54 protein-coding genes (1 of these 54 running past the window's edge) are annotated in these 55931 nt (G+C 60.4%); 34 read left to right on the plus strand and 20 right to left on the minus strand.

The features are described from left to right. From CB0205_RS0103130 to CB0205_RS0103155, 5 genes are all read left to right on the plus strand, one after another. Positions 1-226: sigma factor-like helix-turn-helix DNA-binding protein (locus CB0205_RS0103130; RefSeq protein WP_010314225.1), on the plus strand; the 226-nt coding region annotated here is incomplete at its 5' end. Positions 227-472: 246 nt separating this feature from the next. Further along, positions 473-922: a nucleotidyltransferase domain-containing protein gene (locus CB0205_RS15640; RefSeq protein WP_010314230.1), complete on the plus strand. Its 450-nt coding sequence runs from the start codon at positions 473-475 to the stop codon at positions 920-922. Further along, the gene (locus tag CB0205_RS15030; RefSeq protein WP_010314233.1) at positions 919-2679 is read left to right on the plus strand and encodes a carboxylesterase family protein; all 1761 of its coding nucleotides are present in this window, start codon (positions 919-921) and stop codon (positions 2677-2679) included. Before CB0205_RS15640 ends, CB0205_RS15030 begins: the two co-directional genes overlap by 4 nt. A 62-nt stretch (positions 2680-2741) precedes the next feature. Further along, a complete protein-coding gene (gene mutT, locus CB0205_RS0103150) occupies positions 2742-3896 on the plus strand; it encodes an 8-oxo-dGTP diphosphatase MutT (protein ID WP_010314236.1) in 1155 nt (384 codons plus the stop codon). A gap of 3 nt (positions 3897-3899) precedes the next feature. Next, entirely contained in the window at positions 3900-4889 is a 990-nt protein-coding gene (locus tag CB0205_RS0103155) for a carbohydrate kinase (protein ID WP_010314238.1), read from the plus strand. Here CB0205_RS0103155 and tsaE read toward each other — a convergent pair. Next, on the minus strand, positions 4886-5338 hold the full coding sequence (tsaE, locus tag CB0205_RS0103160; RefSeq protein ID WP_010314241.1) for a tRNA (adenosine(37)-N6)-threonylcarbamoyltransferase complex ATPase subunit type 1 TsaE: 453 nt from the start codon (positions 5336-5338) through the stop codon (positions 4886-4888). The genes CB0205_RS0103155 and tsaE overlap by 4 nt on opposite strands. 115 nt (positions 5339-5453) lie before the next feature. Between tsaE and ahcY the strand changes: the two genes are divergently transcribed. Beyond that, on the plus strand, positions 5454-6881 hold the full coding sequence (gene ahcY / locus CB0205_RS0103165) for an adenosylhomocysteinase (RefSeq protein ID WP_010314243.1): 1428 nt from the start codon (positions 5454-5456) through the stop codon (positions 6879-6881). Between the two features lie 103 nt (positions 6882-6984). On the opposite strand, the gene CB0205_RS0103170 is transcribed toward ahcY, so the two are convergent. Continuing rightward, positions 6985-7374 (minus strand): single-stranded DNA-binding protein, encoded by a 390-nt coding sequence (locus CB0205_RS0103170; RefSeq protein WP_010314246.1) that lies wholly within the window; start codon positions 7372-7374, stop codon positions 6985-6987. A 182-nt stretch (positions 7375-7556) separates the two neighbouring features. Between CB0205_RS0103170 and CB0205_RS0103175 the strand changes: the two genes are divergently transcribed. The 7 genes from CB0205_RS0103175 to CB0205_RS0103205 all read left to right on the plus strand — a co-directional run bounded on the left by CB0205_RS0103175 (position 7557) and on the right by CB0205_RS0103205 (position 14050). Further along, a complete protein-coding gene (locus CB0205_RS0103175) occupies positions 7557-8603 on the plus strand; it encodes a rod shape-determining protein (protein ID WP_010314249.1) in 1047 nt (348 codons plus the stop codon). Further along, positions 8603-9322 carry a rod shape-determining protein MreC gene (gene mreC, locus CB0205_RS0103180; protein ID WP_010314251.1) on the plus strand — a complete coding sequence of 240 codons (720 nt, stop codon included), beginning with the start codon at positions 8603-8605 and terminating at the stop codon, positions 9320-9322. The genes CB0205_RS0103175 and mreC overlap by 1 nt, the downstream gene beginning before the upstream one ends. A gap of 2 nt (positions 9323-9324) precedes the next feature. Then, positions 9325-9822: a hypothetical protein gene (locus CB0205_RS0103185; protein WP_029626084.1), complete on the plus strand. Its 498-nt coding sequence runs from the start codon at positions 9325-9327 to the stop codon at positions 9820-9822. Then, on the plus strand, positions 9792-11141 hold the full coding sequence (locus tag CB0205_RS0103190; RefSeq protein ID WP_369791650.1) for an ABC transporter substrate-binding protein: 1350 nt from the start codon (positions 9792-9794) through the stop codon (positions 11139-11141). The genes CB0205_RS0103185 and CB0205_RS0103190 overlap by 31 nt, the downstream gene beginning before the upstream one ends. A gap of 114 nt (positions 11142-11255) precedes the next feature. Next, positions 11256-12062 carry a response regulator transcription factor RpaB gene (gene rpaB, locus CB0205_RS0103195; protein ID WP_010314257.1) on the plus strand — a complete coding sequence of 269 codons (807 nt, stop codon included), beginning with the start codon at positions 11256-11258 and terminating at the stop codon, positions 12060-12062. Between the two features lie 44 nt (positions 12063-12106). Then, entirely contained in the window at positions 12107-13501 is a 1395-nt protein-coding gene (gene argH, locus CB0205_RS0103200) for an argininosuccinate lyase (protein ID WP_010314259.1), read from the plus strand. 75 nt (positions 13502-13576) lie between these two features. Continuing rightward, complete coding sequence (locus CB0205_RS0103205) at positions 13577-14050, plus strand: RNA-binding protein (RefSeq protein WP_010314261.1); 474 nt, start codon at positions 13577-13579, stop codon at positions 14048-14050. On the opposite strand, the gene CB0205_RS0103210 is transcribed toward CB0205_RS0103205, so the two are convergent. Next, positions 14047-14310: a hypothetical protein gene (locus tag CB0205_RS0103210; RefSeq protein WP_010314263.1), complete on the minus strand. Its 264-nt coding sequence runs from the start codon at positions 14308-14310 to the stop codon at positions 14047-14049. The genes CB0205_RS0103205 and CB0205_RS0103210 overlap by 4 nt on opposite strands. 77 nt (positions 14311-14387) lie before the next feature. Between CB0205_RS0103210 and CB0205_RS0103215 the strand changes: the two genes are divergently transcribed. Genes CB0205_RS0103215 through CB0205_RS0103230 form a run of 4 tightly spaced genes read left to right on the plus strand, consistent with a single transcriptional unit; the run spans position 14388 to position 17241 of the window. Beyond that, positions 14388-15254: an alpha/beta fold hydrolase gene (locus tag CB0205_RS0103215; protein ID WP_010314265.1), complete on the plus strand. Its 867-nt coding sequence runs from the start codon at positions 14388-14390 to the stop codon at positions 15252-15254. Positions 15255-15259: 5 nt separating this feature from the next. Then, on the plus strand, positions 15260-15622 hold the full coding sequence (locus tag CB0205_RS0103220; protein ID WP_010314268.1) for a GtrA family protein: 363 nt from the start codon (positions 15260-15262) through the stop codon (positions 15620-15622). Positions 15623-15676: 54 nt separating this feature from the next. Then, on the plus strand, positions 15677-16387 hold the full coding sequence (locus CB0205_RS0103225) for a glycosyltransferase family 2 protein (protein ID WP_043705329.1): 711 nt from the start codon (positions 15677-15679) through the stop codon (positions 16385-16387). 11 nt (positions 16388-16398) lie between these two features. Continuing rightward, positions 16399-17241 (plus strand): galactose mutarotase, encoded by an 843-nt coding sequence (locus tag CB0205_RS0103230; RefSeq protein WP_043705353.1) that lies wholly within the window; start codon positions 16399-16401, stop codon positions 17239-17241. On the opposite strand, the gene CB0205_RS0103235 is transcribed toward CB0205_RS0103230, so the two are convergent. Continuing rightward, positions 17227-18381 (minus strand): FAD-binding oxidoreductase, encoded by a 1155-nt coding sequence (locus tag CB0205_RS0103235; RefSeq protein ID WP_010314274.1) that lies wholly within the window; start codon positions 18379-18381, stop codon positions 17227-17229. The two genes, CB0205_RS0103230 and CB0205_RS0103235, sit on opposite strands and share 15 nt — an antisense overlap. Before the next feature lie 14 nt (positions 18382-18395). Between CB0205_RS0103235 and CB0205_RS0103240 the strand changes: the two genes are divergently transcribed. Continuing rightward, positions 18396-19727, plus strand: a complete 1332-nt coding sequence (locus CB0205_RS0103240; protein ID WP_010314277.1) for a four-carbon acid sugar kinase family protein — start codon at positions 18396-18398, stop codon at positions 19725-19727. On the opposite strand, the gene CB0205_RS0103245 is transcribed toward CB0205_RS0103240, so the two are convergent. Together CB0205_RS0103245 and CB0205_RS0103250 are read right to left on the minus strand one after the other, a co-directional pair. Continuing rightward, the gene (locus tag CB0205_RS0103245; RefSeq protein WP_010314279.1) at positions 19711-21057 is read right to left on the minus strand and encodes an APC family permease; all 1347 of its coding nucleotides are present in this window, start codon (positions 21055-21057) and stop codon (positions 19711-19713) included. The genes CB0205_RS0103240 and CB0205_RS0103245 overlap by 17 nt on opposite strands. A 39-nt stretch (positions 21058-21096) precedes the next feature. Further along, positions 21097-22434 (minus strand): (Fe-S)-binding protein, encoded by a 1338-nt coding sequence (locus CB0205_RS0103250; protein WP_050778417.1) that lies wholly within the window; start codon positions 22432-22434, stop codon positions 21097-21099. A gap of 77 nt (positions 22435-22511) precedes the next feature. On the opposite strand from CB0205_RS0103250, the gene CB0205_RS0103255 reads away from it, so the two are divergent. From CB0205_RS0103255 to CB0205_RS16260, 3 genes are read left to right on the plus strand one after another with little or no spacing between them, the layout of a single operon-like run. Further along, complete coding sequence (locus CB0205_RS0103255; RefSeq protein ID WP_010314284.1) at positions 22512-24347, plus strand: carbamoyltransferase; 1836 nt, start codon at positions 22512-22514, stop codon at positions 24345-24347. Positions 24348-24349: 2 nt separating this feature from the next. Next, positions 24350-24754, plus strand: coding sequence for an SxtJ family membrane protein (locus CB0205_RS0103260; protein WP_029626086.1), 405 nt, complete (start codon positions 24350-24352; stop codon positions 24752-24754). 7 nt (positions 24755-24761) lie between these two features. Then, complete coding sequence (locus CB0205_RS16260; protein ID WP_010314289.1) at positions 24762-24923, plus strand: DUF5989 family protein; 162 nt, start codon at positions 24762-24764, stop codon at positions 24921-24923. A gap of 55 nt (positions 24924-24978) precedes the next feature. On the opposite strand, the gene CB0205_RS0103270 is transcribed toward CB0205_RS16260, so the two are convergent. Then, entirely contained in the window at positions 24979-26403 is a 1425-nt protein-coding gene (locus CB0205_RS0103270) for an NADP-dependent isocitrate dehydrogenase (RefSeq protein WP_010314291.1), read from the minus strand. 68 nt (positions 26404-26471) lie between these two features. On the opposite strand from CB0205_RS0103270, the gene CB0205_RS0103275 reads away from it, so the two are divergent. The 6 genes from CB0205_RS0103275 (at position 26472) to CB0205_RS0103310 (ending at position 34233) form a co-directional block, all read left to right on the plus strand. Next, positions 26472-26915: a hypothetical protein gene (locus tag CB0205_RS0103275; protein ID WP_010314294.1), complete on the plus strand. Its 444-nt coding sequence runs from the start codon at positions 26472-26474 to the stop codon at positions 26913-26915. Between the two features lie 91 nt (positions 26916-27006). Beyond that, positions 27007-27720, plus strand: coding sequence for a heme oxygenase (biliverdin-producing) (locus CB0205_RS0103280; RefSeq protein ID WP_010314296.1), 714 nt, complete (start codon positions 27007-27009; stop codon positions 27718-27720). 2 nt (positions 27721-27722) lie between these two features. Further along, positions 27723-28760, plus strand: coding sequence for a glycosyltransferase (locus CB0205_RS14190; RefSeq protein WP_050778421.1), 1038 nt, complete (start codon positions 27723-27725; stop codon positions 28758-28760). 29 nt (positions 28761-28789) lie between these two features. Next, on the plus strand, positions 28790-30613 hold the full coding sequence (locus CB0205_RS14195; protein ID WP_010314301.1) for an ABC transporter ATP-binding protein: 1824 nt from the start codon (positions 28790-28792) through the stop codon (positions 30611-30613). Then, positions 30610-32988, plus strand: a complete 2379-nt coding sequence (locus tag CB0205_RS0103305; protein WP_010314303.1) for a UvrD-helicase domain-containing protein — start codon at positions 30610-30612, stop codon at positions 32986-32988. The genes CB0205_RS14195 and CB0205_RS0103305 overlap by 4 nt, the downstream gene beginning before the upstream one ends. Positions 32989-33000: 12 nt before the next feature. After that, positions 33001-34233, plus strand: a complete 1233-nt coding sequence (locus CB0205_RS0103310; protein WP_010314305.1) for a tRNA nucleotidyltransferase — start codon at positions 33001-33003, stop codon at positions 34231-34233. 3 nt (positions 34234-34236) lie between these two features. Here CB0205_RS0103310 and CB0205_RS15830 read toward each other — a convergent pair whose 3' ends face one another. The 3 genes from CB0205_RS15830 to galE form a co-directional block, all read right to left on the minus strand. Further along, on the minus strand, positions 34237-35430 hold the full coding sequence (locus tag CB0205_RS15830; protein WP_156797784.1) for a hypothetical protein: 1194 nt from the start codon (positions 35428-35430) through the stop codon (positions 34237-34239). A 391-nt stretch (positions 35431-35821) separates the two neighbouring features. Continuing rightward, positions 35822-36604, minus strand: coding sequence for a glycosyltransferase family 2 protein (locus CB0205_RS0103315; RefSeq protein ID WP_232197230.1), 783 nt, complete (start codon positions 36602-36604; stop codon positions 35822-35824). Positions 36605-36690: 86 nt separating this feature from the next. Next, on the minus strand, positions 36691-37719 hold the full coding sequence (galE, locus tag CB0205_RS0103320; protein WP_010314310.1) for a UDP-glucose 4-epimerase GalE: 1029 nt from the start codon (positions 37717-37719) through the stop codon (positions 36691-36693). Positions 37720-37791: 72 nt separating this feature from the next. Between galE and hisS the strand changes: the two genes are divergently transcribed. From hisS to CB0205_RS15235, 3 genes are all read left to right on the plus strand, one after another. Then, positions 37792-39048 (plus strand): histidine--tRNA ligase, encoded by a 1257-nt coding sequence (hisS, locus tag CB0205_RS0103325; protein ID WP_010314311.1) that lies wholly within the window; start codon positions 37792-37794, stop codon positions 39046-39048. Between the two features lie 3 nt (positions 39049-39051). Further along, positions 39052-39813: a glycosyltransferase family 2 protein gene (locus tag CB0205_RS0103330; protein ID WP_010314314.1), complete on the plus strand. Its 762-nt coding sequence runs from the start codon at positions 39052-39054 to the stop codon at positions 39811-39813. Positions 39814-39952: 139 nt separating this feature from the next. After that, on the plus strand, positions 39953-40858 hold the full coding sequence (locus tag CB0205_RS15235) for a glycosyltransferase family 1 protein (RefSeq protein WP_083797892.1): 906 nt from the start codon (positions 39953-39955) through the stop codon (positions 40856-40858). Here the strand turns inward: CB0205_RS15235 and CB0205_RS0103340 are convergent. After that, on the minus strand, positions 40855-42165 hold the full coding sequence (locus CB0205_RS0103340; RefSeq protein WP_010314317.1) for an exopolysaccharide biosynthesis polyprenyl glycosylphosphotransferase: 1311 nt from the start codon (positions 42163-42165) through the stop codon (positions 40855-40857). The genes CB0205_RS15235 and CB0205_RS0103340 overlap by 4 nt on opposite strands. Positions 42166-42256: 91 nt before the next feature. On the opposite strand from CB0205_RS0103340, the gene CB0205_RS0103345 reads away from it, so the two are divergent. From CB0205_RS0103345 to CB0205_RS0103355, 3 genes are read left to right on the plus strand one after another with little or no spacing between them, the layout of a single operon-like run. Continuing rightward, positions 42257-43492 carry a sugar transferase gene (locus CB0205_RS0103345; RefSeq protein WP_083797893.1) on the plus strand — a complete coding sequence of 412 codons (1236 nt, stop codon included), beginning with the start codon at positions 42257-42259 and terminating at the stop codon, positions 43490-43492. After that, positions 43489-44616, plus strand: coding sequence for an SGNH/GDSL hydrolase family protein (locus CB0205_RS0103350; RefSeq protein WP_156797793.1), 1128 nt, complete (start codon positions 43489-43491; stop codon positions 44614-44616). Before CB0205_RS0103345 ends, CB0205_RS0103350 begins: the two co-directional genes overlap by 4 nt. Further along, on the plus strand, positions 44613-45824 hold the full coding sequence (locus CB0205_RS0103355) for a glycosyltransferase family 4 protein (RefSeq protein ID WP_156797795.1): 1212 nt from the start codon (positions 44613-44615) through the stop codon (positions 45822-45824). Before CB0205_RS0103350 ends, CB0205_RS0103355 begins: the two co-directional genes overlap by 4 nt. On the opposite strand, the gene CB0205_RS0103360 is transcribed toward CB0205_RS0103355, so the two are convergent. From CB0205_RS0103360 to CB0205_RS0103380, 5 genes are all read right to left on the minus strand, one after another. Next, complete coding sequence (locus tag CB0205_RS0103360) at positions 45782-46861, minus strand: glycosyltransferase family 4 protein (protein WP_010314325.1); 1080 nt, start codon at positions 46859-46861, stop codon at positions 45782-45784. The two genes, CB0205_RS0103355 and CB0205_RS0103360, sit on opposite strands and share 43 nt — an antisense overlap. Next, complete coding sequence (locus tag CB0205_RS0103365) at positions 46858-48048, minus strand: glycosyltransferase family 4 protein (protein ID WP_010314328.1); 1191 nt, start codon at positions 48046-48048, stop codon at positions 46858-46860. The genes CB0205_RS0103360 and CB0205_RS0103365 overlap by 4 nt, the downstream gene beginning before the upstream one ends. Beyond that, a complete protein-coding gene (locus CB0205_RS0103370; RefSeq protein WP_010314330.1) occupies positions 48048-48857 on the minus strand; it encodes a glycosyltransferase family 2 protein in 810 nt (269 codons plus the stop codon). Before CB0205_RS0103370 ends, CB0205_RS0103365 begins: the two co-directional genes overlap by 1 nt. Positions 48858-48923: 66 nt before the next feature. Continuing rightward, positions 48924-50102, minus strand: coding sequence for a glycosyltransferase (locus CB0205_RS0103375; protein WP_010314334.1), 1179 nt, complete (start codon positions 50100-50102; stop codon positions 48924-48926). After that, the gene (locus tag CB0205_RS0103380) at positions 50103-51524 is read right to left on the minus strand and encodes a lipopolysaccharide biosynthesis protein (RefSeq protein ID WP_010314336.1); all 1422 of its coding nucleotides are present in this window, start codon (positions 51522-51524) and stop codon (positions 50103-50105) included. It abuts the gene before it with no gap. Positions 51525-51631: 107 nt separating this feature from the next. Here CB0205_RS0103380 and CB0205_RS15240 point away from each other — a divergent pair, with 107 nt between their 5' ends. Further along, positions 51632-52531: a glycosyltransferase family 10 domain-containing protein gene (locus CB0205_RS15240; RefSeq protein ID WP_156797799.1), complete on the plus strand. Its 900-nt coding sequence runs from the start codon at positions 51632-51634 to the stop codon at positions 52529-52531. On the opposite strand, the gene CB0205_RS0103395 is transcribed toward CB0205_RS15240, so the two are convergent. The 4 genes from CB0205_RS0103395 to CB0205_RS0103410 all read right to left on the minus strand — a co-directional run. Further along, positions 52473-53678: a hypothetical protein gene (locus tag CB0205_RS0103395; RefSeq protein WP_029626088.1), complete on the minus strand. Its 1206-nt coding sequence runs from the start codon at positions 53676-53678 to the stop codon at positions 52473-52475. The genes CB0205_RS15240 and CB0205_RS0103395 overlap by 59 nt on opposite strands. Before the next feature lie 367 nt (positions 53679-54045). Then, on the minus strand, positions 54046-54753 hold the full coding sequence (locus CB0205_RS0103400) for a bifunctional 2-polyprenyl-6-hydroxyphenol methylase/3-demethylubiquinol 3-O-methyltransferase UbiG (RefSeq protein WP_010314342.1): 708 nt from the start codon (positions 54751-54753) through the stop codon (positions 54046-54048). Further along, positions 54705-55670, minus strand: a complete 966-nt coding sequence (locus CB0205_RS0103405) for a glycosyltransferase family 2 protein (RefSeq protein WP_010314345.1) — start codon at positions 55668-55670, stop codon at positions 54705-54707. Before CB0205_RS0103405 ends, CB0205_RS0103400 begins: the two co-directional genes overlap by 49 nt. Then, positions 55670-55931: the final stretch of a glycosyltransferase family 4 protein gene (locus CB0205_RS0103410; protein ID WP_010314347.1), read on the minus strand. The gene runs 944 nt beyond the window's last position; 262 of the gene's 1206 nt are visible here — the last part of the coding sequence; the start codon falls outside the window, past its right edge; its stop codon occupies positions 55670-55672. Before CB0205_RS0103410 ends, CB0205_RS0103405 begins: the two co-directional genes overlap by 1 nt.

Genomic DNA, 55931 nt, shown 5'->3' on the forward strand with positions numbered 1-55931 from the left:
TATGCGGGGACTGTTGGACCAGCTGCCGGACCTGCAGGGCCGCGTGCTGAAGATGCGCTACGCGATTCCATGCCGCGACGTCCCCGATCCTGATGAGCCGATGAGCCTCACCGGCATCGGCCGGGTCCTCGGCATCAGCCGCGACCGGGTCCGCAATCTTGAGCGTGATGGGTTGGCTGGTCTGCGCCGTTTGAGCCAGAACGTTCAGGCCTACGTTGCCGTTTGATCAAGAGCTCAGTACTTCGCTTCTGGATTGGTGGCTGGCCCATGGCCGTCATCAGATTCCTTGGAAACGGACTGCTCAAGGACGGGCGCCAGCTTCCCAGCAACTTCTGAACCCCTACCCGATCTGGGTTGCGGAGGTGATGCGAGCAGCCAGACAGCACAGCCAGACAACACAGTCGGCCTGCTCAAGGCCCGATCGCTTGTGTACTCCTGGCCTTCGGGCGATCCTGAGGTTTGAGTTGTTCCCATGACCCCAGCTACCCCGCCCAACGCCGCCAGCGAAACCGCCGCCATCGGTGAGATGCAGTTCCGCGCCATGGCGGCTGTGATCCGCGCCGAGATCCCCGAGGCGGAGGTGCGCTTGTTCGGTTCGCGCGCGCGTGGTGAAGCGCGGCCGGATTCCGACGTGGATCTGCTGATCACCGCTCCGGATGCCTGGCTGGCGCAGCAGGACCGGTTTGCGTTGCTGGGCCGCCTCTGGCGCCGGCTGGCTCACTACCCCGTTCCCGTGGATCTGCTGCTGCACTCCCGTTCTCAGCTGGAGGAGCGTTGTGGCTGGCGCGACCACGTGATCACTCGAGCCTGTCGGGAGGGACGACTGCTCAATGGTGAACCCCTAGATCCCCATGCCATCTGGGTGGGCGAGCACGGTAAACAACCCTTACTTTTTTTGTGGCGATCTGCAGCAGTTCGATGACAACCGCTTTTCGTCCTTTCTGCACACTGCTGATCGTGGGGCTGTTGGCCAGCGTTTTGGCGGCCTGTACCGATCAGCCCGAACCAAAGGCGCAGAACAGCGCAACCCCCTCCAACATCTGCGACTCCTCCGTCGCCACAGTGACCCTCCCCGAGGATCGCGGTCGCCTCTGCGGTCGCCTGATCAGCAATCCTCAGGGTCAGAATTCCCATGCCTACCTGGGGATTCCCTTTGCGGAACCGCCGACCGGTGAACGGCGCTGGACCGCGCCAGTTGCCAAAGCAAAGCTGGGCAGCAGCATCTTCAAAGCCACCCGCTTCGGTGAGGCCTGTATCCAGCCCTCCGCTGCCCTCAAGGGTTTTTCAGGCTCGGAAGACTGCCTCACGCTCAACATCTACAAACCGAGCAATGCCAGCTCTGAGCCGCTGCCGGTGATGGTGTACATCCCGGGCGGCGGCTTTCTGGCCTCCCAGAGCCCAGTGGAACTCAATGGCACCGCGCTGGCCAACAAAGGCGTGATTGTGGTGACCACCAACTATCGCCTCGGCCCCCTCGGCTTCCTGCGTTACACCGAGAACGATGCCGGCATCCAAGGCAACTTCGGCATTCAGGACCAGCAGCTGGCCATGCGCTGGGTGAAACAGAACATTGCCGCATTCGGCGGAAACCCAGAGCAGATCACCCTGTTCGGAGAGAGTGCCGGCGCCATGTCGGTGGGCCTGCATCTGTTCTCCATTCCCTCCAGCAATGAGCTGTTCAGGGCCGCAGTGATGGAATCGAACATCATGGGCATGCAGTACAACTCCGCCCAGACGGCCGCCACCACCGGCAGCCGCTTCGTGGAGTTGCTTTGCCGCAGCTATGCCAATGAGAACTGCGCCGCCGATGGGCCCTGGCTACGCAGTCTCAGCACAGAAGCGATCGCCCAGGCAGAACTGCTGACACTCCCCGCAGGAGGTATGCCTGGCCTGGTCGCCGAAGACCTGAGCACCGGAATGGTGGCCTGGACGCCGATCGTCCAGGTGGAGCCGGTGCTGGATCAACCGGATCTCGGCTACAGCCAAGGGGTCACCCCCCGGCCTTACGTCTTCGGGGTGAACCGTGATGAGGGCGCCTTCTTCCTGGCTGGCCCCAATACCCTGACCCCAGAGGACTACCGGCAACTCCTCAACAAAGCCTTCAGTCGTGCTCAGGCTGAGCAGATCCTCCGATATAGCGAACAGGGCCAACGCCTCTATTCCCCCTCCAACTACACACCCCGCCCCGGTGGCGGACTCACCCCAGCCAGCATTGCCCTGGCCCGACTGCAGACCGACTATTTCGTTGCCGCCGCCAACCTCAGAGCTGCAGGCCGGGCCTTCAAGCAGCAATCGACTGCTGGTGTGCCGAGCTACGGCTACCACTTCGTGTATCAGGCCAACTTCGACTTCAACGGCCTGCTGCGCTGCAGCGTGAACTCAGACATGGTCTGCCATACCGATGAGATTCCTTTCGTTTGGTCGACCTTCGTGGAGAAGAACGCCCTCGGAGCCACGGTGCAGGTCAAAGACCCAGGCCCGACCCCAGCGGAGTGGAAGCTGGCCGATGCCATGACCACAGCCTGGGCCGGGTTTGCCAAGGATCCCCTCCAGGGATGGGGGCATCCCCAGTTCAACGGCAAGCCTTCGGGAAACGTTGTGATCTGGAACGACCCGGTGGGGCAAGGGCCACTGATGCCTCCAGCCCGTTACGCCTTCTGGGAACCATTCCTGCCCTGAACAGCCCTCAGGTGACTTGCCGAATCCAGTGCCGTTCTAGTTGTGCCGTTCTGACTGAGTTAGTGCCTGAGCTCAGTCACTCCCTGCTGGCCTGGTGGGAAGTCCATGGCCGGAAGGATCCTGCGCTCAAGCCGTGGATGTTCACAAAGGACGGCAGGTGGCCCGAGCCCCATGAACATCTCAATGTCCTGGAGTGCTGGATCGCCGAGGTGATGCTCCAGCAGACCCAGCTACAGGTGGTGTTGCCCTATTGGACTCGCTGGATGGAGCGCTTCCCGACAGTGCTTGCTCTAGCGGAAGCCGATGAGCAAGAGATCCTGTTGCTCTGGCAAGGCCTTGGCTACTACTCCCGTGCTCGCCGGCTGCATCAAGGGGCCCAGCAGTTCCTGAGGACCTACGGGAAAGGTCTTTCCGACGATGCGTTCGACCGATGGCCCCGTGACCTCGAGAGCTGGTTGGCCTTGCCGGGAATTGGTCCAAGCACCGCCGGAAGCATCCTCTCGTCGGCCTTTGATCTTCCGTTTCCGATCCTTGATGGCAACGTCAAACGGGTGCTCTCGCGTTTGAGCGCTAGCTCTACGCCTCCGGCCCGCAACAGCAAAGAGCTCTGGGTTTTAAGCGAGCAGCTGCTTTCAAGGGAGCAGCCGCGCAACTTCAACCAGGCCCTGATGGATCTAGGGGCCACGGTCTGCACCCCCAAGAACCCCAGCTGCCAGCAATGCCCCTGGAGCGAGCAGTGCGCTGCCTACGCTTCCGGCGATCCACTGGCCTATCCCGTGAAAGAAGCCCCCCGCGAACTGCCCTTTCAGGTCATCGGCGTTGGCGTGGTCCTCAACGACGCGGGCGAGGTTCTGATTGATCAGCGCCTGAATGAAGGCTTGCTCGGTGGTCTTTGGGAATTCCCCGGCGGGAAGCAGGAACCCGGGGAGGCGATCGAGACCACCATCAGCCGCGAGCTGCAGGAAGAGCTGGCGATTGAGGTGCAGGTGGGGGAGGAGTTGATCAGCCTCGATCACGCTTACAGCCACAAACGCCTGCGCTTTGTCGTTCACCTCTGCCAATGGCGCTCCGGTGAGCCTCAGCCTTTGGCGTCGCAGCAGGTGCGTTGGGTTCAGCCCCAGCAGCTCAAGGATTTCCCGTTCCCCGCTGCCAACGCGCGGATTATTGCCGCCTTGCTGGCGCGTCTGCACCCTGAGGAGGGAACCGCCGCGGCCTGATCGATGCAACCAGCCCCCAAGGTGATTTGTCTGGGCGAGGCCCTGGTTGATCGCCTGGGGCCCTTGGGGGGAGATCCGGCGACGGCCACAGCGGATCACTGTGACGACCGCTTGGGCGGGGCTCCGGCGAACGTCGCCTGCGCCCTAGCCCGTCTGGGCACCCCCTCAGCCTTTGTTGGACGGCTGGGACGCGATGCCATCGGAGAGGCTTTTGAACACCTGATGGCCAACCGCGGCGTGGAGCTGGCGGGTCTGCAGCGGGATGCCACGCGCCCTAGTCGCGTGGTCTTGGTGCGCCGCCACGCCGATGGGGAGCGGGTCTTCCAGGGATTTGCCGGCGACCAGGGCCAGGGGTTCTCGGATCAGGCCCTGGATCAAACCGAGTTGGAGCGGTCCTGGCCGGCCTTGGTCGCCCAAGCCCAGTGGCTGTGGGTGGGCACGATTCCGCTGGCCACAGCTGCGTCGTCGGCCAGTTTGCGTTGGGCGGTGGATCAGGCCCAGGCAGCGGGGGTCCGGATTGCCTTGGACGTCAATTGGCGCCCGACGTTTTGGGATGTCAGCTCTGATCCAGCCGCCGGCCCGGACACGGCAGCCCTCAATGCGATGCAGCCCCTCATCGCTGCGGCGTCGCTGTTGAAGTTGGCCAAGGAAGAGGCGCTCTGGCTCTTCGGCAGTGCTGATCCGAGCGTCATCTCGGCGGGCCTGCCCCAAGTACCTGACGTTGTGGTGACTGATGGTGGGAACCCTGTCCATTGGTCTTTGGCCGGAGCCTCCGGGGTGCTCGAGGCCTTGGCGCCACCCCAGGTGGTGGATACCACCGGCGCCGGCGATGCCTTTAGTTCGGGTCTCCTGCATCAACTGGTGCAGGGGGGGGCGCCTCCGGAGCAGATGCTGCGTTTCGCAGCAGCCTGTGGTGCCTTGGTCTGCGGCGGGGCGGGGGCGATTGATCCTCAACCCGATGCGGTTGCGGTGCAGCGGTTTCTTGAGCGTTAGCGCTGCAGCATGGCCAGCCGTCCGGCCTCGGGGTCGTTGGGGTCAATCAGGTCCAGCTGCAGGGTCCAGGTGCCGTCTGGTTTGAAGCTCAGTCGCCCTGGCCACTCCACTGCCATCAAGGCGCCCAGCGCCTGGGCTTCCTCTTCTTCTTGGCAGAAGAGTTCATCGGCGGAGGCACTTTGCTCCAGGCGATAGAGGTCGAGATGGACCAAGGCGGCGGCCTGTCCTTGGTAATGCTGCGCCAAGGCAAAGGTGGGGCTAGTGATGGGTTCATCGATCTCGAGAGCCAGGGCAATCCCTTGCACCAGCGAGGTTTTGCCCGCTCCTAAATCCCCCTCCAGCAACAGGATGGGCCTGGGCTGCGGCAACGCGAGCCAGTCCAAGGCCAGTTGACGGCCCAGGTTTTGGGTCGCCGCCGCATCCGCTAACTGCACGCTCAGTTGTTGCATACCGATAGATTGCCCTTAAGCGAGCCCGAAGCCTCGGCGTCTCTGCAGATATTCCACACCTCTTGCCAAGCCACGGTCTGGGCTGGCGAGTGCATTCACCTCAAGAACATCAACCATGGTGGCCTCCCCCACTGCGCCTGCGCTGCAGAGCACCAGCACCTATGTGATCGCCGATCTGGGTCTGGCTGATTTCGGTCGCAAGGAGATCGAGATCGCTGAGACCGAGATGCCCGGTCTGGTGGCCCTGCGCAGCAAGTACGGCGCTGAGCAGCCCCTCAAGGGTGCCCGCATTGCGGGTTCCCTGCATATGACGATTCAGACCGCCGTTCTGATCGAAACCCTGGTCGCTCTGGGCGCCGAAGTGCGCTGGGCCAGCTGCAACATCTTCTCCACCCAGGACCACGCCGCTGCCGCGATTGCCGCTGCGGGTGTCCCTGTGTTCGCCTACAAGGGCGAGACCCTCGATGAGTACTGGGCCTTCACCCACCGCATCCTCGAGTGGGGCGATGGCGGTACCCCCAACATGATTCTCGATGACGGCGGCGATGCCACCGGCCTCGTGATCTTGGGCACCAAGGCCGAGAGCGATCCCTCCGTCCTGGACAACCCCAGCAACGAAGAGGAGACCGCGCTCTTCAACAGTATTCGCCAGAAGCTGGCAGCCCAGCCTGGCTTCTATTCCCGGATCAAGGCCCAGATCCAGGGCGTGACCGAGGAGACCACCACCGGTGTGGCCCGTCTTTATCAACTGCAGAAGAGCGGCGAACTCCCCTTCCCCGCCATCAACGTCAACGACTCCGTCACCAAGAGCAAGTTCGACAACCTCTACGGCTGCCGCGAGTCCCTGGTGGACAGCATCAAGCGCGCCACCGACGTGATGGTGGCCGGCAAGGTCGCCTTGGTCCTCGGCTATGGCGATGTAGGCAAGGGTTCGGCCCAATCCCTGCGTGGCCTTGGCGCCACCGTGATGATCGCTGAGATCGATCCGATCTGCGCCCTGCAGGCCGCCATGGAGGGCTACCGCGTCGTCCGCCTGGAGGACGTTGTGGCTGATGTCGACATCTTCGTCACTGCCACCGGCAACTTCCAGGTGATCCGCCACGAGCACCTGATCCAGATGAAGGATCAGGCGATCGTCTGCAACATCGGCCACTTCGATAACGAAATCGATGTCGCCTCGCTGAAGCAGTACACCTGGGAGAACATCAAGCCCCAGGTCGACCACATCACCCTGCCCAGCGGCAACAAGATCCTGTTGCTGGCCGAGGGTCGTCTGGTGAACCTGGGCTGCGCCACCGGCCACCCCAGCTTCGTGATGAGCAACTCCTTCACCAACCAGGTGCTGGCTCAGATCGAGCTCTTCAGCAAGGGCGCTCAGTACGCCAAAGAGGTCTACGTCCTGCCCAAGCACCTCGACGAGATGGTGGCTCGCCTCCACCTCGAGAAGATCGGCGCCAAGCTCACCGAGCTGTCCGCCGAGCAGGCCGCCTACATCAACGTTCCCGTTGAGGGCCCCTACAAGCTCGAGCACTACCGCTACTGAGCCTTGAGACAGCAAAGCCCCTCAACGCTGAGGGGCTTCTCTTCCTGAAGCCCGGTCGATGCAAGACCGGGTTTTTTTGTGCGCGTTCTGCGCGCGCTCCCGCTCAGAACGGCACTTCGTCTTCGCTGGGTGCGCCGCCACCGAAACCACCACCGCCAAAGCCATTGGCTTCGGCGTCACGTTTGGAGCCCAGCAGTTCCAGGCGGTCCACCCGAACGACGGGCTTGCTGCGCTCTTCGCCGCTGTTGCGGTCCGTCCAGCGGTCCAGCTTGAAGCTGCCGATGACCCCTAGTAGGGAGCCCTTGCGGACGTAGTCGGCGGCGACCTGAGCTTGCTTGCCCCAGATCTCCAGGTTGAACCAGTCGGGTTCGTCGTTATTGCTGCGGCGGTTCACCGCGATGGTCAGGTTGGCCACCATGCTGCCGGACTCGAAGTAGCGCACCTCGGGATCGCGGCCAGCGCGGCCGACCAGGGTGACGGAATTGACGCCCATGGCGTTCTCCTGCGTTTGCGTTGGATCAATGATGCAGTCCCCGGGCGGGGAGCTTCGAGGTGAGAGTTCCACCCTTTGCCCCGGATGTGTCACCACCGCTGCAAAACCCGAGTGGCAGCTAGGTCTTTGAGGGTGTCAGATCGCAGGATCTACCTATGCTTTGAAGGAATGGGGAGACGTCTGTGTTCTTCAAGCGTTTCCAGCTGTCCCGCGACATCGGTATCGATCTCGGGACGGCCAACACCCTGATGTATGTCTCCGGTAAGGGCATCGTCCTGCAGGAGCCCTCCGTGGTGGCGATCGACCTTGAGCGTGGTGTGCCCCTGGCGGTGGGGGATGAGGCGAAGCTGATGTTGGGCCGCACCCCTGGAAATATCCGTGCCGTGCGTCCTCTGCGCGATGGCGTGATCGCTGACTTCGACGCCGCTGAGCAGATGATCAAGACCTTTATTCAGAAAGGGAATGAGGGCCGCGGCATCGTGGCGCCCCGCTTGGTCATCGGCATCCCCAGCGGGGTCACCGGCGTGGAGCGGCGTGCGGTGCGCGAAGCGGGCTTAGCGGGCGCCCGCAATGTGCATTTGATTGATGAGCCCGTGGCCGCGGCCATCGGCGCGGGCCTGCCGGTGACCGAACCCGTCGGCACGATGATTGTCGACATCGGCGGCGGCACCACGGAGGTGGCGGTGCTCTCCCTTGGGGGCACGGTGCTCAGCGAGTCGGTGCGGGTCGCCGGTGATGAGCTGAGCGATTCGATCAGCAACTATCTGAAAAAGGTCCACAACCTGGTGGTGGGGGAGCGAACCGCCGAGGAGATCAAGATCCGGATCGGTTCGGCCTTCCCCGACGACGCTTTCGACGAATCGACGATGGATGTTCGGGGGTTGCATCTGCTATCTGGTCTGCCCCGCACGATTCCCGTGCGTGCCGGCGATATCCGCGAGGCGATGGCAGAGCCCCTGAACGTGATCGTGGAGGCGGTCAAGCGAACCCTGGAGCGCACGCCGCCGGAGTTGGCGGCTGACATCGTCGATCGGGGGATTGTGCTTGCGGGGGGCGGGGCCTTGGTTCGCGGCATCACCGATCTGATCAGCCACGAGACCGGAATCCTGGTGCACATCGCCGAGGATCCCTTGCTCTGCGTGGTCAACGGCTGCGGCCGCGTGATTGAGGACTACCAGCGTCTCGAGCGGGTGCTCGACACCCCTGACTTCAGCAGGCTGAATGCGTAATGGCCAGTCGAATCAACAAACTGGTTCAGGCCTGGCCTTGGTGGTTGCTGCTGGCCGTCTTGGCTGGTGTTCGGTTGACCAAGGGTGCGGGCGTCCTCGATGCCTACGCCCTGTTGAGTCGTCCGTTCTGGCCGGGCCAGGCCCAGTCCGAATGGCTCCGCTCCGCGCAGCAGTTGGATCAGCAGACGCGGCTGCAGCAGTTGGAGAGCGACAACGCTCGCCTGCGCGGTCTGGTTGCCCTGGATCAAGCCAAGGGTGCACGGATCTCGGCTCCGGTGATCTCCCGCCAGGCTTCCGGTTGGTGGCAACAGTTGGAGTTGGGCAAGGGCAGCCTGCAGGGGGTGCGCGCCGGCGCTGCCGTCCTCGCTCCGGGTGGGCTGATTGGCCGGGTCGCCAGCGTCACCCCCAGCACGGCACGCGTCGCGCTGCTGACCAACAGCACGAGCCGCCTTGGGGTCTGGGTCCCGCGGGTCAAGCGCCATGGCCTGTTGATTGGCGGCGATACGCCGCGGCCGCGGCTCCAGTTCCTGGATAAGGACACTGGGGTGCGCCCCGGAGATGTGGTGACCACCTCCCCCGCCAGCACCTTGCTTCCCCCCAACCTCACGGTGGGTGTTGTTCAGAGTGTCGATGATGAGTTGGTTCCAGCTCCCGATGCCGTGGTTCAACTGAGTGCACCGATCGACGCGGTCGATTGGGTGCAGTTGGTGTCCCGTTAGTGATGGCCGGATTGCACCGCCATGGCCTGTGTGTGGCCTCTGCCCTCTCGGTTCCGTCGCTGACCTTGCTCTCCCCGGGCTGGTTGAGCCTCGATGGCATTTCCCCCAGTTGGGCGGTGCTTTGGCTGCTGCCCTGGGCCTTGGTGGATGGGCCGTGGTCCGGCGCTTGTGCAGGCCTGGCCTTGGGCCTGCTGCTCGATGGCTTGCATGTCGGTCACCTCACCCAGCTGCCTGCTTTGGTGCTGTTGGGTTGGTGGTGGGGACTCCTCGGCCGGCGGGGTAGTCCGATTGAGCGCAGCTTCAACCTGGGGCTGCTGGCGGCCCTGGGCAGCCTGGTCCTAGGGGGCAGTTTCTTGCTCCAGTGGCGGTTCCAGGGTGTGTTGCCCGAGGGTGGCTTGCAGCTGCTGGCAGCTCAGGCTTTGATCACGGCCTTGCTGGCACCTCTGGTTTGTTCGGTTTTGCTGCTGCGTTGGCGACAACTGCTCTCCGCACGGGGTTGAAGACCCCCAAGCGGTTGGTCGCGGGGCTGCTGGCGGGTGCAGCGCTCACGGGGGTGCTCGCGGCTTGCGCCCCCGCTCGGCGGCAGACCTCCGCTCGCATTCCAATCCAGTTCTGGACCTTGGATCTGGCCCCCAAGTTCAACGACTACCTCAACGGAGTCATTGCCCGCTGGGAGCAGCAAAACCCTTGCTATGACGTGGTTTGGACCGATGTCCCCTGGGGATCGGTCGAGCGCAAGTTGCTGGCGGCGGTGTTTGCGCGCACGGCTCCCGATGTGGTGAACCTGAACCCGCTCTTCGCGGCCAACTTGGCCAGCAAGGGCGGCCTGCAGCCCCTTGAGCCCCTGTTGCCCCAGGGCGCTGCCGAGACCTATCTGCCGCTGATCTGGCAAGCGGGCCAAAGTGCCGCTGCCGATGGTCAGCCGCAGCAGTTCGCCATTCCTTGGTACCTGACGGCCCGGATCACCCTGGCCAACAGCCAGCTGTTGAGTCAGGCCGGCTACGACGCGCCGCCGCGCAGTTGGGCTGAGGTGCCGGCCTATGCCGAAGCCGTGAAGCGCCGAACGGGGCGCTATGCCCTGTTTGTGACCGTTGTTCCTGAGGACTCCGCCGAGTTACTCGAGTCCTTGGTGCAGATGGGGGTGACGCTGCTGGATCAGCGCCAGCGGGCGGCCTTCAACACGCCGGCGGGCCGGCGGGCTTTTGCGTTCTGGAGCGATCTCTATCGCCGCGGCCTGCTGCCCCGGGAGGTGGTCAGCCAGGGCTACCGGCGTGCGATTGAGCTCTATCAAAGCGGTGAGTTGGCCCAGGTGGGCAGCGGGGCCGAGTTCCTGCGCAGCATCCAGACCAATGCGCCCCAGGTGGCCGCGGCCACCCGTCCCTACCCGCCCCTGACCGGTGCCAATGGGGCCGCCAATGTGGCGGTGATGACCCTGGCGATTCCCCGCCAGAGCAAGGTGGCCGGGCCGGCGACCCGCTTCGCTCTGTTTCTGACCGATGCCAATAACCAGGCGCGTTTTGCCGAGCAGGCACGGGTGCTGCCTTCGTCCACCGGCGCTTTGCGGCAGGTGGAAGAGGCCCTGGCGGATGAGCAACCGTCGACTCAGGCGGAGCAGCTGGTGCGGCAGGCCCGTTTGCTCTCGGCCCAAACCTTGAGTTCAGCTCGGGTGCTGGTGCCGGCCAGCCCTGGGGTGAAGCGGCTCCAAGCCATCGTCTACACCCAGCTGCAGCGGGCGATGTTGGGCCAGATCAGCAGTGATGCGGCCTTGGCTGAGGCGGAGCGTCAATGGAACGCCTATGCCGCAGGACGCTGGCCCTAGGTCGACCTGGAGAAAACCTTAAGACTGGCGCTGCATAGCTCAGCTGGCCGGCAAAAGGCTATCGCCAAGTGAGGTCTGAGAGTTAACGTTGCGCTTCTTCACGCTGTGTAGTGCATGCCGCTCGACGAGCAGCAACGACAGAGTGATGCCTCTTCTGTCGAGGCTTCGTCAGAGCAGCGCGCCACCGTGATGGTGGTGGATGACGAGCCGGCCGTCCGTCGAGTGCTCGTGATGCGTCTCCAGCTGGCTGGCTACCAGGTGGTCTGCGCTGAAGACGGTGAGGAAGCGCTCGCCCTCTTCCACAAAGAGCAGCCTGATCTGGTGGTGCTCGACGTGATGCTCCCGAAGCTCGATGGCTTCGCGGTGTGTCGGCGCCTGCGGGCGGAGTCCTGCGTGCCGATCATTTTTCTCTCGGCCTTGGATGCCATCGCCGAGCGGGTCGCCGGCTTGGATCTGGGGGCAGACGACTATCTGCCGAAACCCTTCAGTCCTAAAGAGCTGGAGGCTCGGATCGCCACGATCCTGCGCCGCGTTGGCCGCGGTTCGGCCACCAACGAGCCCCGGGATGTTCCCGCGGGTCAGGGCGTTCTGCGCGTCGGCGACCTGGTGGTGGACACCAATCGCCGCCAGGTCACCCGTGATGGTGAGCGCATTGGTTTGACCTACACCGAATTCAGCTTGCTGGAACTGCTGTTCCGTGAGCCTGGCCGGGTCGTTCCCCGCGCTGAGATCCTCGAGCAGCTTTGGGGCTATCCGCCCCGCCGTGCAGCCGATCTGCGGGTCGTGGATGTCTACGTGGCCCGTCTGCGCGGCAAGCTCGAGCCTGACCCGCGCAACCCCGAACTGATCTTGACCGTGCGCGGCACCGGTTACGCCTCCCAGCGCATGGGCGAGAACGCCCCGATGGCGGCCGCCAGCTAATCGGCTGCCTGCCAAGCTGAGATTTAGCAGCAAGTCCGGGCCCGATGGCCGTTGATTCCTCTTCCTCCACCTGGAGTCAGCGTTTTGAGCAGGGTCTGCATCCAGCGATTGAGCGCTTCAACGCGTCGATTGGGTTTGACATCGAGCTGCTGCAGCAGGACCTGGACGGATCGATCGCCCATGCCCGGATGTTGGGCAGCACGGGGGTGATCACGGCCCAGGAGGCTGAGCAGCTGGTCGCTGGTCTGGAGCAGGTGCGCGCCGAGGCGGCGGCGGGTCAGTTCAAGCCTGGCCTGGAGGATGAGGACGTGCACTTCGCCGTGGAGCGAAGGCTGATCGCGATCCTGGGTCCCCTGGGTAAAAAGCTCCATACCGGACGCTCCCGCAATGACCAGGTCGGCACGGATTTGCGCCTCTGGCTACGGAGCCAGATTGATGCCATCGATGGCGCCTTAGTGCGCTTTGAGCAGTCGTTGCTCGCCCAGGCCGAAGCCCACGTGGAGGTGATGATCCCCGGTTACACCCACCTACAGCGGGCTCAGCCGATCTGTCTGGCCCATCACCTGCTGGCCTACGTGGAGATGGCGGAGCGGGACCGTGCTCGCCTGAAGGACCTGCGCAAGCGGGTCAACATCTGTCCCCTTGGCGCCGCTGCCTTAGCGGGGACGCCAGTGCCGATTGATCGGCGGCAGACGGCGGCCGCTTTGGGTTTTGAGGATGTTTACGCCAACAGCCTGGACGCCGTCAGCGACCGCGATTTCGCGGTGGAGTTCAGTGCGGCCGCCAGCCTGGTGATGGTGCACCTGAGTCGCCTGAGCGAGGAGGTGATCCTGTGGGCTAGTGAGGAGTTTCGCTTCGTCAGCCTCACTGATCGTTGCGCGACGGGCAGCAGCCTGATGCCCCAGAAGAAAAACCCCGATGTCCCTGAATTGGTCCGGGGCAAATGCGGGCGCGTGTTCGGGCACCTGCAGGGGCTGCTGGTGATGATCAAGGGCCTTCCCCTGGCTTACAACAAGGATTTCCAGGAGGACAAGGAGGCTCTGTTTGACGCCGTAGCCACCACCCTGGCCAGCTTGGAGGCGATGGCGATCCTGTTTGAAGAGGGTCTGGAGTTTCGTCCGCAGCGTCTGGAACAGGCGGTGGAGAGTGACTTCTCCAATGCCACCGATGTGGCGGACTACCTGGTCGGTAAAGGTGTCCCCTTCCGGGAGGCTTATCAACTCGTCGGCGGCCTGGTCAAAACCTGTTTGCAGGAGGGGATCCTGCTGCGCCAGCTGCCCTTGGAGCGTTGGCAGCAGCTCCATGAAGCCTTTGGAACCGACATTTTTGACGCCATCCATCCCCGCCAGGTGGTTGCCGCCCGACGCAGTGAGGGGGGAACAGCGTTCGAACAGGTCAGGCTTCAACTGGAGCGAGCCAAACAGCGGCTGGCTGATTGAGAGCGGCCGTTCAAATCGCTTCAGCCGGTCTAAGGTTCTGGAGCTGAATCAACGCCGAATCGGCCCGGACGGCCTGTGAGCATCTTTGTTGGCAACCTTCCTTTTCGCGCAGAGCAAGAGGACGTCGCCGAGTTGTTTGCCCCCTTTGGTGAAGTTGCCAATTGCTCCCTTCCCCTAGAGCGCGATACCGGCCGCAAGCGTGGGTTCGCCTTCGTCGAACTCGTTGACCCCGAGAGCGAAGACCGGGCGATCGATGCTCTGCAGGGGGCTGAACTGATGGGTCGACCCCTGCGTATCAACAAGGCGGAACCCCGTTCTCCCGGCGGCGGTGGTGGAGCCCCCCGCCGCGGCGGCTATGGCGGTGGTGGATACGGAGGCGGTTCTGGTTACGGCGGTGCCGGCGGTTATGAGCCCAACCGCTCACCTGAACCTCGTGGTGATCGTCCATCCGGTGCCCAGGGCTGGGAAGACCGCAGCTACGGCAGTCAGAACGATTCCTTTGGCGAGGGTCGGGCTCGCCGTCGCCGCAGCAGCTACCAGGGCGATTAGTCCTGGCGGGCGATCACGCCCCAAAAGAGGCCATAGAGCGCTGCGACCAGGCCGAGGCTTGAGCCCCAACTGGGGCCCAGGCTGAAGCCCAAGCCGAGGTTGATGCCGAAGCCCAGCACCAGGGCAAGGGCAAGGCAGCCGCTGAGCTTGAGGCTGGCCTGCCCCGCTGCGTCGTCTTCGTTCAGCAGCCGCCCACTGAGGGGGATGTAGGCACTCAAGGCCCAGAGCGCCGTGCCTGGAAGCCAGAGAGTCCAGCTCATTAGCAGCCAGTCGGTGATCACCCGGCGCCCCCAGGGCAGTGGATCTCCCTAGCATCGCCCCTCAGCCGCAGGCCCCCGTGACCACGAGCACCTGGCAGTTTCAGGGGTTTCCCATCCATTGCCTGCAGCAGGGCACGAGCGCCGCTGACCGTCCTGCAGTGTTGTTGGTGCATGGCTTTGGCGCCTCGACCGACCACTGGCGCTTCAATATCCCGGCCCTGCAGCAGCACTACGAGGTCCATGCGTTGGATCTGCTGGGCTTTGGCCGCAGTGCCAAGCCCGCCGGCCCGAGCTATGGCGGTGCCCTCTGGCGCGATCAGTTGGTGAGCTACGTCAGGGAGCGCATTGGCCGGCCGACGGTCCTCGTTGGTAACTCTCTGGGGGGTTACGCCGCCCTGGCTGCTGGGGCGGCGTTGGGTTCAGACAGTGCGGGGGTGGCCCTGCTGAATGCCGCTGGACCGTTTTCTGATGAACAGGGCGAGCCCAAAGGCTGGGGTGCGATCACCCGCCGAACGGTCGGATCGGCCCTGCTCAAGAGCCCGATCCTGCAGCGCCTGTTGTTTGAAAACATGCGCCGTCCGGGCAACGTGCGCCGCACCCTGAATCAGGTCTACATCGATCGCACCAACGTCGATGACGAACTGGTGGAGTCGATCCTGGCTCCCTCCCGTGATCCCGGAGCATTCGGGGTGTTCCGCACGGTCTTTGACATTCCCCGGGGCCAGCCCCTGGATGAGCTGTTTGCCGAGCTGCAGTCACCGCTGCTGCTGCTCTGGGGCATTCGCGATCCCTGGATCAACGCCGCAGGCCGTCGCGGCGCCTTTCAGCGTCACGCACCAGCGAAGACCACGGAAGTGGTCCTCCAGGCTGGCCATTGTCCCCACGATGAGGTGCCGGACCAGGTGAACGCCGCTCTGCTGGAGTGGCTGGATCAACTCCCTTAGCTTTTATGGCATCAGGACGGAAGCGGCGCTTTCTGGGTTACGGCGCCCTGAACGTTCTGGTGACCAACCTGGTGCTCCAGGGTTTGCTGTTGGTGCTGGGCACAGGCTTGGCAACGTTCCTGAGTCAGCTTTTGAACGTGGCCTTGGGCTTTGTGCTGTACGGGAAGCGGGTGTTTCGGGTGGACCGTCTTCAGAAACGCTCGGCGATTTTCTATGCGCTGATGGCTTTGGGTCTCTGGTGGTGCAATTGGGCGGGCATCAGCCTTTTAGCCGGTTGGGGCCTTTCCAGGAATCTGGCGGCCTTGCTGCTGATTCCAGTGCTTGCGGCGTTGTCCTACACGGTTCAAAAGCTGGTGGTGTTCCGCTAGGCCCCCGTTGAGCCTGTGCTGAAGTAGGTCAAGTCATTCTTCGGAATCGCGGCAATGCAAACCGAGAGCACACGTCCTTTGCTTTCGGTTGTGATTCCTTGTTTCAACGAGGCCGGGACGATCCTTGACTTGATCGAACGGGTCAGGCAGGCACCGGTGGCTTCCAAGCAGCTCATCGTTGTTGATGACGGCTCCAGCGATGGGACCCGTGAGTTGCTGAAGGGATTGAGCGCGCCGGACCTTACTGTGTTGCTTCATGAGCGCAACGAGGGGAAAGGGGCGGCGCTCGCAACTGGTTTTGCCGCCGCCCGAGGTCAGATTTGCATTGTTCAAGATGCTGACCTCGAGTACGACCCCAATGAATATCCGCTTGTGATTAGCCCGATCATTCAGGGCAAAGCCGATGTGGTTTTTGGTAGTCGATTTCAGGGCGCGGCTCCCCATCGCGTGGTCTATTTCTGGCACCGCATGGGGAATGGTTTTTTGACGTTGATGAGCAATATGTTGACTGATCTAAACCTCACGGATATGGAGACTTGTTATAAAGCGTTCCGCACTGAGATTATTCAATCGATTCCGATTCAAGAGAAGCGCTTTGGTTTTGAACCGGAAATTACGGCCAAGGTGGCGAAGCGCCGCTGCCGCATTTATGAGGTCGGCATCTCCTATTACGGTCGCACCTACGACGAAGGTAAGAAAATTGGTTGGAAGGACGGAGTCCGTGCCGTTTGGTGCATTCTCAAGTACAACCTCTGGGCACGCTGATGCTCGAGACCATGGGGTTGCAAGCCATTGACGGGCCCTATCCGCATTCCTGTTTCACAGGCGCAAACGGTGATCAGCTGTGGGTCGTTCCTGAGCGCGGCGGACTGGTCACCGGTTGGGTGTGCGCCGGCCAAGAGCGGTTGTATTTCGACGCCGATCGCTTTGCCGATCCATCCAAGAGTGTTCGCGGTGGCATTCCCGTGTTGTTCCCGATCTGCGGGAATCTCCCCGAAGGGAGCTACACGCTTCCTCAGCACGGCTTTGCCAGGGATCTGCCGTGGCAACTCGAGGCGTTGAGCGATGGGGCTGGACTTCGTTTGGTCTTGGAGTCCACTCCACAGACCCTCGCTGCGTTCCCCTTCTCCTTTCGTTTGAGCTTGGACTACAGGCTTGAACCGTCGGCCTTAGAGGTTCTGGCCACGGTTGAACATGGACCCGACAGCTCTGGTGTGATGCCGTTCTCGCTCGGCCTGCATCCCTACTTCGCCGTCAGTTCGCTGCAGGCCGCCAGCTTGGATGGCCTGCCTGAACGCTGCCTGGACCATCACCAGATGGCTCCGGCTTCAACGGCCGAACAGTTGGCCCAGCTGCCCGAGGGGGTGGATCTCCTCGCTGATCCAACGGGCGATTCGGTGCGTTTGGTCGACGCTGGTTTGGGCCAGGTCATCAGCCTCGAACTGACTGCTCCGCTGGATCTGGCGGTGGTCTGGACCGAACCCCCTCGCTCCATGGTCTGCCTGGAGCCCTGGACGGCCCCACGCGGCTCCCTGGCGACGGGTGATCGCCGCCTGGAGTTGGAGCCTGGTCAGGCGATGCAGTTGCGTTGCCGTTACGTCTGCTCAGCGGCCCGGTAGGCGTCCTCGAGCGAGCTGTTGCAGCGGATCGAACTCCCGCTTGATGGCGGCAACCCAGCTGTGGTTCGCATGGGCCGGTGCGCTCGAGAGGGCGCTCGCGCTCGGTTGCTGCAGGAGAGTGAGCGCGCCGCCGAGCGATCGGCAGCGTTCGGCCAAGCTGCTGATTGTGTGGGCTGCCAGATCCCCAGGATCAGCCCAGCCCAGGCCTTGGCCGCTGCCGGCGGCCAGGTTGAGTCGGATGCTGTGTAAGCAGGTTTCGCCCATCAAGGCGTGGGCTTGAGCTGGGGGCAGTCCGATGCGCATCAACCAACGATCCTTGTCGAGCTCAGCGCCTGCTTCACGTCCTGCGGCCTCGAGCTCCAGGAGCTCATCGGCGTTGAGGCCGTTGGCCTGGAGTCCAAGCGTCTGCGCGTAGCTGTTGAGTTCCTGCAATTGGGACTCCACAGCGCTTCGGCTGATGCTGACGAGCCCAAGCAAAAGGCAGGGCATCCCCTCGATCGTCCACCAATCCAGGCGCTGGGGCATCAGGGCCGCCTGCAGGCAGGCTTGGCGCATGGATTCCAGCGCTTCCAGCTCCCCCGTGAACAGCAGTCCAGCGCGATGGGGCTGCTGGGGGAAGGTGCGCAGCGTGACTTGGGTGATCAGTCCAAGGCTGCCCCAGCTGCCGCAGAACAGCCGCATGAGGTCGTAGCCAGCCACGTTCTTCACGACTTGGCCTCCGGCCCTGGCCTGGGTTCCATCAGCCCGCATCACCTCCAGGCCAATCACTTGATCGCGGATCCCCAGATAGCGCTGCCTGAATCCACCGGCCATGCCGCGGGCAACGAGGCCTCCGATCGTTCCGCTTTGGGTTCCAGCAGTCCCACTGCCCCAGGGCCAGTCCACCGCCAGCCATTGCTTGGCCTCCGCCAGAGCCGCCTGGAGGTCGATCAAGGGCAGGCCTGCTTCCACGCTGACCGTGAAGTCGCCGCTGGAGTGATGCACCAGCCGATTGAGCTTGGCCGTGCTGAGGGTTTGCGGTTGCTCCAGCGCTGGTCCCCAATGCAGTCTTGTGCCTGCGCCCGCCGGAGTCCAAGGCAGGGCCTGCTGATGCCATTGGCGCACCAGATCCTGGAGTTCGCGAGGTTCAGGGGTGATCACGGCACGATGGTGCCATGGCTGAGCGGCTCAAGGTCCTGGTGCTTGATGACGATCCAACTGGATCGCAGACGGTGCACAGCTGTCCCTTGTTGCTGCGCTGGGACCTGGCCAGCCTGCGCGAAGCGCTGGTCCACCCCTCACCGCTGCTGTTTCTGCTGGCCAATACGCGTGCGCTCCACCCCCAGGCAGCCGAGCAGCGGGTCCGCAGCATTTGCCATGCCCTGAAGCCTGCCCTGGCCGAAGCGAAGGCCGCTGGAGTGATGGATCGCTGGCTGATCGTGAGCCGCGGCGACTCCACCCTGCGCGGCCACTTCCCGTTAGAGCTGGAGGTGATCGAGCAAGAGTTAGGCCCCTTCGCCTCCACGCTGCTGGTGCCGGCGTTTTTGCCTGGGGGGCGGACCACCAAAGACGGGATGCATTTGCTGCATGGAGAACCGGTCCACGCCACAGCGTTTGCGCGGGATCGCCTGTTCGGATTTTCCAGCAGTTTTTTGCCGGCTTGGGTGGAGGAGAAAACCGCCGGACAGACCCTGGCCGCCTCGGTTCAGCAAATCAGCTGCTCCGACTTGGAGGTTGCTCCTGAGGCTTTGAGGGAACGGCTGTCCGCCTTGTCTCCGGCCTCGATCGCCTGTGTCGATGCGGAGCGGCCGGAGCAGTTGACGGCCCTGGGCGAGGCCATCTGGGCCTGCGAGCGTCAGGGTCAGCGTTTCGCCCTGCAGTCCGCTGCCAGCTTGATCAATGGGCTTGTGCCGCTGCCACCCCAGCCCCTTGACCCCTCGGGTTTGGCCCGGCTCAGGCGGGGTGCTGCTTTGCCAGGCTTGGTGATGGTGGGTTCCCACGTGCCCTTGGCTGATGATCAACTGACGACACTGCTGGCTGAGCCCGCTTGCATCGGCATCGAGCTCGATGTCCGCAAGGTGGCGCGTGTGGTGTTTGGGCCAGAACGGCACCGCCTTCTCGCCAGCCTTGAGCAGTCCTGGCGGCAGCAGATCGAAACGGTCATCAGCGAGGGCCATACCCCCGTTGTCTTCACGAGCCGCGGTGAGCTCCATTGCTCCAGCCCTGCGGAACGCCGGGAGCTTGGGACGGAGTTGGCGCAGCTGATGGCGCGCTTAGCCGGAGGCCTGGCCCCGCGACTCGGTTACGTGATCAGCAAAGGGGGGATCACTACGCACACCCTGCTGGAGTCCGGCCTGAAGGCCCCTTGGGTTGAGCTGCAGGGACAACTGTTTGCCGGATTGTCGCTCGTGCTGACCCCAGAGAGTCTGCCGGTCATCACTTTCCCCGGCAACTTGGGCGATGCCTCGAGCTTGCGTCAGGCCTGGACACTCATGCAGCAGCCCTGAGCCGTTGGCTGGCTTCTGAGGCCAGACCTCCAGCGGCGACGAGGGCCAGCGCCCAGAGGCTGTTGACGGAATCGCTCCAGAGGGCTGCCAGCAAAAAGGCCAGCGACACCGTCCCCACCAGAATCGGCGTCAGGGGATAGGCCCAGCAGCGGAACGGCCGATCCAGCTCTGGCTGGCGTTGCCGCAGGACCATCAGGGTGATGAATCCGCAAAGCGGTAGTCCCACATAGAGGAAGGCTCCCATCCCCAGCAGGCTTTCAAACGACCCACTGACCACCAGCAGCGTGCTGCAGAGGGAGGTGATCAACAGGGCGTTCACCGGGGTTCCCCCGGCATTCACTTCGGCAGTGAAGGCAGGCATCAAACCATCGCGTCCGAGGCCAAAGAGGATGCGTGGAGCGGCCATCGCCACGGTGTTGGTGACACCCAGGAGAGACACCAAGGCAACGGCGGTGATCACCGCTCCGCCCTGGGGGCCCACCAACCGTTCGGCAGCTGTGGCGGCGGGCAGGCTTGATTCCGCGAGGACCGGAATGGGCAGCACATGCAGCAGTGCTGCGTTGATTAAGAGATAGAGGCCAGCAACCGCTAGGACACCACCAATCAACGAGCGCGGGATGTCCCGGCTGGGACTGGCGAATTCTTCAGCGAAATAAATCGGGCAGGCCCACCCGTCGTAGGTGGTGATCACGGCCTGCAGGGCCAGCACCACCGGCACGAACAGGTTCAGATCGGGTGGGATGAAGCTGGCTGGTGCCTCCACTCGATTGGGAAGGGGCAGCGCGAAACAAGCCACCACCAAGGCCGCAAAGATCAGAGCCTTAATCAGGCTGAGAAACTCTTGGCTGGTGCCACCGGAGCGCACCCCTGGCCACTGGATCAGTGTGAACAGCCCCAGGATCCCGACGGCGATCCAGGCGCTGCTCATCGGCACCAGAGGCGAGAGGTAATCACCCAGGGTGGTGACGACCCAGGCCAAGCCAATGCAGTGGGCGATCCAGTCGCTCCAGCCCACGAGAAATCCCGCACGACGCCCAAAGGCGGCTTCGGCGTAGACATACCAGCCCCCCGCCTTGGGTATGGCTGCTGCCAGTTCCGCCACACAGATGGCACCGAGCAGGGCGTAGAAGGCTCCCAGGACCCAGATCCAGAGAATCCAGGGCTGCGAGGGCAGTTGCTCCGCCACCAGTCCTGGGATCCGCAGGATGCCGGCGCCGATGGTTCCTCCAATCGATCCGGCGAGCCCAAAGCCAACGCCAAGCACCTGGAGCAGGCGGCCATTGGGTGCTGAACCAGGGGATTGATCGTTGCCTTGACCGCCTACCCCCAAACCTTCAGCCTGATTTCAGGTGTTCGTCTCTACTTGTAGCTACTCAATCTCTTTCACGTGGTCCATGGGTTGATTTCTGAAGCTTTGGTCCAAGAGCTGCATTGGATGAGCAACGGGAATCGCCCCTCGCTGATCTTTGAGATGTTTGCGGATTTGTAGCGTGCAGCCAATGTTGGCACTGGCAATCCAGTCGGGATTGGTGGTCGCTAGGTCTTGCGCTTTGATTGCTCCAAGTGCGTTCGCTTCATCCGGTCGAACGAGGTTATAAATTCCCGCGCTTCCGCAGCAAACGCCTGCCTCCATTGCTTCCTTCAGTTTCACATTGGGAATCGATTGAAGGAGGCTGCGAGGCGCTGACTTGATCTGCTGCCCGTGCAGCATATGGCATGCGTCATGGTAGGTAATTGTTGTTGTTTGATCGCTGCGTAGAGGCTGTAGTTGTTGCTTGAAGGCGTCGCTGAGTCCTTGTTGATCAAGGAATTCATGAACATCAAAGACGCTATTCGCAAATGTCTGTCCATGCGTTTGGTGGCTGAGGATTGATCCGTACTGCTTCATGGTGTGTCCACAGCCTGAGGCTGCCACCAGTACGGCGTCGAGCGGTTCGCTTCCGGCTTCTTTGCCAGGTCCAATGACCTGCCTAAAGCTGTTGATGAGTTCTGAGGCAAAGGTCTCGGTGAGTGCCGTCTCCCCTTGGTGATGGGTCGCTGCCCCGCAGCAGCCTTGTTGGGTGGGAATGACGACTTCAAAGCCGTTTGCCGTCAGCACCCGCACGGTCGCAGCATTTACCTCGGGGTCAAAGACGCGCTGCACGCAGCCCAGCACAAGACCCACCCTTCCTCGCTTATCACCCATCGCGGGGTTGATGACGGGCCAGTCATCCCGGAAACTGCTTTCGCTCATCGCAGGGAGCAGTTCTTCCATCGCCTGGATCTGCGTTCCCAACCGGCGGCTCAGGCCTGATTGGCGAATCAGTTCTTGCAGCCGTGAGCCGGCATACCGCCGTAAGGGTGACAGTGCGGCACGCAGGCGCCGCGGATAGGGCAGGAGCGCAAACAGGAGCTTTCGGAACGCGGTCTCTCCGGGAGTGCGCAGCTCCGGGGCGTTGAGCTTTGGCCGCGTGGCTTCAATGAGTTGGTCGTACCGCACGCCTGAGGGGCAGGCGCTGACGCAGGCGAAGCAGCCCAGGCAGGTGTCGAAATGCGAGGCCACCGTGGCGTCAAGCTCCAGCTCTCCGCGGTCGATCGCCTTAAGTGTGTGGATCCGTCCCCGTGGCGAGTCCATCTCATTGCCGAGTACCCGGTAGCTGGCACAGGTGGGCAGGCAGAAGCCGCAGTGCACACAAGGGTCAGTGGCGCTGGTTAGGGGCTGGAGCATGGTCAGTACTTTGCCGCCCAGGCCTCCTGTGTTGGCTGCTTCATGACAGGATTTGGTGGGCGGATTTTTGCCAAGCCATGCGCATCCTGGGGATTTCCGCGTACTACCACGACAGCGCTGCAGCCTTACTGGTTGATGGCGAGGTGGTCGCAGCTGCCCAGGAAGAACGCTTTTCTCGGAAAAAACACGACGCTCGTTTCCCCGCCTCGGCGGCTCGCTATTGCCTGGATTCTCAAGGCCTGGCTTTGGCTGATATCGACGCGGTGGTCTACTACGAGAAACCGCTGCTGACCTTCGAGCGGCTTCTGGAGACCTACTTGGGTGCGGCCCCACGTGGTGGGCGCTCCTTTGTGGCGGCGATGCAGGTCTGGTTAAAAGAAAAACTGTTTCTCAAGACCGAGCTGAAAAAACAGGTCGCAGCTCTGGGTGCGCCTGATGCCAAGCAGCCGGAGTTGCTCTTTAGTGAGCACCATCTCTCCCATGCGGGTGCTGCTTTTTATCCAAGTCCGTTCGAGAAAGCGGCCGTTCTGTGCATGGACGGGGTTGGTGAATGGGCGACTACCTCGGCTTGGCTGGGTGATAGCGCAGGCCTCAGCCCCCTCTGGGAAATTAATTTCCCCCATTCCCTGGGACTGCTGTATTCAGCCTTTACCTACTACTGCGGCTTCAAGGTCAATTCAGGTGAGTACAAGTTGATGGGCCTGGCTCCCTATGGGGAGCCCCGTTATGTCGACCAAATTAAGCAGCACCTCATCGACATCAAGCCAGACGGCACGTTCCGCCTCGATCTCAGTTACTTCAAATTCCATCGTGGTTTCCGGATGACGGGCCGGAAATTCCATAAGTTGTTTGGTCGCCCACCGCGCAAAGGCGAGACAGAGCTCAGTCAATTCCACATGGATCTGGCAGCATCCATTCAGGTCGTCACTGAAGAGGTGGTACTGAAGTTGGCCAGGACCCTTCGCCAAGAAACCGGTGCGACAGCGCTCTGCTTGTCGGGTGGTGTGGCTCTCAATTGTGTGGCGAACGGGAAATTGCTGCGAGAGGGAATCTTTGATCAGATTTGGATTCAGCCAGCCAGTGGAGATGCTGGATCAGCCCTCGGAGCTGCTTTGGTCGCTTGGCATCAGCACTTCAAGAATTCGCGTCAGCCGGTGAGTGGTGATGCGATGAAAGGAACGTATCTCGGACCCGATTTCTCTAATTCTGAAATTTGTGAGTACCTGACCAGCATCAAGGCTCCGTTCCAAGCCTTGGAGGATCCGCGTCTTTTTGATCGGCTGGCGGGGCTTTTGGATCAAGGGAAGGTTGTGGGTTGGTTCAACGGTCGAATGGAATTTGGTCCCCGTGCTTTAGGTGCACGTTCGATCATCGGTGATCCGCGTAATCAGCAGATGCAAAGCGTGATGAACTTGAAGATCAAGTATCGCGAGAGCTTTCGTCCCTTTGCACCATCTGTTCTCGAGCAAGAGGTTGCGAATCAGTTTGAGCTCAATGCTCAAAGCCCTTACATGCTTCTGGTTGCTCCGGTTAAAAAAGAGCTTTGCCAGTCCATGACGGCTGAGCAGGAGCAGTTGTTCGGGATTGACAAGCTCAAGGTTCCGCGCTCATCTCTTCCAGCGATCACCCATGTTGACTACTCGGCCCGTGTGCAAACCGTTTCAGAGCGGACCAATCCCCGCTACTTCAACTTGATCAAGGCCTTTCAACGCAGAACAGGTTGCCCAACGATTGTGAATACATCGTTCAACGTTCGCGGCGAGCCCATCGTTTGTACTCCTCAAGATGCCTACCGCTGCTTTATGCGGACCGAAATGGATGTCTTGGTGCTGCAGAACCAGTTGCTGTTTAAGGAAGAGCAGCCCCAGGACGACGCGGACGAAAGCTGGAAACAGGAGTTTGAGCTCGATTGATCATGACTCATTCATCAGTGTCACCCGCATCCAAAAAGCAGCTCCGTGAGTTTGGAATTCTGCTAGGGATCGTCTTTCCACTCATTTTTGGCTGGTTGATTCCCTCTCTGAAGGGCCACCATGCACCCATTTGGCCCTTTGTGATCGGTATTCCAAGCCTAGTGCTGGGATTAATCGCGCCTCGATTACTGCAGTGGCCTTACCAGGGCTGGATGAAGCTTGGCCACATCTTGGGATGGATCAATGGCCACCTCATTCTTGGTGTGGTTTTCCTCTTCGTGCTACAGCCCATCGCCTATGTGATGCGCTTGACCGGTTACGATCCCTTGAAGCGCAAGCGAACGGGACTGGAGTCCTATCGCGAGACGTCTAAGCACAAGACTGTCGATCTAACCCGCATCTTCTGAGGTTTGAATGGAAGCTTTTCTCGACCTTCTTAACGATATTTGGGACTTTCTCAAAGTCCGCAAGAAATACTGGCTTGCTCCTCTGATCATCACGATGGTCTTAATGGGTGCGCTTCTTGTCTTTACTCAGGGATCCGTTGTCGCACCGTTTATTTACTCCATCTTCTGAGCTGCTGTCGTAGCAAAAGCCCGGTGCATGAACCGGGCTTTTCGTTTGTCTGGCTCTAGAAGTGCTTGATGACGGCCTCAGCAAATCCACTGCAGCTCACCGGCTCAACAGGTGGTTCCATCAGGCGGGCCAGGTCATAGGTGACCTCCTGGTTGGCAATGGCAGCACTGATGCCCTGGGTGACCAGATCTGCCGCTTCCTGCCAGCCCATGTATTCGAGCATCATTACGCCGCTCAGGATCACTGAGCCGGGGTTGATGCGATCGAGTCCGGCGTGTTTCGGGGCGGTGCCGTGGGTGGCCTCGAAAATTGCGGCGGTGTCGCCAATGTTGGCGCCTGGAGCCATACCCAATCCACCGACCACGGCGGCAGCGGCATCGGAGATGTAGTCACCGTTGAGGTTCAGGGTGGCCAGGATCGAGTAGTCGGCTGGGCGGGTCTGGATCTGCTGGAAGATGCTGTCGGCAATGCGGTCGTCCACCATCACCATCTGCTTCCACTTGCCGCCTCCATGGCTGGAGCCGATGGCATCGATGACCCCCTGAACTTCAGCGCAGATCGCGTCCTTCTTCTCGGGAGTCAGGCTGTCGTAGCCCGGGTCGATCATCTTGGCGTTGGCTTCAACGCTCAGCCCAGGGTTCTGATCGGAGTTGTCCAGGATCCAGCTCTCTCGCTCCGTGACGCAGTCAGCACGGAATTCGGTGGTGGCGAGCTCGTAGCCCCAGTCCCGGAAGGCGCCTTCCGTGAACTTCATGATGTTGCCCTTGTGCACCAGGGTCACGTGGCGCTTCTTGCCCTCCATGCGCAGGGCGTGTTGGATCGCCTTGCGGATGTGGCGTTGGCTGCCGTTCTTGCTGACGGGTTTGATTCCGATGCCTGAGCCCTCAGGGATCTGCCGTTTGCCGAGCTTGCCGTTGGCAGGAATCACCACCTCATTGAGGTGCTTGCGCAGTGCTTGGCCGACAGGGTCGTTTGCTTCCCACTCGACACCCATATAGATGTCTTCGGTGTTCTCGCGGTAGACGATCACATCGAGGTCTTGGGGCCGTTTGTGCGGGCTGGGTGTCCCTTCGTAGTAGCGGCAGGGACGTACGCAGGAATAGAGGTCAAAGATCTGGCGCAGGGCGACGTTCAAGGAACGGATGCCGCCACCGACGGGGGTGGTCAGGGGACCCTTGATCGCGACGCCGTACTGGCGGACCGCCTCCAGGGTGTCCTCGGGGAGGTACTGGTAGGTGCCATAGAGGTCGCAGGCCTCATCGCCCGCGTAGACCTTGAACCACTCGATGCGACGCTGACCGCCATAGGCCTTGGCGATGGCCGCGTCCAGCACCTTCTGGGTGGCGGGCCAGATGTCGACGCCGGTGCCATCGCCGCGGATGAAGGGAATGATCGGGTCGTTGGGAACGACCGGTTGACCGTTCTCGAAGCGGATGGCCGTTCCTTGGCTGGGGGCGGTGAGCTTCTCGAAGGTCGCCATGGTTGCGGCAGAACACTGAAGGTGAGCCTAGGTTTCGGCCAAGCAGGGTTCTGCAGCCGGAGGCACGCATGAATGCAGGCGACCAGGTTCGATCACTGGAATTGGTTCAGCTGATCGCGTCTGTGGCCGCGCTGTTTCGTCAGCATTTCCCTGATGCCCGGCCGAATCTGCGTCCCTGGCGCGATGACCCCCACACCCGCGCCTTTGAGGATCAGCAGACCCTGGATCTGTCGTTTCATCTGCCCGGTTGGAGCCCCCGCAGCCAGTGCCGCTCGTTTTTGCTGCAGCTCAGCCTGGCGGGTGGGGTCAGTGAGGCCAAACCCAGGCTTTTGGGCGTCACGATTCGGGGGTTGACCTACGAGAGCGAGCGCTGGCGGCTCACCACCCTTGGCGACTGGCGTCCTTCTGGTTCGCATCTGCCCGTGGAGTCCGTGACCCTCAAGCTCAAGCAGTTCTGCGGCGAGCTCTTTGATCTGTTTGAGGCGGGAGCAGGCGCCGCTGACGTGGCGTAACCCTTCGCAACCTTGCGCCCACCCCCGTCAGCCTCCCCCTTACCTTGATCCTCATGACCGTGCGGCATCGCACGACCACGAATCCAAGGACATGGCTGTCGCTCTTGCTGCCCAGTTGCGTGAAGGGACCAAGAAATCCCACACCATGGCCGAGAACACCGGCTTCGTCAGCTGCTTCCTCAAGGGGGTTGTGGATAAAGCCAGCTACCGCAAGCTGGTGGCCGACCTCTATTTCGTGTATGGGGCGATGGAGGACGAGTTCGCCCGGCTGAAAGACAATCCGGTCCTGGCTCCCATTGCCTTTGAGCAACTGAACCGCCGTGAGGCCCTTGAGAAGGACCTTGTCTATTACTTCGGTGCGGACTGGAAGCAGAACATCCAGCCCTCCCCTTCAGCGAGTGTCTACGTCGAGCGCATTCACCAGGTGGCTCAGGAGTCACCCGAGCTTCTCGTCGGTCACCACTACACCCGTTATCTCGGTGATCTTTCCGGTGGCCAGATCCTCAAGAACATCGCCCAGAAGGCCATGAACTTGGGTGGAGATGACGGTCTCCACTTCTATGAGTTCGATGCCATCTCGGACGAGAAGGCCTTTAAAGGCACCTATCGATCGGCCATGGATACCCTGCCGATCGATCAGCTCATGGCCGATCGGATCGTGGAAGAGGCCAACGAGGCCTTCCACCTGAACATGAACATGTTCAAGGAACTCGAGGGCAACCTCGTTGCTGCCATTGGCAAGGTGCTCTTTGGTTTCCTGACCCGTCGCCAGCGCACCGGCAGCACCGAGACGGTCGCTGCTTGAGCTTGCGCCCCCTTCGCTTCTTAGTCCCCGGAACCACCGGTCGCTTTCGCTGTGGGGGGTTGCTCGTTGAGCTCCAAACTGCCCGCCTGCTAGCGGGGTTGGGGCCCGTCGAGCTGGTGACCTACCGCCAGCGTGAAGAAGGCAGGCCATACCTTGCTGACTTGCTCCGTGCCGAGCCTCTCCCTGGTGGAGCGGGGGTCGCCCTTTGGATTGTGAGCTGGGGCTTTGATGTCCCCTGGTTGCTGCGGCAGTTGCGCGGACGCGCCTGCGCTTATCACGCCCACAGCAGCGGCTATGGCTTTCCCCTCCCGCCTGCTGTACCTGTGTTGGCGGTGAGCCGCAACACCCTCGGTTATTGGGGTGACCTGGCTCCACGTAATCCGCTTTGTCTGGTGCCCAACGCCCTGAGTCCCGAGTGGCTGCAACGGGGAAAGCGGTGCGGCGATGGAGAGCGCAGCATTGATGTTCTGGTGCAGCAGCGTAAGACCAGTGCCTATGTCCTGAAGCAGTTGGTCCCTGCCCTAAAGGCCAAGGGCCTTCGGGTTGAGGTGCAATCCGGATGGGTTGAGGACCTGGTGGATTTGTTCAACAGCGCCAAGGTGGTGCTGTATGACTCGGCGGATTACTGGCGTGGTCGCGGTGTCACGGAGGGATTCGGACTGCCCCCCTTGGAGGCCTTGGCTTGCGGCTGCGTGGTGTTCAGCAGCTTGAACCATGCCTTGGCCGACAGCTTGGAGCCTGGCCGGATGGGCCATCAGCTGGGCGCGGGGACCTTGGCGGCCGATCTCGAGGCCATCAGTGCTGCGGTGGCGCAGCCCGCGGATTGGAGGCCCAAGCTCGAGACGCTCAATGACCTCTTGGATGCCTCCAGCGAAGCGTCTCTGCTGGAGCATTGGCGTCAGGCCTTGGTTGCGGTCAACCAGCACTGGGACCGGATCTTGGCTGGTGAGCCTGCCCTAAAAGCCCCTCCTCTGTGGAGACTCCGGCTGAAGTCGAAACTCAGGCCAATCGGTTCGCTGGCTGGCCGTTTGCGGCCATAGCGCCTGGCTTGGAGCCATAGTTTGAGGCTATGCGCAGCCGAACCCTCGATCAGCTACGCCACCTGCTGAATCACCTGCCGCGGCGGCGGCGGTCGGCGTTGTGGATGTTGGTGCCGCTGTCGGTGGTGCCGGGCGTGATCGATCTGGCATCGGTGGCGGTCATCGCTCGCCTGACAGGCTCCTTGGTGGATTCCGATCTGGAGGATCGGCTTCCAGGCATCCATGTCTTTGGTGGGGACAGTGTCAACCAGAGCGTCTGGATGATCCTGGTCTTCATCCTGCTGGCCTGGGCTGCTTCTCTCTCAAAGATTTCACTTAAGTTCTTTCAGCAGAGGCTTTCTGCAGGGGTTTGGCGAGATATCTCCGACGAAATTCATGCACGGCTTCTTCAGCAGCCCTATGAATATCACCTGGGGAAAAGTACGGCCGATCTGAGTTCTCAGCTGCTCAATAATCTCAATCGAGTTGCCATGAATGTGGTCACTCCAATTCTTCAGATCTTGAGTGCGTCGGTCTCCATTGTTTTGCTGTCCATCGGGATCTTGTTTGTTGGGCGTTGGCTTGCCGTGGTGTTGGTGGTCAGTCTTGTTTTGGCCTACAGCGTGATTTCTGGGGTTGTGACTCCAAGATTAAGGCATGGATTTCGTCAGAAGTTGAGGCAGGAGGCTGAATCAGCCAGCATTTTATTTGAATCATTGGGGTCGATTCGTGATATCCAGTTAAGCGGTTCTGAGCCCTACTTTGAACGGCAGTTCAGGGTCTCTGGTGAGCGAGCTCGCCGTTATGCCTGGTTGACCGAGTGGTTGCCTGATTTGCCACGCGGCCTGATTGAGCCCTTTGGCATCACGATGATTTTTGCCGTAGGGGCCATGCCTGCTCTCATGAGTGGCAATCCCAACGAAGTTCGCTCGATTCTTCCCTTCCTTGCCACCATCGCTGTTGCAGCTCTGCGCCTCACGCCGCCCCTGCAGGATGCATTTCGATCGCTGACCCAATTGCGGGGTGGATTGCCACTGCTAGATGGGGCTTTGGCATTGCTTGATTTGCCGGCGGACAGACCAACCCAGCGCACTCCAGGAGTTCCCTCGGCGGCAGGGGTCTTCCCGCGCAACACGATTCGCCTTGACGATGTCTGGTACCGCTACCCCCACTCCGACGACTGGGTGCTGAAGGGGGTCAATCTCTCCATCCCAGTGGGCTCAAGGATTGCCCTGGTCGGTAGTACCGGAAGTGGCAAAACCACAACGGCCAATATCCTTCTGGGTTTGCTCCATCCCAGTCGCGGTGCCTTGGACCTTGATGGAATTCCTGTAGAAGGGCTCGATATTCCTGCGTGGCAGGCCAACTGTGCGCAAGTGCCCCAGTCCATCAATCTTCTGAATGGCAGCGTCCTGGAGAACGTCGCCTTTGGTGAGGCGGTCGAGCAGGTGAAATCCGACCGCGTCTGGGAAGCCCTGGAAGCGGCGCAGCTTGAGGAGTTTGTGGCCGAGTTGCCCTATGGCTTGCATACCCAGATCGGTGAGAACGGATTGCGTCTTTCTGGCGGCCAACGACAACGCCTCGCTTTGGCGCGTGCCTTCTACCGCCAGGCCAGTTTCTTGGTGCTTGATGAGGCGACGAGCGCCCTGGACAACCGCACGGAGTCCGAGGTGATCGAAGCCCTGGAGGTCATCGGCCGCCGCTGCACCACGGTTGTGATTGCCCACAGACTCAGCACGGTCCAGCGTTGTGATCGGATTTACGAGTTCCAGAACGGCAGCATCAAGGCCTACGGGAGTTATGCCGAACTGAAGGAACGCTCAGACAGCTTCCGTGAATTGGCGATGCTGGAACAGCAGCAAGCGGCGTCATGAGCTTTCTGTCCGGTCTCAATGACGCCCAGCGCAAGGCAGTGGATCACCATGAAGGTCCATTGCTGGTGGTAGCTGGCGCAGGCAGCGGCAAGACCCGTGCCTTGACCCACCGCATTGCCCACATGATTGGGCAGCACGGTGTTGATCCGGCTGAGCTGCTGGCGGTCACCTTCACCAATAAGGCCGCGCGCGAGATGAAGGAGCGGCTCGAGCTGCTTCTCGCCCAGAAGCTGGCCCAGAGCCAATTTGGGCAGCCCTGGAGCACCTTGGCGGCTGTCGATCAGCGGCAGTTGCGATCGCGGATCTATCGCGAGGTGATTAAGGACCTCTGGATCGGTACGTTCCACGCTCTTTTTGCTCGCTTGCTGCGCTTTGACATCGACAAGTTCCGCGATCCAGAGGGGCTTACTTGGACTCGCCAGTTCTCGATCTACGACGAAGGGGATACCCAGAGCCTGGTCAAAGAGATCGTCACCCAGGAGCTGGGGCTCGACCCCAAACGCTTTGAGCCCAAGAAGGTTCGCTGGGCCATCAGCAACGCCAAGAACCAAGGCTGGATGCCTGAGCAGCTCGAAGCAGATGCTGGCGGTCAGCGGGGCAAGTTGATGGCTGAAACCTATCGGCGCTATCGCCGTGCCTTGGCTGCGAACAACGCCCTGGATTTCGACGACCTGCTGTTGCTGCCCGTGCAATTGCTGCGTCAGAACGACCAAGTCCGCAATTATTGGCATCGCCGCTTTCGGCACGTACTGGTTGATGAATATCAGGACACCAACCGCACCCAGTACGACCTGATCAAGCTTCTGGTCACGGATGGACGCGATCCGGAATCCTTTGACGACTGGGCCGGTCGCTCGGTGTTCGTCGTCGGCGATGCCGACCAGAGCATCTACAGCTTCCGCGCTGCGGACTTCACCATCCTGATGGGTTTTCAGGATGACTTTGGCGATGGTGCCCCGGACGAGGCCACACAGACCATGGTCAAGTTGGAGGAGAACTATCGCTCCACAGCCACCATTCTCGAAGCGGCCAATGTCCTGATTGCGAACAACAGCGAGCGGATCGACAAGGTCTTAAGGCCGACGCGTGGTCAAGGTGAACTGCTGACGTTGACCCGTTGTGATGACGAGATTGCTGAAGCCGAAGCGGTGGTTCACCGCATGCGAATGATGGATGCGGCCCATCCCGACTTGAGCTGGGGAGATATGGCTGTGCTGTATCGAACCAATGCTCAATCCCGTGCCATGGAGGAATCACTGGTGCGCTGGGGTATTCCCTATGTGGTTGTCGGCGGCTTGCGTTTCTATGACCGGCGCGAGATCAAAGACATGCTCGCGTATCTCAAATTGTTGGTGAATCCTGCCGACACAGTGAGTTTGTTGCGGGTCCTCAATACACCGAAGCGCGGTATCGGTAAGACCACGATTGAACGGCTGACGGATGCGGCCAATCAACTGGGCATTCCGCTTTGGGATGTCGTCAGCGATCCGGAGGCCGTGCGCTCCCTCGGCGGTCGTTCGGCGAAGGGATTGCTTCAATTCTGTGAGTTGATCAACAACCTGAAAGATCGATCTCAAGAGGCGGCTCCTTCTGAATTGGTTCAGCTGGCAATGGAGAAAAGCGGTTATGTCGCTGAGCTGATCGCTGCGGGGACTGATGAGGCGGAGGACCGGCGCCGCAACCTCAACGAACTGGTCAATGCCGCACTCCAGTACCAAGAGGAAAACGAAGAGGGTTCCCTCGAGGATTTCCTGGCTTCGGCCGCTTTGGCGAGCGATGCCGACAGCAAGGACACCGACCAGGATCGGGTCACTTTGATGACCCTGCACGCCAGCAAGGGTCTGGAATTCCCGGTGGTCTTTTTGGTGGGAATGGAGCAGGGGCTCTTCCCCAGCTATCGATCTCTGGAAGATCCAGCCGCCATGGAGGAAGAGAGGCGCCTCTGCTACGTGGGGATCACGCGGGCAAAAGAGCGCCTCTTCCTATCCCATGCCAGCGAGCGACGTCTCTGGGGCGGCATGCGCGAGCCGGCTGTCCCGTCGGTCTTCCTCTCGGAACTACCGGAGGCCTTGGTTCAAGGTGACATCCCCCGAAGCGGTGGTGCTGCCATCCGCCGCGAACAGCGACTCGATCGGCTCACCCGCGTCGACCGGCCAGATGCAGCAGCTTCCTCGTCACAGCCCGCCAACGCCGTTCGCCGGCGAGCGCCCGCGCGGACGTGGTCCGTGGGCGATCGTGTGCGACACAGCTCTTTCGGAGATGGCCAGGTCACCCATCTCTTCGGCAGCGGTGAAAAGATCTCCCTGGCGGTGAAGTTTGAGGGCATGGGGCCCAAAATCCTCGATCCCCGCCTCGCTCCAATCGAGCCCCTCTGAGGTCGCCGGGCGATGGAGATCCCTGACGTCCCCAAGCCGCTTCTGGAGGCATTGACTGCCGCTGCCGCTGGTCAGCGCTGCGCCCTGGTGGGGGGCGTTGTTCGGGATTTGCTGCTGCATCGCCACCACGAAGATCCCTGGCGCGGACTCCCCGATCTTGATCTGGTGGTGGAGGGCCGTGCTGCCGACTTGGTGGAGCGTTTCCCTGAAGCGTTGCGGATGGTGTTCGCTCAACCGATCCCCCTGCAGATTCAGGAGCACGGTTCCTTTGGCACCCTTGAGCTGGAGCTGGATCTTCCCGAAGGTCAGGGGGGGACTTGGTTGCTGGATATCGCCTCAGCGCGGAGTGAGCGATACCCCCAGCCTGGAGAAAACCCTCTCGTGAGCCCTGGTCTGCTTGATGAGGATTTGGCTCGCCGTGATTTCACGGTGAATTCCATGGCCCTGACGCTAGAGCGTGGGCAGTTGCTGGATCCCCACCGTGGCCAGCAGGACCTGAGTGCCCGTCAGCTGCGTTTCCTGCACCCCAACAGCGTTAGCGATGACCCAACCCGCCTGGTGCGGGCTGCTCGTTATGCCGCTCGCTTGGGTTTTGATTTGGCCCCCGATGCCTTCGATCAGGTCCGCACCACCTTGGCTTCCTGGCCTTGGCGATGGCGTGTTGGGGACGATCCGGGTCAGGCCCCACCGGCTTTGGGTACGCGTCTGCGGATGGAGCTAGAGCTGTTGCTGAGCCGTGAGCCCTGGCCGATGGCTTTGGCAGCGTTGCAACGCTGGGGTGCCCTGGCCGTGCTGGATTCACAGTTGCAGGCTGACCGCCATCTGCAGCGCCGGTTGCACTGGGCTCAGCGCCTGCAGGTTCCGTTGTTGCCGGCTCTGTTGGCGGGTGCGAGCGATCCCTTGGCTCTGGCTGAGCGGCTGCAACTGCCTCATCGCCAGCACAAGCTGATCGCTCAAATGCTCGACCTCGATCAGCGCCTGCAAAGCCAGCCTGCAGTGCAGGCTCCCTCCGCGTGGTGTGAGTGTCTTGAGGCACCAGGAGTGAGCCCAGAATCGGTGGCCTTGGCCTTGGCCGCTGGTATTGGGCAACGCCGGCCATTGATTCGATGGTTATTCCGTTGGAGACATGTGCGATCGCCAGTGAGTGCACAGAGCTTGATGTTGTCTGAACAGCTGAGTCCTGGACCAAAACTTGGCGACCGCATCAAGTTTTTCAGATTTTCATATCTGGATGAATTCGAGTAGTCACTACGAGCACTCGACCTCAAAAGGACCGCGAAGACCAGCCTTTACTCTGTTGGAAATCCTTTGACGTCCAACTTCACCATAGATCCAAAGTTCGACATTTAGATTCTTGTCAAAAACCTTTTTCTCTGGAACTCCATACCATGTTTCTGCTGTCTTCTGATCCTGAGGTCGGATGAGCAGGGAGTTATAATTTCTGAGCTCTTTTGTAGCTTGGTTCATGTAAAACTCGGATTTTCCTTGGTCCCAGGGATTTGCGTCGCCGTTGGCAATTTGTGACGCATGTCTTCTCCAGTTTGATCCTGCGTTAAGGCTTCTTGCCGATAGTTCTTGGTCGTCTCCAGACTCATAGTTTGTTAGTACAGCGTCACCTTCGGATAGGTTCTTCTCGATGAACTTGCTGTATGGATTTTCCCAATCAAGGATTGACCGTGCGAATCGACTTGTAGAAGCAAAGACCTCCGTCTGGCTGATCATGTTGATAGCCAGTAGTGTGGCACATGCCCACAATGCAATGGTGTAAAAAGCAGAAGATTTCTTCAGGGATCGAACCCCAAGGATTCCTATGGTAATTGGTGCTGTAAAGATTATCCCGAATAGATACCGTAGTACGCTATCGCCAAGTCCTTGATTGGAAAAGATAAGCGGATAGACCAAGATAACTAGGGCTGCCCCTGTTGCCGCTAGGAAACCATACGATTGAACTGCCTGATCCCTAGATTGCCAGCACCAATAAGTACATATTGCAATGTTAAATAGAATTGGGAAGCCAATACCAACCTGATTTGATTGGAGTGCAAAAAGGCTTGCGAGATGTATTGCTAAATCTGGCTGCTGCCATGTCATTGGCGGAGTGCATCCTGTTTTGATTGCAATCTTTGACAGTGCCAAGCCGGCAAACGTAGAGATTGCCACATTGAGCGCAATGTTTGTGTATAGCGTACGGTCTCTTCCTCTCTTGAAAGCAAAAAGTAAAAAGGCTGGAATGGCAACCTGGAGGATCAATATTCTGTTGCTAAGTGTTGCCAAAAAGAATGTGATTCCAAGAAGCGAGGCGTAAGGCTGGGCTTTTGGTGACCTTCCTAGTTGTAGGCAGAAACCTGTCAAAGTCAGGACCATGACTAGATTTCCGCCGTGATTAAGAGGAAGTGCGGCTAAGGAGTGATTGGCTGCCCATGCTGGACTCGCGAGCCCCATCAAATAGCTCAGGCCTCCAACGACTGCTAGGCACTGAAGCCAGCTTGCCTGGGTGATGATTCGTAGTATCCAGGAGCTAAGGCTGAGCTGTAGACATGTCTGTACAACTATATAGAACAAGTATTGGGTTCTAATGTCGCTTCCTGCAATTTGACTTAGCCATGCAGTGTGTAATCAGGAAATATGCTGGGAATTCTTGCTAGATTGATGTTTGTAATTCCGGCACCTTGTTCGATGAGTCGCACATGGTCGAAGGCCAGTAATTTTTCATTGTCCCAAATGCCGCTCCAGAAATTGGGAGTTTGGCCAAGGAGAGCTAAGCTTGTTAAAATTAGAAGACCGCCAAGCAGAATGCTTCTGCCTAGGCTCCTGTATTGAATCTTGCCCTGTATCAGCATCGGATTGGCTTTTGAGCAAGCTCGGCGTCAAGTTCTTCATTTGTGTCATAGCTTCTGAAATAATTCATATCTCTTGCGTGTGCATAGTCTGAACTATTGACATCGCCGCGAGTCATTTTCACGCGAGTAAATACGTCCAGAGATTGGATGGCGTAGTGGTTAAGGTGTAGCGGATGGGAGGCCAGGGCAGCCTCGCTGATGCTCTGAAAGCTGCCGTGCTCAGCGGGTTCGCCATTGGGCAGGATGCGCCGGCCCCAGCTCAGGTTGCAGGTGTGAACATCCAGGCTGCGGATGCGCGAGGCGCGGGCAATGGTTTTGCCAGGAATGCTTCCTTCGGCAGTTTTGCAGGGATGGGGTGCGTCGGCGTTGGCCCTGGAGATAAATCCGGAGCGAATACTCTTGGGTTGGCTCTGGAGGCCCGATGAGCCAAACATCTTCCAGGGCAGGTGGATGCAGCTCACGTCCATGGGTTGGGCCCTGAGCAGATCGCTCATGCGCAGTCCTGAGCGTCGCGCGTAAATGAATTCATCCAGATCGCAGACCAGCAGCCAGCGGCACTGGCTACGCAGGTGCTGCAGATGCTCGTTGTAGATCTGCCGCTGGCAGTGTTGGCGGTTGTCGTGGTGGAGGATCACCACGCCAGAGGCGATGAAGTCCTGGAGCGGGCTCAAGAAGTCATCAGTGCTGTTGTTGTTGATCAGGTGGATCGCAGTGGCCCCTTCAGCGAGATAGTGCTCCACCCACTCAGCGAGGACGTGGCTCTCGTTTTTGAACATGGCCAGCACCAGAAGTTGGTGCGGCTTTCTCAGCCGGGTGGAGCTCAGGCAGCTGCTGTATTCCCGCAGTAGCCGTAGTGCCTGGATCACGAGGCGTAGCCTTGGGGGTTGGCGCTTTGCCAGGCCCAGCCATCGCGGCACATCTCGCTGAGGCCCCTTTGGGTGCGCCAGCGCAGCCGCTGCGCCGCCAGCGAGGGGTCGGCCACGCTGGATGCTGCATCTCCGGGCCTACGGGCCACGACCTCGTAGGGCACCGCCTGACCTGATGCTGCTTCAAAGGCGGCCACCACTTCCAGCACGGAGTGGCCTTGGCCACTGCCCAAATTCAAGGTGAGCAGCTGCGGATCTTCCGCCAGTAAGACATCCACCGCTGCTCGGTGCCCTTCGGCGAGATCCATGACGTGGATGTAATCCCGAACGCCGCTGCCATCGGGGGTCGGCCAGTCGCCGCCGAAGACCGACAGCCGGCTTCTGCGGCCCACCGCTACCTGACTCACAAAGGGGAAGAGATTGTTGGGGATGCCATTGGGGTCTTCTCCAAGACGTCCGCTGGGATGGGCTCCGACGGGGTTGAAATAGCGCAGACAAGCGATTCGCCAGCCAGCCTCACTGGTGGCGATGTCTGCCAGCATCTGCTCCACGGCGGCCTTGGTCTGCCCATAGGGATTGATCGGTTTTATGGGAGCGGTCTCGCAGATCGGAACCACCTCTGGAAGTCCATAGAGGGTGGCGCTGCTGCTGAAGACGATCGTGCGGCAGCCGCAGGCTCGCATTGCAGCAAGTAATTCCCGCGAACCACTCACATTCACATCCCAGTACAGAAGAGGCTTGGCCACCGATTCGCCCACGGCTTTGAGGCCAGCGAAATGCACGACGGCATCACACCCACCCGCTAAAGCCCTCTCCAGATCACTGCTGGAGCGCACATCGCCCTTGATCACCTTTAAGGCGTCGGCAGCAGCGGGACCGGCCAACTCCTGGACCCGCCTGAGACTTTCTGGCGAGCTGTTGTCGAAGTTGTCGAGCACCACTAGGGAGTGCCCTGCTTCCAGCAACACCAGGCAGGTGTGGCTGCCGATGAAGCCTGCACCGCCTGTGATTAGAAGCTTGGCCAACGCGCAACCAGAGGTTGGGGTCAACTGAGGTTAAGGGTGCCACTGCAGACTGGCCTCAGTGTTGGGCCTTCCGTGGAGAAGCTGCAAAGCCTGCGGGGCATGGTGGATTTGCTGCCTGCCCAGACCGCGCTGTGGCAGCGGGTGGAGAACGAGGCCCGCGAGCAGTTCCGCAGGGCCTGTGTGCAGGAGATCCGCACCCCTGTGCTCGAGGTCACCGAGCTCTTTGCCAGGGGGATCGGTGAGGCCACCGATGTGGTGGGAAAGGAGATGTACACCTTCCTCGATCGGGGCGACCGCAGTTGCACTTTGAGACCGGAGGGCACGGCCTCTGTGGTGCGCGCTGCCATTCAGCACGGTTTGTTGAGCCAGGGTCCTCAACGGCTTTGGTATGCCGGCCCGATGTTCCGCTATGAGCGACCCCAGGCCGGCCGGCAGCGGCAGTTTCATCAGATCGGCCTGGAGTGTCTGGGTTTTGCGGATGCGCGCTCCGATGTGGAAGCGATTGCAGTGGCCTGGGATCTACTGACTTCCCTGGGCATTCAAGGCTTGGCTCTGGAGCTCAACACCCTCGGCAGCAGTGAGGATCGTGTGCGCTATCGCGAGCAGCTGGTGGCATACCTGCAGCAGCACCGTGATCACCTTGATCCCGATTCGCAGGATCGGTTGGAGCGCAATCCGCTTCGCATCCTCGACTCGAAAAATACGGATACCCAGGCGGTGCTGGTGAACGCGCCAACCCTGGCGGATGCTCTGGCAGAGGAGAGCCGTGACCGCTTTGAGCAGGTGAGGGCCGGGCTTGATGCACTGGCGATTCCTTACACGTTGAATCCTCGGCTCGTGCGGGGGCTGGACTACTACAGCCACACCGCCTTTGAGATCACCTCCACCCAACTCGGCGCTCAGGCCACGGTTTGTGGTGGTGGCCGTTACGACGGCTTGGTGGAGCAACTGGGTGGGCCTGTGACCCCAGCGATCGGCTGGGCCTTGGGGATGGAACGGCTTGTGATGCTGCTAGGTCAGCAGGACGCATCAACGCCGCCCGATCTGTATGTGGTCAGCCGCGGTCAGTCCGCCGAGTCCGCAGCCCTGCTTCTGACGAGGTCCCTGCGGCTCGCGGGCATGCGGGTTGAGCGGGATCCCAGCGGAGCCGCCTTCGCAAAGCAATTCAAGCGTGCTGATCGAAGTGGCTCCCGCTGGGCTGCCGTCCTTGGCGATGGCGAACTGGAGCGAGGCGTGGTGCGTCTGAAGCCCCTGCGGGAGGTGGCGGAAGAGCTGGAGCTGCCGCTGAAGGATCTCGGTGCGATTCAGCAGGTCCTTCGGACCCGATAGGACATGAACAGCTCGCCCCGCATATCGATTCTTGTTGCCACCTGGAACTGCGCGGCCCAGCTTGATCAGTTTTTGACCAGCTTGTTGTCTCAGAGCTGGACCGATTGGGAGTGCGTGCTGCTCGACAACGCCTCAACGGATGGAACGGCGGAGTTGGTGGCGGCTTTTCAGCGGAGCCTCGCAGATGGACCCCAGCGTCTGCTCTGGAGCAGTCAGCCTGATCAGGGAATTTATGACGCCTGGAATCGAGGAGTGCAGCTCTCCAGTGGCCGCTATTTGAGCTTTATTGGCGCCGATGATGTGTTTCTTGACCCCACACGCTTGGAGCGGATTGCGGCATTGACCGTGATGGAGGCGGATTTAATTACCGCCCGCAACGCTTACCACGCTCCTGACGGACGTTTGCTTCGCCATTGGGGTTTTGGCTGGCAGTGGAAGCGTATGCGCCAGTCCATGAACATTGCCCACCCCGGCATGCTCGTACGCCGCGAGTTGTTTGAGGTGGCGGGTGCTTTTGACCCCAGCTTTCGAATCTGTGGTGACTACGAGTGGTTTCTGCGGCTGCCCGCGGATCTGCGCACGGTCCACAGCAGTGATTCAATCCTTAAGGTGGTTCAGGCGGGTGTGAGTCATACCCGCATTGCCCAGGTGTACCTGGAAACCTTCCGAGCCCAGCGTCGTTATCTCAGTCCTGTGGTGAGCGCAGCTTGTTGGGCCCTCAATTGGCTCAAATTTGCGCGCCGTCGTTTGATCGGCTTGGCCTGATGACTCTGCTGCTCAATTACCGGCCGGTGTTGCGGCAGCCCACAGGAATTGGCGTTTATGCCAATGCAGTGCTTCCTGAACTCCAGAAATTGCCCCATGTACTGGTGCCGGGGGGGAACAGGGCAGCGCCCGTGAACGCTTGAAGCGTCTTGCTTGGAGTCAATTTCAGTTGCCGAGGCTTGCGCGGAAGACAGGAGCTCGTTTGATTTTCACGCCAGCTCCGGAGGGCTACCTCGGTCGTCAAGGCATTCCCCAGGTGGTGATGGTGCATGACTTGAGGACCATCAGTCACCCTGAGCGCTCCTTGCAAAGTGCTTATTTCAGATCCTGGGTTCCTCCTTTATTGCGTAGCAGTGTACGGATATTCACGAATTCGGTTTTTACCGCGCTTGAAATTGAACGCTGCACCGGTGTGCCGATGGACAAGATCCGCGTGATTCCTTTGGGCTATGACGACCAGCGCTTTCAGTTGGCTGAAGCCAGATTGCCTGGTGATCAACGCCCGTATCTTTTGTACATCGGTCAGGCCTACCCCCACAAAAATATTCGCCGCCTGATTGAAGCCTTTGCTGCGTTGGCGCCTCGGTATCCGGAGATCAAGCTTGTTCTGGCTGGTAAGCCTCACTCTAGTGAAACTCCAAAGTTGCAAGCTTTGGTGCATCAGCTTGGGCTCGATGCTCAGATTGAGTGGCGTCCCTATGTCGCACCGGAAGACTTGGCTGGCTTATATCAGGGAGCTCTAGCTTTTCTGTATCCCAGCTTGTGGGAGGGGTTTGGTTTGCCTGTTCTGGAAGCGATGGCTTGCGGCACTCCAGTGCTCACGAGCTACGGCTCGGGGACCCAGGAAGTAGCCGCTGATGCTGCTCTGCTTGTTGATCCTTTGAGTTCCCTGGCCATTCAAGATGGCCTCCTCCAGCTCCTGGAGCAACCCCAAGTCCGTTCGGAATTGCGTCTGCGGGGTTTGCAGCGGGCGCGTTCTTACTCTTGGGTGAAGACGGCGGTGGCCACGCGGACGGAGTTGGAAGCGTGCCTGAATCTGCTTTAGTTCGCTGTTTTGTTGGGCTGCGAACCTGCTCCGCGGCTGACCAATTGAATCGTCTTCAGGAGAATGAGGAAATCCAGTGGCAGGCTGAAGTTGCGTAAGTAATAGAGGTCGTAGCTGAGCTTGCTGCGGCTGTCGGCCACGCTGGCACCGTAGGGATGACAGACCTGGGCCCAACCGCTCAGGCCTGGTCTGATCCAGTGGCGAATGCGGTAGTGGGGAATTTGCGTTTCGAGATCCTGTTCAAATTCTGGACGTTCTGGCCTGGGTCCAATCAGGCTCATGTCGCCGTTGATCACATTGAGGAGTTGCGGTAATTCATCGATCCTTAGTTTTCGAAGCCAATGTCCGATTCGTGTGACTCGTGGATCGGAATGGCTCGCCCAACGGGCACCGTGTCGTTCGGCATCGGAGCGCATGCTGCGCAGCTTTCTGATCCGAAAGGGTTGGCCGTAGATCCCTGTTCGGACTTGGCTGAAGAGAATCGCTCCGCCATCTTCCAGCTTGATCAACACAGCTGCAATCGCGATCAGCGGGGCTGTGGTCAGCAACAGTGCCACAGCCACAACGAGGTCTCCCAGTCGCTTCAGTCGCCATCCGAGTCGCTCTGGTTGCAGTTCAAATCCTTCTGCTTGAGCGAGCCAGTAACTCGTGAACAGCTCAGGCGGGACGCGTTGGAGGAGCTGCTCAGACCAATTCACCAGGCTGATGACTTGGCGGCCTTGCCCTCGCAGGGCAAGGAGTTGCTCGAGAGCGCGTTCGCTGAGTTGGGCCCGCTCACCAATGGCTATCCCGGCGAGATCGGCCTGAGCTAAAGCCGGCAGGTGATCTTCTACCCCTGCACTGCCTAGCAAGGTGAGCTGCAGGGAGCTGCGACCTGCCTCCAGCTTGTGTTCGGCTTCAACCACCGCGAGTTCGGTGTCACTTCCAATGAGCACCCAATGTTCGGGGCGCTCCTGACGCTGGTGCACCCTGCTTTGGACCAAAGAGGAGGCTCCGGCTGCGATTAGGGCCGTGGGCAAGGCAAAGCGAGGCAGTGTTCGAGGGTCTTGAATTTCAGCGCCCCAGTTCAGGGCCGCAGCGGTGAGTGCCAGGAGCAAACAAACCACGGCAGTGCTGAGGGCGATCCGCCAGCGATTGTTGGGGCGATAGCGCTGGGAGTAGCGACCGAGGAGGTAGGAGCTGGCGATCCACAGGCAGGTCAGAGCCGCCACCGACCCGCTGATTCCGGGTAGAGACTGGAAGTGAAACCAGTAAACAAGGTTGTAGCTGCCGCAGACGGCCACAACATCGAAGGTCGCCAGACCCATCCATAAAATGCGTTGTCTCAGCCAAGGCGAGCGCCACCACATGGCTAGTTCCTCGGCGGATGCAACCTTCTGATTCTGCTCTGTTGGGCTGATGGGACAACGGACCCCCCTTTCAGCGCGAAGAGTTCTTCGCTTTGCCTTGGCGGAGGCGGTGCTGCTTGGCTTCAGCTGGACCGTTGTCTATTACTGGCGTTTTGGGTTGTGGCCGACCTTGAGTCGCGGTCCCGTCGCTCTGATCCTCGCCTGGTTGTTTGTTCAATACCTGCTGGGCACCTACACGGCACTGGCCAGGTACCAACTGGATGTGGGACGGCAGTTGCGGAACTGTGTGGTTGCAGCAGTCACGGTTTTTGCGCTGGCCGCGGTGCTGACCGGGCTGCGCGGTCAGCCCTGGTTGGACACGATGAGTCGCGGCTTTTTGATCCCGGTGTTGGGCTTGGGGTTTCTGACGACCCAGATCCTGCGCTTCAGCCAGGTCAATGCCCACCTCTGGCAGCCGCAGCAACAGTGGCTGATGTTGGTCTCGTCACGGGAGCGTGGTGAGTTGTCCAGGGCGATGGAGGCTGGTGGATGTGCCATCCCCTGCGGCCTGGAGTGGCGCGCTGTTCAAGGGATGCCGGCTTTGCCGCTGCCGTTGCCGGGTTTGCTGAACCTCGATGGCGTGGTGATAAGCGGGGATCACCATCTGTCCGATGAGGACCGCCGCACTCTGATTCTCTGGCAAGACCAGGGGGTGCGTTTGCTGTCTGTTCAGGGCTGGGCAGAGTTGTTTCTGCGGCGGTTACCTCCAGCTCTGGTCCCCCCCGTTTGGGCTGACCGGGTCGAGGCCTTCAGCCATGCCCGCACCGGGCCAAGTTCACGGCTCAAGCGGCTGGCAGATGTGTTTGTCAGTGGGGTTGTTTTAGCCGTACTGGTTCCATTCGGTTGGCTGTGGAAACCACGACTATTTAGTGATCTCTGCAGCGGGCGGGATGGCCATTCTTTTCAGAGACTGCGTTTTCAAGCCCCTGGTCGCTTCAGTGCCATTCCACAACTCATCAATGTCTGGCGGGGGGACATGAGTTTGGTGGGGCCCCGTCCCCTGACATTGGCAGCCATGCAACAACTCGAGGCGCGCTTCCCAGGGGCCGAATTACGCCAGTGGATGCGACCGGGGATGACGGGCTGGGGAAGAGTTGCGGGCCCTCCTCCTGAGGAACTGGATGCCGTCGCGTGGGAGTTGGGCCGAGATCTCTTTTATCTCCGTAACCATTCCCTGTTGTTGGATTTGCGCTTGCTGGCAACGTCGCTTCTGATCTTGCTTGTTCCTGCATCATGGCGGCGATGAAGCGTTGGATTGCCAATGTCGCGGCGTTGTCCGTTGGAGTCACTGCATCCCTGGTCTTTGTTGAGGTTGGGTTGCGTGTTGCGGGGCTGAATTATCCAGCCTTCTACACGGTGGATGCAGTGCGTGGTTTTGCCCTGCGGCCCGGGGCTCAGGGGGAGTGGACGCGAGAAGGTCGTGGTGAGGTGCGGATCAACCGTGCTGGTTTCCGGGGCCGTGATGTCGATCAATCTCCAGCACCCAGGGTGTTGCGCATTGCGGTCTTGGGGGACTCGTTTACGGAGGCCTTGCAAGTGGATGAGCAGCAGTCCTTTGTGCAGCAGCTTCAGGAACGACTGGCTTCAGCTGATCATTGCTCCCTGCGTCGGAAGGATTCAGCTGGGGTAGAGGTCTTGAATTTTGGGGTCGGTGCCTATGGCACGGGTCAACAGTTGCTGACCTGGAGGCACCTGGCTCGGCGCTACCGCCCTGATTGGGTCTTGCTGGTGGTCTACCCGGGCAACGACTTCACGGACAATGAGCCGATTTCTCGCTCTGATCGTCCGGTGTTTGTGCTCGATGCGCAAAACAACCTTGTAGTGGACCAGGGTTTTCGTCAGTCAGCGGCCTATCGCTGGAGGATGTCACTGCCTGGCCGCGCCCTCGACGGCTTGGTTAATCACAGTCGTCTGCTGCAGCTGCTCAATGAGGCGAAAAACCGTTGGGCCAGCCGTGTTCAGCCAGACCAGGAGCAGAGTCAGTCTGTGCGTCCTCAAGTGCCCCGGACCCCAGTGGCTTCCGATCAGGCTTGGCGCCTGACGGATCACTTGATCGCTGCCTTGGCATCAGAGGCACAGGCTGATCAGGCGCGATTTGCAGTGATCAGCACCTCTGCCCCTGAGCAGGTGTGGCCCATTGCGAGTGAGCGACCGTCCCAGCCTTTCGCTCAGGAACAGCGCCTGGGGTCCTTACTCGCCAAGCGTCAGATTCCTTATTTGCCTCTCGCACCCGATTTGCAACGCCAAGCGGATCAAGCCGGGCTGCTGTTGCATGGGTTCAAAGGCCAGTCCCCAGGGGAGGGACATTGGAACGCCAACGGACATCGGCTGGCTGCTGATCTGATTGCTCCCTGGTTGTGTCAGCTGTGAGTGCTTCCCAGCGACCCTGCCGTTTAGCGGTGTTGATTACCCATCCGATTCAGTATTTCCGTCCTGTTTTTGCTGAGCTGGCGGCGGATCCTGAGCTTGAGCTGCTGGTGCTCTTTGGCTGTGATCATGGCCAACGCCAAAGTATGGATCCTGATTTCAGGGTGGCCTTTGCCTGGGACAGCGATCTGACCGAGGGTTTCCCCCATTTGTTCATGAGCCAGCGGCCTTTGGCTGATCTGAGTCGGTGGTCTGTGGCATGGCCCTTGGCATGGGCGGCACGAGAGCGGTTGCGGACCTTCCGACCAGATCGGGTGTTGGTTTTTGCTTACACCCCGGCTTGGATTACAGCCGTCACGTTGCTGTTGAGGTTGTCAGGTCAGCGGCTGTTTCTAAGGGCGGATGGCACCGACCGGGCTTTCCAGCGCAGTCGCCTGAAAAGTCTGTTCAAAGATCTTCTGCTTCAGCGCTGGTATCGCCAGTTTGATCACATCTTCCCGATTGGCAGTGACTCTCTCGATCACTTCCGCAGGCTGGGGGTGAAGCCTCAGGCACTGACTTCTGTGCGTTACTCCGTGGATGTTGATTTTTTTGCGGATCAGGTTCGAACTTGGATGCCCCAGCGCCCGGCCTTGCGCCTTGAGCAGGGCTTCTCAGGGCAAGAGCTGGTGCTGCTCTGGAGCGCCAAGATGACGGCGGTCAAGCACCCTTCGCTGTTACTCGAGGCGTTGATGTTGCTGCCCGAGTCTCTTCGCTCACGCTTCTGCTTGCTTGCAGTCGGCGACGGACCGCTGCGGCAACGGTTTGAGGAGCAGGCAGGGGAAATTTTGCCGGGGCGATGTCGTTTTCTCGGCTTTCAAAATCAGGGCTCCCTGGGAGCTTTTTACGTCATGGCAGACGTGCTGGTGTTTCCTTCGCAGCAAGGGGAAACCTGGGGCTTAGTGGTCAACGAGGCCCTTCAATTTGGCTGTGCAGTGATCACCAGTGACCACGCCGGGAGTGCCAGGGATTTAGTGGCTGCTCCAGCCCCATCCCCCCCTGGTTCAGCAGTGTTTGCGTCGAAAGATGCTGCGGCGATGGCTGAGGCACTGTCGCGATTCGCAGCGCTGCATCCGCGTGGATTTACGCCGGAGCCGATCCGAGGGTTGCCCCATCCTCGCGATCTCGCTCAGGCCGTGAGTGCTGTGTTGAAGGCCAGCTGCAGAGCCTGATCAAAGCTGCTGGCACTGAACTCCAGAACGGCTCGCCGATGGGCGTTGGCCCCCATCCGACTGAGTTCTTCTGGATGCGTCATGCACCACTCCAGACGATCAGCGAGTGCGGTTGGACAAGGCTCGATCAACCAGCCGTTTGTCCCGTCTTCAATCAGGTCACTGTGTCCGCCGCGTTGACCGGCAATCGAGGCCCGTCCGGCTTGGGCTGCCTCTAAGTAGACAATTCCAAAGCCTTCGCCACAGGCTCGACCGTCAGTACGGACGGCATAGCTGCTGGGCATCACCAAGAGGCTGCAAGTGCGGAGTTCCTGTTCCAGCACGGGATCTGGCAGGTTGCCCAGGAAGTGAACCCACGGGGAGAGGCTCCAGTCATGGGCGATTGACTCCAGTCGCTGGCGGTCGTCTCCCGCTCCAACGACCCTCCATTGCAGCTTTGGGTTGAGGCAGCCGCGTTCCTTGAGCTGCCGCAAGGCCTCGAGGATTAAGTCATGCCCTTTGTACTGCTCACGCGAGTCCATGCGCGCCACGGTGAGCAACCTCAGCCCCTCGGGCAGGGCCTGAAGTGGTTGGAAGGGGGCGATGAGATCCGCCATCGGATGCACGACATGGATTGCTGGCCATGCTCCGGTCTGTTCTAAAACGCGGTCCCGTGTGAACCGGCTGCTGGCGATGAGTTGTTGACAGCGCAGTAGATCGCCTTTGACAGCTGTGAGCGCGCTCCCCCAGACCTCGATGCCATGGATCCAGCAATGCAGGCTTTGCTGCCTGCGTCTTAGGGATCTGAGCCAGCCAAGGGGGCGAAGCAGGAGGGCATGCATGCACAACACTTGGGAGGCTTGCGGTAGGTACCAGGCCAGAGCCAGGACGAAACGGAAGCGTCCGAGCAGGCGTCCAAGTTTTGGAACCGCAGTTAGCGGGCGTGGGGTCAGCAGGACGACCTGCTGTCCCTGCCGCTTCAAGCTTTGTTGGACCTGAAGACTCAAGCGCTCAATGCCGCCTCGGCGCTGTACGTCGAAGCTCAGAAGCAAAATCACGCCAACCTCTCCAGGATCGCGGCATAGCGATCGATCGATCGATCCACGCCAAATTGGCGTTCGTAGAGCGTCCGGCTGCGCTCTCCCATCGCGGCAACCTCTTGAGGTGCTTCGCTGAGAGCCCGAAGTCGCTCGGCCAATTCAGCGGCTTCTCCAGGTTCAACGACGATCCCGCATCCTTCGCGCAGCACCAGCTGTGCCAGATCGCAGCTGCGCCGCGCGATGAGTACAACCCCGCGACCGCTCGCCAAGATTCCGTAAAACTTGCTCGGAGCAACGGTGTCTTCCGCGCCTGGAATCAAGCCGATGGCGGAGAGGTCACAGGCGCTCAGGCTTTCGGGAAGACGCTGTCTGGGTTGATAGGGCAGCTGCAGGACGTTTTTGAGCCCAAATCCTTGCTGATAGGCCTCGATCTGTCCTCCCTTGGCCCCTCCGCCAATAAAGACAAACATCACCCTTGTGTCCTGCAGCAGCCGAGCAGCTTCGAGCAGGGTGAGGAGATCATGGAGGCGGCCGAAGTTCCCGGAGTACTGCAGGGTGAAGCGGTCTTCAAACCCTTGTTCTTTGGCAAAGGCGTTCTGCGCTCGCGGTCCGGATAGGCCACGCTCGACAGCCCAGTTGTGAATGACTTCTAGTGGCAGCTCGCGGCCAAGATCGCGTCGTAGCCGCTCTTCCATCGCTTGGCTGAGCACCACCGTCGTGGCGGAGTGTCTGCATACCTCCTGCATCAGGCTGCGCCAAACCAGGGCCACAGGGCCAGCCGCGGGAAGAACGCCGCTGAGAACGGCTGAGCGCGGAAAGAGATCCTGAAAAACGAAGACGTAGGGCAGTCGCCGGCTCAGTTGCAGTAGGGGTCCAAGAATTCCGATGAAAGGAGGGTTGGACACGATCAACACCCCATCCCCGCGGCGTCCATGCCAGAGGCACCAGAGCAGAGAGCCCAGGAGAAAGCGGGCACCGCGTAGGACCTTGGCGGTCACACCGATGGCTACACCACTCCGGCCACCGAGGCGTTGCACCGGAACGTTCAGAGCGCCTCCTGGTGTGGCGGTGAGAACCGTCACGCTCCAGCCACGACGATGGAGCCCCTCAGCAAGGTCGGTCATCAGCTGAGCGGTGGCCCCAGTGCTGGGCTCAAAGTGCTCGCTGATCAGTAGGAGCCGTTTTGGCTTGCGCAAAGCAGGCATCACAGCGGCAGGCCTCGTTGCTGTCGTCGCCGTTCAATCACCTTGATGACCGTGATCAGGTCGTATCCGGCCATCAGTAACGAGAACAAGAGCCCTTGCCACCCTTCCAGAAACCCACGCTGGAGCAGGTACTTCTGGCCAAAGCGAAGCAGGGGTCTGACAGGCCAAAGCAGGGCCGTGAACTGACGGAGCCTCAAGGCCCGCCTCGTGCCGAAGGCTTGTCGGTTGCCTGAGCTCAAGTAACTGCAGATCGTTTCGGCATCCCAGTCGGCATAGCGTCGATGCCGCTCTAACCAATCATCGATCCCCTTGCTGAAGGCGTAGTGCTCGTAGGGCTGGGCAATGCGGCCGACGGTAGACCCCGCGGGAAAGTTTTCCCAGACCCCTCCCTCGAAACGAAGATGGCCGCGGCGCACGAGCCGAGGATGCCAGTTGGGATAGTTCTGAGTTCGTTTTAACCACCGTCCCAAAAACCAGTAACGGGGGGTCAGTTCAAAGCCGTCGAGGTCTTTTGATTCATCCAAATTGGTTTGGATGGCTTCTCGGCAGTCAGGACCAATCTCTTCATCCGCGTCAAGGAACAGCACCCAAGGGCTGCTGAGTTCGGCATGCTCAAGGGCCCAGTTGCGTTGCTCGCTAATCAGGAAGCGCCCGGCTTGGCGATGCTCGAACACCTGTGCTCCAAGCTCGATGGCGATCTGCTGGCTGCCATCAGTGCTGCCGGAATCCACCACTACAAGCTCGTCGCACCAAGCCAGTGAGGCCAGACAGCGGGGCAGGTTATCGGCTTCGTTCAGGCACAGGACCACCGCGGCCAGGCCGGTCGGATCGGTTGGTTGGGGGATAGCGGACGAACGCGTCAGGGGATGACCTGCTCAACCCTGCTGAGTTTGCAGGATCTGCTGGTAGAGCTCAATCGCGCGATCGGCAACGGCCGATTGTGAATAGTGCTGTGCGACCCATTGGCTGACTGGAAGGCTGGCGCGCGGTGCGTCCTCCAGCCACCACCCAAGCCATTGGATCCAGTCGCGGCATCGTCGAGGCAGCACGGCGCCGAATCCCTGAGGTGCGCTGCGCTGTAGATCCACTCCGACGCCGGTGCGGTCGCTGATGGCCACCGCACAGCCGCAGGCCAAAGCTTCAGGCACAACATTGCCAAAGTTTTCATGGCGGCTTGGCAGCAGCAGCAGATCCGCTGCGTTGTAGACCCCTCCCAATTCCGCGGCGGGCACAGTGGGGTGTTCGATGACTCTCTGCCCTAATCCCCGTCGTTGGAGTTGCTGGATCAGTTGCTGACCACTGCCATCCTCGTCCCCTCCTAACAGGAGGAGTTGCCATGGCTTGTCGCGGAGTGCAGACAGCACCGGGGGTAATAAATCCAAGCCTTTTTTGTGATGCTGCCGTCCGCAGATCAGGAGAAGTGGGTGATTGGAGTGCACGCCCAATTGCCGGCGCCACTGCTGTCTCAGACCAGGGTTGGGGTGCAGCTGATCCAGGTCCATCGGATTGGGCAGGAACCAACGTGGTGCCCGTAGGGCTAGGGGCCAGAGTTCGTTTGCTTCTTGCTCACTGGTGACATGAAGGCCTGCGGCCTGTTGCAGGTAAGGCCGCTCGCGCACCAGGAAGTAGGGCAGTTTTTTCCACCAGCGCTGGCCCAGGGAGTAGGGGCCAAGGGCCCCGCGCAGGGTGTGAAGGATGGGGACCCCTTGTTGGATCGCCTCTCTCTGGATGGGGATTCCCAAGGGTTGCCAGATGGCGCTGAGGTGTAGGAGGTCCGCACGAGCCATTACCCTCGAGAGGGATTGCACCAGGCGTCTGGACTGGATGGGGCCGGTGGCGTGGTCGACGGGGTAGTAGGTCACTGGCACCCCATTCCGCATGATCGGTCGGCCTAGTTCAGATAAGGGCAAATCACTGAGGCCGGCATTGGTGGTGATGACCTCAACGGCAATGCCTTTGCCTGCTAGGGCTTCGCAGAGCCGACTCACGCTCAGAACCGGCCCCCCGTACTGCCATGCCGGGGCATAAACAGGCATGGCGTGGAGGATCCGCATTCAACGTCGCGGCAGCAATTGCAGCAGTGGCCTGCCTTCAATGGTCAGGATGATCGCGACACCAAAAGCGCAGAGCATCGACCACTGGGGATTGGGATCGGACAACCAACAGAGGGGGGTCACCGCCGCCGTGGCCAGCAGCAGCCGAATCACCATTCTCGGCTGGATGAAGCGTCTCCAAGCCTCACTCAGGTAGATCGCGACAGGTACGACGGAAAAACAAAGCTTGGCAGCTAAAAAGCCCTGCAGGCCGCTCGTTGGGATGAGCCACCAGCCCAGCAGGGCCGCCAGCACCGCTCCACTGTTCTGAGCGATGGCAAACAGGCGTGTGCGTTGGCTGGCCAGAAGGGGTGTGTGCAAGACCTGGTTGACCGAATCCAAGACGGCCATCAGAACCAAGAGACGGGTTGGCTGGATGGAGGGCAGATAGGAGTCTCCAAAAAACAGTTGGACCAGTGGTTTGTCGATGAGTAGGTAGCCAAGCAGTGCGGCTAAGCCCAGCCACCAGATCAGCCGCAGCGAGAGTTCGGTGTTCTCGCTGCGCTGGGATTCAACCGTTGTTGCCCTGAGCCTCAGGAACAGCAGAGGCGTTAGGGCTCCTGGAAGCAAGGTGAAGACCTGCACGATCAGCTGCCCCACCCTGAGGAAGCCCACATCGGACACTCCTTCCGCCTGGGCAACGCCCGCCAGTAGTGGTAAAAACACCATGGCCGCCAAAGCATTCGAGCCATACAGGCTGATGCCGCTTCTGATCAACCTCCAGGCTTCGGGCCAGTCCGGTTGCCAGCGATGTGGCCAGGGCCAGAGTTGACGGCAGCTCTGTCTCAACCAGACCAGCTGCAGGCCACTCATCAGTCCGTAACCAATCAGGGCTCCTGCAACGCCGCCCAAGGCCGCCCCGATGGCGGCGAGCAGCAGCTTGAGCGGGGAGAACAGTCCTTGTCGAAGAGCCACCAGTTTTGTGGCGCCGGCGATGATCAGGAGATCCCAAGGAAGCCCGCCAAGACTCTCCAGGCTGGCGATGCCGACCAGGGCGAGTGCCAGGGCGCTGCGACTCAAGCTGAGGTCGCTGGGTAGGAGTCCCTGCAGCGGGATGACCCAAAGCCAAAGCGCCAGCGCAAGACCAAGCGTGCTCAGCTGAACCAGCTGGATGGCCGACCCGGCGAGGCTGCCCTTGGTTTGCGCAGATTCCTTGGCTCCCTCTCCAGTGAGGGCACAGCTCAGTCCGTAATCAACCCCCCCTCGAGCAGTGAGCTCAAAGGTTTGACTCGTCGTCAGGACCAGGCTGAAGAGGCCTAGCCCAGCCGGCCCAAGGCTGCGGCTTAACCAGAGGTTGAGCGCAAAGCCCAAAGCGCGACCTACAACAGATCCGCGTAGCAGGTGCCAAGCACCCTGACGAAGACTGGATTGCAGGGTCGCCATCAATTCATGCCCTTAACTTACGGCCGACTCTTGATTTCAAACGTTTGGGTCCCCTTCGGCTCGCACTTGAGGGTTGTTACCCCAGCTTTGCCAGCACGGATCTGGTCATGCGGGTTCTTGGCACGCTCTGCAGGTTTGAGCTGGTGTCACGAACTGAGCCGCATGACTTGCTGATTCGTGGCCCGTTCGCTGATGGCAGCGCGCGGCGCCGTTGGTTGAACCGCGGTTTGCAGTGGCGAGAGCGCATTAACAGCCCTTGGCGGCAGCCGGCTCGACCTTTACGGCTGCATGTGAGCTCCGAGAATCCGTTCGCCGAGAACTATCAAAACTTTGAGCAGTCGGGTTGCGATTTTGGCCTGGGACACGAATTGAGGGTGGGAGATCTGTGCTATCAGCGCATGCCCCACTGGTGGAATTACGTTGACTTCAGTGCTGATGGGATTCCTTCACCTGCTCAATGGATTCGCCTGGGTGAGCCGCTCAAGCAGGAGCAGTTGCTTCGGCCCCTGGATTGGAATCACTCTGGTGAACAACGGGCCGCATTTTTGGCGTCCTATCTCAATGATCAGCGTCGCTATCTGTGGCGCGAGGTTGACCGTGCTTTGCCAGTCGATGGCTTCGGTCGAGCATTTGATTCTTCGATCGCTGACCATACCCGCTCGAACTTCACGAAGCGGGAGTTGCTGAGTGGTTATCGTTTTAATCTCTGCCCAGAAAATGCGATCGCTCCGGGGTACTACACCGAGAAAATTCCCGAGAGCTTCGCCTGTGGAGCGATTCCGATTGGATATGTCGACCGACTTGCGGAGGTTGATTTTAATCCGAGGTCATTCTTGAATTTGTATAATTATCTTTCGGGAGGCGTTGCTGCGGGTTTGGCTGAAGATCTTGCCTGCTCGCGGCGTCTTTCAGAGCTCACTGAGACTCCTTTGTTGACTGCGCCAGTTGCTATTGATCGGTTGGTTGATTTTCTGCGCTTGGTGCTCGACCAGGCCAGAGCCGATTGACAAATTCAATCAATACTGTGATCGCAGCGAGAATGAGAACGTATTTTGGAAACTCATAGAACCAATTCCAGGCCGTCTCAGAGAGGGATCTGAGCGGGGGGCCTTGAAGAAAGGTTGACGGGAACAGCGCGATCAGGGTTGTGGCCGTGCTCCGGTTTAAGGCGGCCAGTTGATACCAGGCGCGGCAAAAGTAGGCATAGAGAAGGCCGAAGATGCTGCTTCCAAGCAAAACCCCAGGCCAGCGAAAGCGCCAGTAGAGATCAGCGCTTAAGCTCACACCCGGAAACCAGATGTGCCGACCATCCTGGGTCCCCTCACTGGGCGAACCTTTGATTTCCTTGGCGATTAAATGCCCGTCGTTGATGGGCGGACGATTGGGCATCACGGCCTGCGGTGCCCAAAGGAAGAGAAGATTCCCTAGCCGCTTGGATCCTGCTGGACGTTGACTCAGTCCGGGTTCCCGGAACAGATAGGGATCACTCCAGGCATAAAGATCTCGACCAATTAGGGGAATGGCAGCTGAGGAATTCAGGATTTCAGTTCCGTTTTGTAGGGCTCCCAGCCTGGTGATTAGATCGCTCGTTGTTGACTGCTGGAAGGAGTTGCTGTGACGCATGGTGGGTAAAACAGCGATCGCACTGAGCGCCAAAGCACAGAGTCCAATGATGAGCCAGCGCATGAGTTTGGGATTGGCTTGTGCCAGCCACAGGCCACCCAATGTCAGCAATCCGGGGTACAGCAGAAGACCGCGTCCTCCAAGCAGGGCGGATGCCGCCAGGCTCGCTGCGGTGGGAAGAAAAAAGGCCATGACGATGAGCAGGTTTCTGCGCCAGCGCCACAACAACAGCGGTAGAACAATGAAATAGAGATCTCGAAGACGGATCGCAGCAGAAAATAAGGTGTCTGGTCGCCAGAAGCGTCCGGCCCAAGTGAAATAGGCCGCTCCGCGGTCCAGTGTCCCCGCGAAAAAGCCAACCGCTACATAACCAACGGCCACAACACCAGTGATGGCGCCAAGGAGAAGTAGCTGCTGTCTGCTGAAACCGCGTTGAGGAGAGTCGTTGTTGATGGCAGCGGAAGCGGGAGTTTTTGACCGATGGATCAGTGGCCAATTCAGTAGGCCTCCAAGCACGATCCCCGAGGTCATCACGGCATTCAGGGGGAGTGCCTGATGGACATGCGCAATCCAGTCCTGGATATCGCCCGGGCCATTACGGCTGAGTAGAAGGACCATTCCGCCGAGTTCCCACCGCAGGAACAAATGCAGGGCTAGGACCGTGAGGGGGGGAAGGGAAGAACGTTGATCCAGGGGCGCTCAAGCTGGATGGCCCACAGCAGAAGAACGACCCCCCACCAGCACAGTCCAATCGCGAGTGGAGCACTACTCAGTGGCGCCGTCAGGATCCAGCCGCTGATCCCGATGCCGATTGCTCCCCATGGTGTCAGGCACCACTGCAGTGGTCCGAGCAAGGTGTCCAGACGATCCCGGTCGGCTCTTCTGGGTCGAGGGTTACTCACGCACGCCGCTGAAAAATGAACACGCTGCCCATGCTCCAGAGTTGGGGGGAGCTCAGCTGCTGTAAGGCCCAGCAGGCTGGTTGGGCCAGGCGTCGCTTGCTGATCAGAGGACGCAGAATTTCCTCAGTCAAGTTGAAGCCCAAGGCCTCAGCTCTTTGTGACAGGAGAGACCGTGCTTTATCGATATTGACGATGAACTGGTGTTTGAACCCCTCGGGTTGATCAACTAAATCAAGGCTGTGGGCATTGAGCTCGTGTCCTCGCAGCATTCTGAGTCGATCTAGAACGAAGAGCTCATTCGGCAGGCTGACGACCACCTGTTGATTGGCGCGCGTCAGGGCTAACTCAAACAGTGGCGTGAAGCGCCGGGTGTGTTCAATGACATCCAGCAAGAGCACTGTGTCCCAGGGACCTTCGCTCCGCATCAGGTCAGGAATCTGACCCGCTTGCACATAGCGAACCTTGGGATTGTCGTGGCGCTGTTCGTAGATGCAGGCATCACTGATATCCAGGCCTGTGTACTCACATTGGCTTGGAAGATGCCTGCTAACGACCCCGTCGCCGCAGCCGATATCCAGGAGCGTTGTGCTGGTGTAGTTCGGCAGAATCCGAGTGGCGATCAGCTCTGCGAGGCGCGCATCAGAGCGCTGGGCCATCAGCGTGCGCTTGTGCGCGGCAGTCGTCGCCATCGTGCGGGCAGCCATCGAAGCAGTGTCCAGGCAGTCTGCCGGAGGCCGGCGGCCTGGTGGATGGCCTTTAGGCCTTGCGTCAGCTCTTTGGGCCTCGTTTGACTGAATTGCTTCAACACGTTCCAGAGCTGAAACTGCATCACGTGGGCGGCCCAGCAGCGGCGACGTGGTTCATCGCTTAATAGGGGGTGTTCGCGTAATTGCTGCACCACAGACGCCACCTCCTGTAATTCATGGCCGCTGCGACGGTTGCGGTTGGAGAGTTGGCGCTCATGGGTCCGTACCTGCGCGATCGGCACCCGGTTCAGGACGAGGGGCTGGTTTTCGCTCGCCCGCAGTAGCCATTCCCAATCCGCCGCATGGCGCCAGTCTTCGAGGAAGGGGCCTGCTGCACGCCAGTGGCTGCGGCTGAAGGCCATCCCGCTGAGGTTCCCGTTCAAGCTCCCCAGCTGCAGCAGTGCAGGCACGAATCGCTCAGGTGGCACCAACGCTGTTTCCTGGCTCACCTGGTCGTGGTGCCAGGCGCTGTCTGCCGGCCGTGGACTCCCGTCCTCATTGATGGATTCATAGGTCGAGAGGATCAGTCCTGCATCGGGCCAGCGTTCACACATCTCATGAATCCGCCCTATGGCATGGGGTAACAGCAGGTCATCACTGCAGAGCAGCAGCACCCACTCGCTTTTGCTCTCTTCAATGGCACGGTTCAAGTTGCCGAACAGTCCGAGGTTTTGGGGGCGCCTGACCCACCGCACCCGCGTGTCTTGGTTCTGAGAGTCGATCCAGCTTTGGATGAAGGCTTGCGTATCCGCGTCAGAGCCGTCATCGGCGATCAACAGCTGCCAGCCTGGATCTTGCAACTGCAGCACGCTCTCCAGTGCCGGGCCTAGCAGCCCCGAGCGGCCGTAGACCGGCAGGATGATCGTGATTTCCATTAGCCCTTGTCCTCGAGCAGGGCCTGGTAGTTGGCGATCGCGCGCTTGCCGTAGGCACTCCAGCTCAGCTCGCTTCGTGCCAGGTCCAGCGCGGCTTCACGCTTCTGCTCCCAGAGGCTGCTGGTTTGGGCGAGTGCCTGCAGGCACCAGGAAATGGCATCGGGACGGTGGATGGGGACCAGATAACCGGCGGGGAATTCTTCAACGTCATGGTCACGTTGCACTGAGCCGCTGCCCTGCAGCCTGAGCAGGTCCTCGCCA

It is taken from the genome of Synechococcus sp. CB0205, from assembly GCF_000179255.1.
Classification (GTDB): Bacteria; Cyanobacteriota; Cyanobacteriia; order PCC-6307; family Cyanobiaceae; genus Vulcanococcus.

Bases quoted from the DNA above. Each gene is read 5' to 3' on its own strand.
- CB0205_RS0103395 (WP_029626088.1), bottom strand. From the start codon at position 53,678: ATGACCTCGGGGATCGTGCTTGGAGGCCTACTGAATTGGCCACTGATC.
- CB0205_RS0103350 (WP_156797793.1), top strand. From the start codon at position 43,489: ATGAAGCGTTGGATTGCCAATGTCGCGGCGTTGTCCGTTGGAGTCACT.
- CB0205_RS16260 (WP_010314289.1), top strand. From the start codon at position 24,762: ATGGAAGCTTTTCTCGACCTTCTTAACGATATTTGGGACTTTCTCAAA.
- CB0205_RS0103230 (WP_043705353.1), top strand. From the start codon at position 16,399: ATGGGGTTGCAAGCCATTGACGGGCCCTATCCGCATTCCTGTTTCACA.
- CB0205_RS0103315 (WP_232197230.1), bottom strand. From the start codon at position 36,604: ATGTTCAAAAACGAGAGCCACGTCCTCGCTGAGTGGGTGGAGCACTAT.
- CB0205_RS0103405 (WP_010314345.1), bottom strand. From the start codon at position 55,670: ATGGAAATCACGATCATCCTGCCGGTCTACGGCCGCTCGGGGCTGCTA.
- CB0205_RS15240 (WP_156797799.1), top strand. From the start codon at position 51,632: ATGCGGGTTCTTGGCACGCTCTGCAGGTTTGAGCTGGTGTCACGAACT.
- CB0205_RS0103170 (WP_010314246.1), bottom strand. From the start codon at position 7,374: ATGGGCGTCAATTCCGTCACCCTGGTCGGCCGCGCTGGCCGCGATCCC.
- CB0205_RS15830 (WP_156797784.1), bottom strand. From the start codon at position 35,430: ATGGGGCTCGCGAGTCCAGCATGGGCAGCCAATCACTCCTTAGCCGCA.
- CB0205_RS0103375 (WP_010314334.1), bottom strand. From the start codon at position 50,102: ATGCGGATCCTCCACGCCATGCCTGTTTATGCCCCGGCATGGCAGTAC.
- CB0205_RS0103275 (WP_010314294.1), top strand. From the start codon at position 26,472: ATGAATGCAGGCGACCAGGTTCGATCACTGGAATTGGTTCAGCTGATC.
- ahcY (WP_010314243.1), top strand. From the start codon at position 5,454: ATGGTGGCCTCCCCCACTGCGCCTGCGCTGCAGAGCACCAGCACCTAT.
- tsaE (WP_010314241.1), bottom strand. From the start codon at position 5,338: ATGCAACAACTGAGCGTGCAGTTAGCGGATGCGGCGGCGACCCAAAAC.
- CB0205_RS15640 (WP_010314230.1), top strand. From the start codon at position 473: ATGACCCCAGCTACCCCGCCCAACGCCGCCAGCGAAACCGCCGCCATC.
- CB0205_RS14195 (WP_010314301.1), top strand. From the start codon at position 28,790: ATGCGCAGCCGAACCCTCGATCAGCTACGCCACCTGCTGAATCACCTG.
- CB0205_RS0103210 (WP_010314263.1), bottom strand. From the start codon at position 14,310: ATGAGCTGGACTCTCTGGCTTCCAGGCACGGCGCTCTGGGCCTTGAGT.
- CB0205_RS0103185 (WP_029626084.1), top strand. From the start codon at position 9,325: ATGGCCGGATTGCACCGCCATGGCCTGTGTGTGGCCTCTGCCCTCTCG.
- CB0205_RS0103330 (WP_010314314.1), top strand. From the start codon at position 39,052: ATGAACAGCTCGCCCCGCATATCGATTCTTGTTGCCACCTGGAACTGC.
- CB0205_RS15030 (WP_010314233.1), top strand. From the start codon at position 919: ATGACAACCGCTTTTCGTCCTTTCTGCACACTGCTGATCGTGGGGCTG.
- CB0205_RS0103310 (WP_010314305.1), top strand. From the start codon at position 33,001: ATGGAGATCCCTGACGTCCCCAAGCCGCTTCTGGAGGCATTGACTGCC.
- CB0205_RS0103340 (WP_010314317.1), bottom strand. From the start codon at position 42,165: ATGGGTCTGGCGACCTTCGATGTTGTGGCCGTCTGCGGCAGCTACAAC.
- CB0205_RS0103270 (WP_010314291.1), bottom strand. From the start codon at position 26,403: ATGGCGACCTTCGAGAAGCTCACCGCCCCCAGCCAAGGAACGGCCATC.
- CB0205_RS0103250 (WP_050778417.1), bottom strand. From the start codon at position 22,434: ATGCTCCAGCCCCTAACCAGCGCCACTGACCCTTGTGTGCACTGCGGC.
- argH (WP_010314259.1), top strand. From the start codon at position 12,107: ATGGCCGTTGATTCCTCTTCCTCCACCTGGAGTCAGCGTTTTGAGCAG.
- CB0205_RS0103280 (WP_010314296.1), top strand. From the start codon at position 27,007: ATGGCTGTCGCTCTTGCTGCCCAGTTGCGTGAAGGGACCAAGAAATCC.
- CB0205_RS0103220 (WP_010314268.1), top strand. From the start codon at position 15,260: ATGGCATCAGGACGGAAGCGGCGCTTTCTGGGTTACGGCGCCCTGAAC.
- CB0205_RS0103260 (WP_029626086.1), top strand. From the start codon at position 24,350: ATGACTCATTCATCAGTGTCACCCGCATCCAAAAAGCAGCTCCGTGAG.
- CB0205_RS0103365 (WP_010314328.1), bottom strand. From the start codon at position 48,048: ATGCCTGCTTTGCGCAAGCCAAAACGGCTCCTACTGATCAGCGAGCAC.
- mreC (WP_010314251.1), top strand. From the start codon at position 8,603: ATGGCCAGTCGAATCAACAAACTGGTTCAGGCCTGGCCTTGGTGGTTG.
- CB0205_RS0103400 (WP_010314342.1), bottom strand. From the start codon at position 54,753: ATGGCTGCCCGCACGATGGCGACGACTGCCGCGCACAAGCGCACGCTG.
- CB0205_RS0103240 (WP_010314277.1), top strand. From the start codon at position 18,396: ATGGCTGAGCGGCTCAAGGTCCTGGTGCTTGATGACGATCCAACTGGA.
- CB0205_RS0103345 (WP_083797893.1), top strand. From the start codon at position 42,257: ATGGGACAACGGACCCCCCTTTCAGCGCGAAGAGTTCTTCGCTTTGCC.
- CB0205_RS0103305 (WP_010314303.1), top strand. From the start codon at position 30,610: ATGAGCTTTCTGTCCGGTCTCAATGACGCCCAGCGCAAGGCAGTGGAT.
- CB0205_RS0103255 (WP_010314284.1), top strand. From the start codon at position 22,512: ATGCGCATCCTGGGGATTTCCGCGTACTACCACGACAGCGCTGCAGCC.
- CB0205_RS0103380 (WP_010314336.1), bottom strand. From the start codon at position 51,524: ATGGCGACCCTGCAATCCAGTCTTCGTCAGGGTGCTTGGCACCTGCTA.
- rpaB (WP_010314257.1), top strand. From the start codon at position 11,256: ATGCCGCTCGACGAGCAGCAACGACAGAGTGATGCCTCTTCTGTCGAG.
- CB0205_RS0103225 (WP_043705329.1), top strand. From the start codon at position 15,677: ATGCAAACCGAGAGCACACGTCCTTTGCTTTCGGTTGTGATTCCTTGT.
- CB0205_RS0103155 (WP_010314238.1), top strand. From the start codon at position 3,900: ATGCAACCAGCCCCCAAGGTGATTTGTCTGGGCGAGGCCCTGGTTGAT.